The organism is Umezawaea sp., from assembly GCF_036375055.1.
Taxonomy (GTDB): Bacteria; Actinomycetota; Actinomycetes; order Mycobacteriales; family Pseudonocardiaceae; genus Umezawaea.
The window spans coordinates 1-53,082 of record NZ_DASUSQ010000045.1 but is presented as its reverse complement, the minus strand read 5'-3'; the positions used below and the strand labels follow the sequence as shown (position 1 = coordinate 53,082).

At 72.5% G+C, this 53,082-nt stretch carries 42 protein-coding genes and 1 tRNA gene; 20 read left to right on the top strand and 23 right to left on the bottom strand.

What is annotated here, in order from left to right:
* Window positions 1-375: ATP-binding protein (locus VFZ92_RS13460; RefSeq protein ID WP_330876226.1), on the bottom strand; the 375-nt coding region annotated here is incomplete at its 3' end.
* A gap of 371 nt (window positions 376-746) precedes the next feature.
* On the opposite strand from VFZ92_RS13460, the gene VFZ92_RS13455 reads away from it, so the two are divergent.
* Window positions 747-857 (top strand) — tRNA-Ser (locus tag VFZ92_RS13455).
* A 159-nt stretch (window positions 858-1,016) separates the two neighbouring features.
* On the opposite strand, the gene VFZ92_RS13450 is transcribed toward VFZ92_RS13455, so the two are convergent.
* Window positions 1,017-1,607 carry a DinB family protein gene (locus tag VFZ92_RS13450; protein ID WP_330876225.1) on the bottom strand — a complete coding sequence of 197 codons (591 nt, stop codon included), beginning with the start codon at window positions 1,605-1,607 and terminating at the stop codon, window positions 1,017-1,019.
* A gap of 199 nt (window positions 1,608-1,806) precedes the next feature.
* Between VFZ92_RS13450 and VFZ92_RS13445 the strand changes: the two genes are divergently transcribed.
* Window positions 1,807-2,223, top strand: a complete 417-nt coding sequence (locus VFZ92_RS13445) for a hypothetical protein (RefSeq protein WP_330876224.1) — start codon at window positions 1,807-1,809, stop codon at window positions 2,221-2,223.
* A gap of 126 nt (window positions 2,224-2,349) precedes the next feature.
* Here the strand turns inward: VFZ92_RS13445 and VFZ92_RS13440 are convergent, their stop codons facing one another.
* Together VFZ92_RS13440 and VFZ92_RS13435 are read right to left on the bottom strand one after the other, a co-directional pair.
* On the bottom strand, window positions 2,350-2,934 hold the full coding sequence (locus VFZ92_RS13440; protein WP_330876223.1) for a phosphotransferase-like protein: 585 nt from the start codon (window positions 2,932-2,934) through the stop codon (window positions 2,350-2,352).
* Window positions 2,935-2,984: 50 nt separating this feature from the next.
* Window positions 2,985-3,839: an SDR family oxidoreductase gene (locus VFZ92_RS13435; RefSeq protein WP_330876222.1), complete on the bottom strand. Its 855-nt coding sequence runs from the start codon at window positions 3,837-3,839 to the stop codon at window positions 2,985-2,987.
* Window positions 3,840-3,960: 121 nt separating this feature from the next.
* Here VFZ92_RS13435 and VFZ92_RS13430 point away from each other — a divergent pair, with 121 nt between their 5' ends.
* On the top strand, window positions 3,961-4,365 hold the full coding sequence (locus tag VFZ92_RS13430) for a helix-turn-helix domain-containing protein (RefSeq protein WP_330876221.1): 405 nt from the start codon (window positions 3,961-3,963) through the stop codon (window positions 4,363-4,365).
* On the opposite strand, the gene VFZ92_RS13425 is transcribed toward VFZ92_RS13430, so the two are convergent.
* From VFZ92_RS13425 to VFZ92_RS13415, 3 genes are all read right to left on the bottom strand, one after another.
* On the bottom strand, window positions 4,362-6,368 hold the full coding sequence (locus tag VFZ92_RS13425) for a hypothetical protein (RefSeq protein ID WP_330876220.1): 2,007 nt from the start codon (window positions 6,366-6,368) through the stop codon (window positions 4,362-4,364). The two genes, VFZ92_RS13430 and VFZ92_RS13425, sit on opposite strands and share 4 nt — an antisense overlap.
* Window positions 6,365-7,087 (bottom strand): hypothetical protein, encoded by a 723-nt coding sequence (locus tag VFZ92_RS13420; protein ID WP_330876219.1) that lies wholly within the window; start codon window positions 7,085-7,087, stop codon window positions 6,365-6,367. The genes VFZ92_RS13425 and VFZ92_RS13420 overlap by 4 nt, the downstream gene beginning before the upstream one ends.
* Window positions 7,088-7,162: 75 nt before the next feature.
* Window positions 7,163-7,831 carry a Crp/Fnr family transcriptional regulator gene (locus VFZ92_RS13415; RefSeq protein WP_330876218.1) on the bottom strand — a complete coding sequence of 223 codons (669 nt, stop codon included), beginning with the start codon at window positions 7,829-7,831 and terminating at the stop codon, window positions 7,163-7,165.
* A 362-nt stretch (window positions 7,832-8,193) separates the two neighbouring features.
* Here VFZ92_RS13415 and VFZ92_RS13410 point away from each other — a divergent pair, with 362 nt between their 5' ends.
* Entirely contained in the window at window positions 8,194-9,249 is a 1,056-nt protein-coding gene (locus VFZ92_RS13410; RefSeq protein WP_330876217.1) for a glycoside hydrolase family 19 protein, read from the top strand.
* A 78-nt stretch (window positions 9,250-9,327) separates the two neighbouring features.
* Here VFZ92_RS13410 and VFZ92_RS13405 read toward each other — a convergent pair whose 3' ends face one another.
* Complete coding sequence (locus tag VFZ92_RS13405; protein ID WP_330876216.1) at window positions 9,328-10,071, bottom strand: hypothetical protein; 744 nt, start codon at window positions 10,069-10,071, stop codon at window positions 9,328-9,330.
* A 114-nt stretch (window positions 10,072-10,185) separates the two neighbouring features.
* Between VFZ92_RS13405 and VFZ92_RS13400 the strand changes: the two genes are divergently transcribed.
* Complete coding sequence (locus tag VFZ92_RS13400) at window positions 10,186-12,477, top strand: ATP-binding protein (RefSeq protein ID WP_330876215.1); 2,292 nt, start codon at window positions 10,186-10,188, stop codon at window positions 12,475-12,477.
* Between the two features lie 36 nt (window positions 12,478-12,513).
* On the opposite strand, the gene VFZ92_RS13395 is transcribed toward VFZ92_RS13400, so the two are convergent.
* Complete coding sequence (locus VFZ92_RS13395) at window positions 12,514-13,233, bottom strand: DUF2306 domain-containing protein (RefSeq protein WP_330876214.1); 720 nt, start codon at window positions 13,231-13,233, stop codon at window positions 12,514-12,516.
* A 91-nt stretch (window positions 13,234-13,324) separates the two neighbouring features.
* On the opposite strand from VFZ92_RS13395, the gene VFZ92_RS13390 reads away from it, so the two are divergent.
* A complete protein-coding gene (locus VFZ92_RS13390) occupies window positions 13,325-15,961 on the top strand; it encodes an ATP-binding protein (protein WP_330876213.1) in 2,637 nt (878 codons plus the stop codon).
* A 172-nt stretch (window positions 15,962-16,133) separates the two neighbouring features.
* Window positions 16,134-16,331: a hypothetical protein gene (locus tag VFZ92_RS13385; protein ID WP_259621905.1), complete on the top strand. Its 198-nt coding sequence runs from the start codon at window positions 16,134-16,136 to the stop codon at window positions 16,329-16,331.
* Between the two features lie 205 nt (window positions 16,332-16,536).
* Here the strand turns inward: VFZ92_RS13385 and VFZ92_RS13380 are convergent, their stop codons facing one another.
* Together VFZ92_RS13380 and VFZ92_RS13375 are read right to left on the bottom strand one after the other, a co-directional pair.
* The gene (locus tag VFZ92_RS13380) at window positions 16,537-17,139 is read right to left on the bottom strand and encodes a response regulator transcription factor (protein ID WP_330876212.1); all 603 of its coding nucleotides are present in this window, start codon (window positions 17,137-17,139) and stop codon (window positions 16,537-16,539) included.
* The gene (locus VFZ92_RS13375; RefSeq protein WP_330876211.1) at window positions 17,136-18,263 is read right to left on the bottom strand and encodes a sensor histidine kinase; all 1,128 of its coding nucleotides are present in this window, start codon (window positions 18,261-18,263) and stop codon (window positions 17,136-17,138) included. Before VFZ92_RS13375 ends, VFZ92_RS13380 begins: the two co-directional genes overlap by 4 nt.
* 107 nt (window positions 18,264-18,370) lie before the next feature.
* On the opposite strand from VFZ92_RS13375, the gene VFZ92_RS13370 reads away from it, so the two are divergent.
* Both VFZ92_RS13370 and VFZ92_RS13365 read left to right on the top strand, forming a co-directional pair.
* Window positions 18,371-19,288, top strand: coding sequence for an ABC transporter ATP-binding protein (locus VFZ92_RS13370; RefSeq protein WP_330876210.1), 918 nt, complete (start codon window positions 18,371-18,373; stop codon window positions 19,286-19,288).
* A complete protein-coding gene (locus tag VFZ92_RS13365; protein WP_330876209.1) occupies window positions 19,285-19,983 on the top strand; it encodes an ABC transporter permease in 699 nt (232 codons plus the stop codon). The genes VFZ92_RS13370 and VFZ92_RS13365 overlap by 4 nt, the downstream gene beginning before the upstream one ends.
* Window positions 19,984-20,043: 60 nt before the next feature.
* On the opposite strand, the gene VFZ92_RS13360 is transcribed toward VFZ92_RS13365, so the two are convergent.
* From VFZ92_RS13360 to VFZ92_RS13340, 5 genes are all read right to left on the bottom strand, one after another.
* Window positions 20,044-30,639 carry a type I polyketide synthase gene (locus tag VFZ92_RS13360; protein ID WP_330876208.1) on the bottom strand — a complete coding sequence of 3,532 codons (10,596 nt, stop codon included), beginning with the start codon at window positions 30,637-30,639 and terminating at the stop codon, window positions 20,044-20,046.
* Between the two features lie 190 nt (window positions 30,640-30,829).
* Entirely contained in the window at window positions 30,830-31,024 is a 195-nt protein-coding gene (locus tag VFZ92_RS13355; protein WP_330876207.1) for a ferredoxin, read from the bottom strand.
* Window positions 31,021-32,223 (bottom strand): cytochrome P450, encoded by a 1,203-nt coding sequence (locus tag VFZ92_RS13350; protein ID WP_330876206.1) that lies wholly within the window; start codon window positions 32,221-32,223, stop codon window positions 31,021-31,023. Before VFZ92_RS13350 ends, VFZ92_RS13355 begins: the two co-directional genes overlap by 4 nt.
* 78 nt (window positions 32,224-32,301) lie before the next feature.
* A complete protein-coding gene (locus VFZ92_RS13345; RefSeq protein ID WP_330876205.1) occupies window positions 32,302-33,879 on the bottom strand; it encodes an ATP-binding cassette domain-containing protein in 1,578 nt (525 codons plus the stop codon).
* Between the two features lie 219 nt (window positions 33,880-34,098).
* Window positions 34,099-34,698, bottom strand: a complete 600-nt coding sequence (locus tag VFZ92_RS13340) for a TetR/AcrR family transcriptional regulator (RefSeq protein WP_330876204.1) — start codon at window positions 34,696-34,698, stop codon at window positions 34,099-34,101.
* Between the two features lie 60 nt (window positions 34,699-34,758).
* Here VFZ92_RS13340 and VFZ92_RS13335 point away from each other — a divergent pair, with 60 nt between their 5' ends.
* Window positions 34,759-35,925: an FAD-dependent monooxygenase gene (locus tag VFZ92_RS13335; RefSeq protein ID WP_330876203.1), complete on the top strand. Its 1,167-nt coding sequence runs from the start codon at window positions 34,759-34,761 to the stop codon at window positions 35,923-35,925.
* Here VFZ92_RS13335 and VFZ92_RS13330 read toward each other — a convergent pair.
* Complete coding sequence (locus VFZ92_RS13330) at window positions 35,867-36,439, bottom strand: phosphatase PAP2 family protein (RefSeq protein WP_330876202.1); 573 nt, start codon at window positions 36,437-36,439, stop codon at window positions 35,867-35,869. The genes VFZ92_RS13335 and VFZ92_RS13330 overlap by 59 nt on opposite strands.
* A 286-nt stretch (window positions 36,440-36,725) precedes the next feature.
* On the opposite strand from VFZ92_RS13330, the gene VFZ92_RS13325 reads away from it, so the two are divergent.
* From VFZ92_RS13325 to VFZ92_RS13310, 4 genes are all read left to right on the top strand, one after another.
* Window positions 36,726-37,910: a nitric oxide synthase oxygenase gene (locus VFZ92_RS13325; protein WP_330876201.1), complete on the top strand. Its 1,185-nt coding sequence runs from the start codon at window positions 36,726-36,728 to the stop codon at window positions 37,908-37,910.
* Window positions 37,911-38,163: 253 nt separating this feature from the next.
* Window positions 38,164-39,273, top strand: coding sequence for an NAD(P) transhydrogenase subunit alpha (locus VFZ92_RS13320; protein WP_330876200.1), 1,110 nt, complete (start codon window positions 38,164-38,166; stop codon window positions 39,271-39,273).
* Window positions 39,270-39,545, top strand: coding sequence for an NAD(P) transhydrogenase subunit alpha (locus VFZ92_RS13315; protein WP_330876199.1), 276 nt, complete (start codon window positions 39,270-39,272; stop codon window positions 39,543-39,545). Before VFZ92_RS13320 ends, VFZ92_RS13315 begins: the two co-directional genes overlap by 4 nt.
* Window positions 39,542-40,894 (top strand): NAD(P)(+) transhydrogenase (Re/Si-specific) subunit beta, encoded by a 1,353-nt coding sequence (locus tag VFZ92_RS13310; RefSeq protein ID WP_330876198.1) that lies wholly within the window; start codon window positions 39,542-39,544, stop codon window positions 40,892-40,894. The genes VFZ92_RS13315 and VFZ92_RS13310 overlap by 4 nt, the downstream gene beginning before the upstream one ends.
* A 15-nt stretch (window positions 40,895-40,909) precedes the next feature.
* On the opposite strand, the gene VFZ92_RS13305 is transcribed toward VFZ92_RS13310, so the two are convergent.
* The 3 genes from VFZ92_RS13305 to VFZ92_RS13295 form a co-directional block, all read right to left on the bottom strand.
* Complete coding sequence (locus VFZ92_RS13305; RefSeq protein WP_330876197.1) at window positions 40,910-43,006, bottom strand: putative bifunctional diguanylate cyclase/phosphodiesterase; 2,097 nt, start codon at window positions 43,004-43,006, stop codon at window positions 40,910-40,912.
* Window positions 43,007-43,041: 35 nt separating this feature from the next.
* Window positions 43,042-43,380, bottom strand: coding sequence for an SAM-dependent methyltransferase (locus tag VFZ92_RS13300; RefSeq protein WP_414719891.1), 339 nt, complete (start codon window positions 43,378-43,380; stop codon window positions 43,042-43,044).
* A gap of 169 nt (window positions 43,381-43,549) precedes the next feature.
* Window positions 43,550-44,929, bottom strand: a complete 1,380-nt coding sequence (locus VFZ92_RS13295; RefSeq protein ID WP_330876196.1) for an MFS transporter — start codon at window positions 44,927-44,929, stop codon at window positions 43,550-43,552.
* 53 nt (window positions 44,930-44,982) lie between these two features.
* On the opposite strand from VFZ92_RS13295, the gene VFZ92_RS13290 reads away from it, so the two are divergent.
* The 4 genes from VFZ92_RS13290 (at window position 44,983) to VFZ92_RS13275 (ending at window position 46,664) form a co-directional block, all read left to right on the top strand.
* Window positions 44,983-45,414: a MarR family winged helix-turn-helix transcriptional regulator gene (locus VFZ92_RS13290; RefSeq protein ID WP_330876195.1), complete on the top strand. Its 432-nt coding sequence runs from the start codon at window positions 44,983-44,985 to the stop codon at window positions 45,412-45,414.
* 113 nt (window positions 45,415-45,527) lie between these two features.
* Window positions 45,528-45,953 carry an SgcJ/EcaC family oxidoreductase gene (locus tag VFZ92_RS13285; RefSeq protein ID WP_330876194.1) on the top strand — a complete coding sequence of 142 codons (426 nt, stop codon included), beginning with the start codon at window positions 45,528-45,530 and terminating at the stop codon, window positions 45,951-45,953.
* Window positions 45,954-45,972: 19 nt separating this feature from the next.
* A complete protein-coding gene (locus VFZ92_RS13280) occupies window positions 45,973-46,326 on the top strand; it encodes a CrcB family protein (RefSeq protein ID WP_330876193.1) in 354 nt (117 codons plus the stop codon).
* Complete coding sequence (locus VFZ92_RS13275; RefSeq protein WP_330876192.1) at window positions 46,323-46,664, top strand: CrcB family protein; 342 nt, start codon at window positions 46,323-46,325, stop codon at window positions 46,662-46,664. Before VFZ92_RS13280 ends, VFZ92_RS13275 begins: the two co-directional genes overlap by 4 nt.
* 508 nt (window positions 46,665-47,172) lie before the next feature.
* Here VFZ92_RS13275 and VFZ92_RS13270 read toward each other — a convergent pair.
* Complete coding sequence (locus tag VFZ92_RS13270) at window positions 47,173-49,458, bottom strand: HelD family protein (protein WP_330876191.1); 2,286 nt, start codon at window positions 49,456-49,458, stop codon at window positions 47,173-47,175.
* A 110-nt stretch (window positions 49,459-49,568) separates the two neighbouring features.
* Entirely contained in the window at window positions 49,569-49,754 is a 186-nt protein-coding gene (locus VFZ92_RS13265; protein ID WP_330876190.1) for a hypothetical protein, read from the bottom strand.
* A gap of 79 nt (window positions 49,755-49,833) precedes the next feature.
* On the opposite strand from VFZ92_RS13265, the gene VFZ92_RS13260 reads away from it, so the two are divergent.
* A complete protein-coding gene (locus VFZ92_RS13260) occupies window positions 49,834-50,727 on the top strand; it encodes an NAD(P)-dependent oxidoreductase (protein ID WP_330876189.1) in 894 nt (297 codons plus the stop codon).
* Here VFZ92_RS13260 and VFZ92_RS13255 read toward each other — a convergent pair.
* Complete coding sequence (locus tag VFZ92_RS13255; RefSeq protein WP_414719890.1) at window positions 50,691-51,551, bottom strand: SGNH/GDSL hydrolase family protein; 861 nt, start codon at window positions 51,549-51,551, stop codon at window positions 50,691-50,693. The two genes, VFZ92_RS13260 and VFZ92_RS13255, sit on opposite strands and share 37 nt — an antisense overlap.
* Before the next feature lie 100 nt (window positions 51,552-51,651).
* Between VFZ92_RS13255 and VFZ92_RS13250 the strand changes: the two genes are divergently transcribed.
* On the top strand, window positions 51,652-52,812 hold the full coding sequence (locus tag VFZ92_RS13250) for a helix-turn-helix domain-containing protein (RefSeq protein ID WP_330876187.1): 1,161 nt from the start codon (window positions 51,652-51,654) through the stop codon (window positions 52,810-52,812).
* Window positions 52,813-53,082: the final 270 nt, after the last annotated feature.

Genomic DNA, 53,082 nt, shown 5'->3' with positions numbered 1-53,082 from the left:
AAATCGGATGTCGTCTGGTTCTGGAGTGCTATACGACCACTCCTCAGGGATTGCGAGTTCCAGTTCGCGAAATGCGCGTTTCCAAATCGACCTAAAATTGTCATTTGTCGTGCAATTTATGCGAACTGAGAGTAGTATGGATGATCCGTTGTGTCGGGTCACGACCTCCGAAAGTACATTTACTAGCGAAGTTTTTCCAACGCCGCGCTCGCCATAGAGTACGGCGTGTTGCCCAGGGGTGCCGATAATAGAAATGACTTGCATGATTTCATCGGCGCGTCCGGCAAATAGGGAGGCTGAACTCACGGGCGCAGCTGGAGTAAAAGTCTGGGAGATCTTGACGAGCTGATCAAACTTATATGTGCTCTCGGTCACATATTCATGGTAGTCGCGGTGCAGAGGGTGTTGTTAACCGGGCTCAAAAGTGTGAATGACTCAGGTTTGTCCTCGCCGGACGGGCAGGTCTCCGGGATGGTGGGGAGGGCGGGACGCTGCGGTTCGTTCGGAGCCTGGTGCCATCCCGTCGACCTCCACAAGGGCTATCACGTCGTCGCCAGGGGGCAAGCTTGGGCGGTAACGTGGACTTTGGCAGGGGATGTTGCCCCCTGGCGACGACGTGATCGGGCTGCGCCAGGTCGACGGGATGGCACAGAGGCCCCTCTCTTGTTGAGGCAAGATCAACGCCACACCTTTGCCCCACAATATGACGGCAGAGAACCCCGGACGACGGTCTGTGATGGACGGTCGGGGAAGTGGTTGCCGCTGTTGGCGGTAGGTGCCGGAAGTCGTTGGTAGACAACGGGAAAGCGGACCTAGAATCCGTCAGGTCGTGGGTTCGAACCCCACCTGCCCCACCACTCTACCAGCGAGAACGAGCCTTTCAAGATCCTTTGAAGATCATTTGTCCTTGGGGTTCCACGGTGATGCCCGAGTGGTCATGGCCCGTCTCGGATCGGCGTGTTCTCGGGCAGGGGTATTTATCTCGGAGACGGTAGAAGCCGGTGAGGGGTCGGTCGTCACGTTCTCGTCGGATCGGCTGCTCTGGCCGCCCGTTCTACTTCCGCGCACCGGTTCTCCCAGAAGGTCGCGTCGCGGCCCTGACGAGCCGTGCCTTCTCCGTACCTGTTGGCGTCGCTGTCCAGTTGTTCGCGCAGGATGTCGGCGTGTCCGGCGTGTCGGCTGGTCTCCGTGAGGACGTGGACCAGGACGTTGAACAGCATCACGTCGGGTCGTGGCCACCACGGCACGTGGCCGGGTGGGTCGAGGGAGAGTGCGGCGATGGTGGCGTCGGAGTGTTCCCGGGTTCGGCGGTAGCGGCTGGTGATCTGCTCGCGTGTCTCGTGTTCGGTCGCCCACAGGTCGGTGCCGCGCTGTTCGAGGTCGTCCCACCGGGGGACGGGTTCGGGGGACGGTCGTTCGAAGACCTCGCCGAAGTACCGCGATTCCGTTGTCGACAGGTGCTTGATCAGGCCGAGCGGGGTGGTTCCGGTTGAGGTCAGGGGGCGGCGGACGTCGTACTCGGACAGTCCGTCGAGCTTCTGGAGCACGACCCCGCGGATCTCCTGCGGGTCGCTGTGCAGGTAGTCCTTCGCGAAGTCGTCGATCACGGGGGAGGAGTCCGCACCACCGACTGCGCCCTGGCCACCGCGGCGCTGGAGCCAGGGGCAGAAAAGTGCGGAGCGGGCAAGTAGCCGATCGGAGCTTGTTCCTGATTCTGCTTGGTGCTATGGGAGATTCCTTCGCCCGTGCTCGGCGTTGATCCGGTCATGTCACGAAAAGCGTGACAGCCGACGGTCCACTCTGGTTATGCTCGACGTGATCTCCGCGAAACCGCGCGGAGGCCTGGAAGCGCTGGGGGAGAAGATGAGGAAGATGGTGGCCACCGCGACGGTGGCCGGAGCGGTCTTTGCCAGTGTGCTGGCCGGAGCCGGTACGGCGAGCGCGGCGCAGGTGAACAAGCGCTGCGAACCGTCGCCGTCGCGGAGTTGCAGCATGGCATCGGGGTTCTTCTCCGGGGGGACCATCTACGTCGACATCGACGCGTGGCTCTCGCCGGGCGCTCCCGGCACGTACTTCACGTGGACCCTCGGTAGTTGCAGTGGCGGTGCCTACGCCAGCGACCCGGGGAAGACCTGGGTCTGCACGCTGCCTGCCAGCTACTACACGCTGACGGCGACGGCCAGCTTCAACGCGCCCGTGTGGGAGCTCGGTCTTCGCTGGTAGGGCGCCCGTGCGGGCAACGCGAAGGGCTGGTCGGCTGGGTGCCGGAGGGCCGCGGGCGGGGCGAGGGCGTGGTGGACCACGTCAGGCCCGGCCTCGGGCGTGAACCGGTGCGCCATCCGTCGCGCGTCAGTCCTCTGTGGACTGGCGCGCGACGGGGCGGGCGTGGTGCCCGCGCAACCGGTCGAACGCCTTGGGGGTGCTGACGGTGGGCAGGCGGGTCGCGATGTCCTGGGCGCAGGCGGCCGGGGTGCGGGTCGTGGTGTCGACCTCGATGTCGTTGTCGCCGTGGGAGAAGACGCGGGTTTGTGACGCCGCCAAGCCGTGGGGGCGGTCACCTCGTCGTCGTTCCCGGCGGGCCAGTTCCTCCGGGGAGCAGTGGACGTCCACCAGGGTGACGTCGACGCCGTCCAGGACGTCCAGGAGGTCTGCCAGGCGCCACGGTTCGGTGAGCGGGTAGTCCATGACCACGTCGTTGCCGGTCGACGCGAGGGCGGCGACGACGCGGTGGTAGCCCCGGCGGGTCCTTCGCAGCATTTCCGAGGTTTCCACCTCGTCCAACGTGCGGGTGTGGACCGTGGAGCGCATGCCGCTCACGGCGTCCACCGGTACCAGGAACCACGGGTCCGGGAGCAGGGGCAGCAGGGCTTTGCCGATGCTGGACTTGCCCGAGCTGGACGGGCCGTTCAGCAGGACCACGCGTCCTCGTGTCACGGTTCGACCGTACGGTCTCCGCAGGGGGCTCCCCGCGGAGACCGTGGTGGTCAGCCCTTCAGGAGCAGCGCCACGGACTCGCGCAGCGGCGTGGTGGGGTGGCCCGCGAGGGTGCTCAGGTCGTGGGAGTCGTCGGCCAGCTCGCCCTCCGCGATGCCGCGGTCGGCGTCCACCAGGATCCCGGCGAAGCCCTCGGGGACGCCCGCGCCCACCAGGATCCGCAGGTGCTGGTCGGCCGGGACGTCCTGGTAGCTGACGGGCTTGCCCGTGGCGGTCGCGAGTTCCGCCGCGAAGTCGGTGTAGCTCCACGCCTCGTCGGCCGCCAGTTCGTACGCCTTGCCCTCGTGGCCCTCGGTGGTGAGGGCGGCCACGGCGGCGTCGGCGTAGTCGGCGCGCGGGGCGGCCCCCAGTGCGCCGGTGCCCGCGCTGCCCGCGAACGAGCCGGTCTCCAGCGCCTGGGCGACCGTCGCGGCGTAGTTCTCGGTGTACCAACCGTTCCTGAGGAACGTGAAGGGGATGCCCGAGTCGCGGATGACCTGCTCGGTGGCCTTGTGCTCGGCGGCCAGGAGCAGCTTGGTGGTGTCCGCCCTGAGGATGCTGGTGTAGAGGAGGTGGCTCACGCCTGCCGCCTTCGCGGCCTCGACGACGGCGGTGTGCTGGGCCACGCGCCTGCCCACCTCGGAGCCCGAGATGAGCAGCACCTTGTCGGCGCCCGCGAACGCCTGGACCAGGCTGGAGGGGTCGGAGTAGTCGGCCTTCCTGACCTGCACGCCGCGCGCGGCCAGGTCGGCGGCCTTCTCGGGGCTGCGGACGGCGGCGACGATCTCTGACGCCGGGACCTTCCGCAGGAGGCCTTCGACGACCAGTGTGCCCAGGTGGCCGGTCGCGCCGGTGACAACGATCATGGTGCTGCTCCCTCGTGGCTGGGTCGTGCTTACTTGAAGACTGCACTAACTTCTGGAAAGTGCAAACCACAAGTGAGTGCCATCACCGTGGTTAGTGCTGTCTACGAGGTACCGTGAAACCATGAGCGAAGCGCCGGGTCGGGTGGACGACGAGCACGCACGGCTGGTGTTCGACGTGTTCGCCCAGGCGTGCACCTCGCGGGTGACGCTGGAGCACGTGACCGGCCGGTGGGGGATCCTGGCGATGGCCGCGCTGCGGGACGGCACCCTGCGCTTCAACGCGCTGCGCCGCCGGGTCGCGGGCGTGAGCGAGAAGATGCTCTCGCAGACCCTGCAAGCCCTCGAACGGGACGGGTTCGTGGTGCGCGAGGCCCAGCCGACGATCCCGCCGAAGGTCGAGTACAGCCTGTCGCCGAGCGGTGAGAAGACCGCCGAGCTGCTGATGGGGCTGATCGACTTCGTCGAGGCGCAGATGCCCGAGGTGATGGCGGCCAACGCCAGGTACGACGAGGCGAAGGGGCGTTAGGGCCGTCTCTTCGCGCGGACCCGCTGCGCCTTGCGCGCCACCTGGAACGTGCGGGTGATCGACCTGCGCCAGGCCGGGTGGGTCTTGACGAGGGTGCTGACGGCGCCGCGGCGCGCGACCCAGCGCAGGTCCGGTGTGATCATCGTCGTCAGGTCCACCAGGGCGGTCGCCGAACCCTCGTCCCACCGCGCGTGCAGCGCCAGGTCGGCCAGGCACGACAGGGCGGCGGGGCCGAAGTCCGGGTCGGCCAGCACCCGGTTGGCCAACGTCCTGACCTGCCGCGGGTAGGCCTCGGCGAACTCGCGGGAGTCGAGGTCGGACGGCAGGATCCCGGTGATCCACATCCCCAGGCTGAGCGACACGGTGCGCAGGCCGTTGCGGCGGTTCCGCCCGTCGGTCCACGACACGACCTCGTCCAGCACGTGCTCGCGGTGCGTCCGGTCGCCGAGCATGGCCAGCACCCCGGCGACCACGGCGTTCTGCGGCGAGCGGCGGTCGGTGCGGCCGATCTTGGCCAGCTGCGCCAACGCCTTCCTCGTGTCGCGGCGGCCGAAGGGGGAGCCGTAGACGACGGCCGCCGTCCACTGCCGGTTCGGCGAACCGCGCTCCGCCCACTCCTCCAGCGTGTCGAGGACCAGGGGGAGCAGGTCGTGGTCGTCGGCGAGGTGCTCCAGCATCGACGCCGCCAGCACCCGGTGCGCGACCCGCGGCCGGGAGGCCAGGCGGTCCACCATGGTGAGCGGCTCGTGCGCGGGCACGTCGGCGACGATCGCGCACAGCGTCCGCCGGGTCGCGTCCGCGAAGCGCCGCAGCATCTCCGGTGCGCACATCCACTCGCTCAGGACCTCGCGGGCGGACGGGAACTCGCGCCACACGTGCCGGAACACCGCCGCGGCCCAGTCCTGCCGCTCGAAGCGGACCGTCTCCTCCGTCAGACCCGCGTGCCGGGGGTGGTCGCGGACCGTGGACACCGCGTGGATCTCCGTGAGCAGTGCCTCCTTCGACGTGGCGAAGACGCGGCGGGGCCTGAACTTCCCCTCCTCCGGGAGTTCGGCGCGGCGGATCCGCTCGTCCAGGTCGACGCCGAACCCCATCACCTCCTCGAACGGCTGGTTCTCCAGCAGCGCGACCGCGACCGCCTTCGGGACCTCGATGCCGTTGCGGGTGCCGAACCACTGGGCGACGGCGTTGCCGACGTCCTCCTTCAGCTCGGCGAGGGCGCTCGCCACGTCGAGTTCGCCGCGGGCGACCCGCAGCGCGAGCACCGCCGCCCGCACCGCCTTCTCGGGCGGGTCCTCGTCGGTCAACGCGTCGGCGAACTCCGACTTGAGCAGGGTCGAGGGCTGTTCGGACGCGTCGGGTCGGCGGTACCGGATGGTGGCGAGCGCGACCTCCACCGCGGACGGCGGCGTCAGCCTCACGGCCACGTCCTGCGCGCCGCCCAGCACCTGCGCCCGGTTGTCCAGGACGACCACCACCCAGCACCCCGTCGCCCTGGCGCGCGCCGCGAGCCCGCCGAACTCCCAGTCGGCGAACGGGCTGCCGCCCGAGCCGCTCAGGTCCCAGAGGTAGCCCTCGCCCCGTTTCAGGTCCGACCCGCCGACGGAGCGCGGCGTGCGGTCGGGGTTCATCTCGATCACCGCGTCGCACCCGGAGTCGACCAGCAGCCGCCGGGCGGTGAACGACCGCCCGGTGCCCCGTCCCCACAGGACGACGACGTGGTGCTCGTGCAGCAGCCTGCGCGCGGCGTTCATCTCCAGCGGCGGGACGAACTGCCCGCGCACCTCGTCGACCTCCTCCGCGGTCGCGCGGCGCAGCATCAGCTCCGGGACCGACCACCCGCCGCTCGCGATGATGACGTTCCCGGCGACCATGCCCGCCTGGAGCCCGTACTGGTTGCCGTTGGTCGTGTTCGACCGGTCGAGTTCGGGGATGTAGCGCAGTTCGTCGGGTGCCAGGGCCGACTTGTCCTCGACCGCCCCGGTGCTCGGCTGCTCGGTCATCGCTGGGTCCCGAAGGTGATGCCGCCGTACACGTCCCCGGCCTGGATGCCGGACATGGTGCCGTTGACCTGGTTGACCACGCCGCCGCGGCCGGTGGGCCGGGGCTCGGGGCGCGCGGGCCCGGTGGCGGTGCGCGGGTCGAAGCCCGGTATCCGGACCCAGGCCGTGTCGGCGTACTCCTTGTCCCGCACGGACAACGGGCTGAACTCGCCCTGCCGGACGACCCTGGTGTGGTCGCCGCCGAACGCCGTGCGCCACGCGTGGTCCGAGACGATCAGGGCCGTGCTGGCGCCGTCGGGCCCCTGTTCCCCGAGGCAGCGCTCGAACAGCTCCTTGAACGCCGACGCGTCCAGCAGCCTGCCGAGCGTGACCTTCGCGGCGTAGAAGCCGGGTTCGTCGCCGACCGGGCCGACCTCGACCGCGATCCGCAGCCGGACCTCGGGCTTGTTGCGGCGGTTCCAGTCCGCCAGCAGGTTCTCCAGGCTGTGCGCCACGTCGAACAGCGCGCCCAGCCGTCCGCTCGGCAGGGTCAGCAGGGCACCGTCACCGGTCGACTCCCGCGCCAGCACCTCCTCCCGCTCGATGCCCCGCTCGGCCAGCGCCCGTTCCAGCGCCGCGTCCAGGGTCCGTCGAACGGCGTCGAGGTGGTAGCCGGGATTGCGCGCCGACCCGACGACGTCCACACCGAACAACGCCCTGTGTTGGGGAACCAGTTCCACCGAATGCCTCCTCGCAGATCGTCAAGGGGCAGATTCTGGAGGTGGTCCGCGGGGTGTTCTCCCGGAAATCCGGGACTACGGGCGATCCTTCCCGCGCCGCCGCTCCGCGAGCCACCGCTCGAACTCGTCGGGCCTGGTGATCAGGTAGCCGAGTCGCCGGGTCTGCACGAGGCCGGTCCCGCGCATCGTCGCGAGGCCTTCCTCGACGCGCTGGTCGGACGCGGCGACGGCCTGGGCGATGTCCCGCTGGCTCGGGCCGCGCACGAGCAGGCCCGCCGCCGTCCGCGTCCCGACGGACCGGGCCCACCGCAGCATCGTCGAGCCCGCCCTGGTCACCACGTCGTGGGCCTGGTCGAGGCGGCAGGCGTCGGCGTTGCGCCGCCGGTCGGCGCAGGTCCGGTCGACGAGGCGGCGGACCGCGGCGTCCTCGGCGACGAGCCCGAGGAACGTCCGCGCGGCGACGTGCACCGCCCGGCCGTCGAGCAGCGCCAGCACGTGCGCGCTGCGCGGCTGCTCGTCGAGCACGGCGCACTCGCCGAGGAGCGTGTCGTCACCGAGCACGTTGACCACGCTCTCGACCCCGTCCGCGCACGAGAGCACGACCTTCACCAGGCCGGCCTCGACCAGGAGCACCTCGTCGCCCGTCTCGCCCGCCCTGATCAGGCGGTCGCCCCGGCCGAACGGCACCGAGCGGCCCGCGGCTCGCAGGACGGCGCACCCCCTGGCTGCCGACCCGTGGCTCACGGGTTCATGCTGCCGGACTCCGGGGCCGCGCAGAGCAGGCGGGCGAGGGTTCACCCCATCAGCCGACAGCGGTTCCCGAGGTCGGGTGTGGCCGACACCACTCCGCTCTGATGGGACCGCTGAAACCGTTTGTTCGCTGCGGTGGGTTCCGCCGGGTCTGGTCTCATCCCCGAAGATCGGGTCCTTCGGGGTTCCGAAAATGGTCTGAACCCTTGACTGGTCTATACCACCTGCGGTTCACTGTGTCACCGGTCACAGGAATCGCGTCGGACGAGTCGGCTCGTTCGACCTGTTCGGCGCGCCTGCGAACCGGCCTTGCCGTCAATTTGTGCGGCCCTGCAACCGCACGGAGGAGTGATCAAGTGTCGAGGCTTCGCATCATCGCCGCGTTCCTCGCGGTGGCTTGCGCGACGGTGCTGGCGGTCGTCCTGCCGACCTCCGCAACGGCCGCCAGTTGTGCGACCGCGTGGAACTCCGGGTCGGTCTACACGAACGGCATGACCGCCTCCTACAACAACCGCAACTGGCTGGCCCAGTGGTGGACCCAGAACCAGGCGCCGGGCACCGACGGCGTGTGGGCCGACCAGGGCGCCTGCGGTGGTGGTGGCAGCACCCCCACCTGCGACTACCCGAACTGGGTCGCCGGTCGGAACTACGTCACGGGCAACATCGTGAAGTACACCGACGGCAAGTTCTACATCGCCGAGCACGACAACCCCGGCTACGACCCGCTGATCAGCACCTGGTTCTGGGAGCCCTTCACCTGCGGTGGTGGCACCACTCCGCCGCCGCAGCCGGGTGGCTTCGTCGTCTCGGAGGCCCAGTTCAACCAGATGTTCCCCAACCGGAACTCCTTCTACACCTACAGCGGTCTGACGGCGGCGCTCAGCGCGTACCCCGGCTTCGCGAACAGCGGCAGCGACACGGTGAAGAAGCAGGAGGCGGCGGCGTTCCTGGCCAACGTCAACCACGAGACCGGCGGTCTGGTCCACATCGTGGAGCAGAACCAGGCGAACTACCCGCACTACTGCGACACCGGCCAGCCGTACGGCTGCCCGGCGGGTCAGGCGGCGTACTACGGTCGCGGTCCGATCCAGCTGAGCTGGAACTTCAACTACAAGGCCGCCGGTGACGCTCTCGGCATCAACCTGCTCGGTGACCCGTGGCAGGTCGAGCGCAACGCGTCCATCGCCTGGAAGACCGGCCTCTGGTACTGGAACACCCAGACCGGCCCCGGCACCATGACCCCGCACAACGCGATGGTCAACGGCAACGGGTTCGGCGAGACGATCCGCAGCATCAACGGCAGCCTGGAGTGCGGCGGGCGCAACCCCGCCCAGGTCCAGAGCCGCGTGGACGCCTACAACCGGTTCGTCGGGATCCTCGGCACGAGTGCGGGCAACAACCTGTACTGCTGATCCGACCAGCCCGTGGAACGGGGTGCGGCCGATCCGGTCGCACCCCGTTCCGCTGTGCGGAGTCGCGCCGCCGCGCCGTCAGTTGGCCAGCGCGGGCTGATCGGCCGGGATGTCCAGCACCGTCCAGAGCACCACCCGGTCGGAGCTGACCCTGGTCTCGCCCATGCGGAAGTCGCACACCGCGATCGACGCGACGTCGTGCCGCAGCGTCAGCCGCTCGCGGGTCGCGAGCTTGGTGGAGGTGCGGACGCCGATGGACAGCTCGTGCTCCCGGCGGCGCAGCACCAGCGAGGCGGACGTGTCGTCGTCGGTGTGGCTGACCATCTCGGCGGCGACCTGGGGCGCGACCTCCAGCAGCGACGACACGCCCCAGCGGCGGCACGCCCGTTCGGTGATCTCCTCGGCCACGTGCGGCCTGCACCGGCAGCCGGGCAGCGGTGCGGTCGTCTGGTCGCCGTGCCGCAGCACCGCCACGGCGGCCAGCGCCTCGTCGGTCGTGCGGAACCTCGGCATGTGCCGGGGCAGGCCCCTGGCGTCCAGCGGCTCCGCGACGGCGGGGTTGTCGACGACCATCATCAGCGGCGTGCCCGGCCAGCGGGCCGCGGACGTCCAGGCGACGTCGAACGCGACGAGCAGCACGGGGCAGCGCACGTCCAGCGCGTCGACCTCCACGACCACGCCGAGCGGTTCCTGGCCCGCGTGGTCGAGCAACTGGTCCTGGACGCGCAGGTAGGTCGACCAGTCGAGCCTGCCCGCCACCGTCACCACCAGCACGCCGTCGCGGTGCCGGGTGGTGATGCTCAGCTCGTCTTCCACTCCCATCACAGCAGGGTCCGGTGTGCGCACGTCCCCCGACCAGGGGGTAATTACCCGTGTTCCCCAGGCCTACCGGAACACCGGATTGACCGGCTGCCGACCCGAACCTATGGTGCCGGCGTGGGAGCTTTCGTCGGGTCCGGCCAGGTCGGCAACCTCCCCGCCAGCACCACCGTTCTCGTCGGCCGCAAGCACGAGTCGGCCGAGGTCAAGAAGCTGGTGGCGAAGGCGAGGCTGGTGACACTGACCGGCGTCGGCGGGGTCGGGAAGACGAGGCTCGCGCTGCACGTCGCGGCTGACCTGCGCCGCGCGTTCACCGACGGCGTCTGGTTCGTCGAACTCGCCCACGTCACCGACGCCGACCTGCTCGTGGACACGGTGGTCGAGGCCCTCGGCGCGCACGACGACACCGGCCGGGACCAGTCGTCCGTGCTGGTGGGGCACCTGCGTGACCGGCAGGCGCTCGTCGTCCTCGACGGCTGCGAACACCTGCTGGACGTCGTCGCCGACCTGGCGGGCGCGCTGCTGCGCACGGCGCCCGGCCTCCGCCTGCTGGTGACGAGCCGGGAGCGGCTGGACGTCGAGGGCGAGCACCTGTGGCGGGTGGCGCCGCTCGCGCTGCCGGACCCCCAGCGCCCCGAGCGCGGCCGGACCTACCCGGCGCTCGAGCTGTTCGCCGACCGCGCCGCCGCCGTGGTCCCCGGCTTCGCGCTGAACCCCGACGACGAGCCGCTGGTGGCCGAGGTCTGCCACCTGCTCGGCGGCATCCCGCTGGCCATCGAGCTGGCCGCCGTCCGGGTGCGGCTGCTGTCGCTGGAGCAGCTGCGCGACGGGCTGCACGACACCTACCGGGTGCTCGCCGCCGGTCGGCGCGGCGGGCTGCCCCGCCACCAGACGCTGAGCGCCGCCGTCGAGTGGAGCTACGCGCTGTGCACCGAGCAGGAGCAGAGCCTGTGGCGGCGGGTGTCGGTGTTCGCCGGGAGCTTCGGCCTCGAAGCCGCCGAGGACGTGTGCGGCGGTGACCTGGAGGTGCTCGGCGGCCTCGTCGACAAGTCCGTGCTGATCGCCGACCAGGGCGTCGACGGGGTCCGGTTCCGGCTGCTGGAACCCCTCCGCCAGTTCGGCCGCGACCGGCTGCGGGCCGTGGACGAGGAGGAGGCGCTGCGCCGCAGGCACCGCGACCACTTCGTCGCGCTCGCCGAACGCGGTGAGCGCGACTGGTTCGGCCCCACCCAGGCCGACGTGCAGAGCAGGACGCGGCTCGACCACGCCAACCTGCGGGTCGCGCTGGACCACTGCCTCGGCTCGCCCGACGGGTACGAGGCCGGGCTGCACCTGGTCGGCACGCTCTGGTTCTACTGGGTCGGGTGCGGTGCCCTCGGTGAGGGCCGCCGGTGCGTCGACCGGGTGCTGGCGCTCGACACCGGCCCCGGCCAGACCCGCGCGAAGGTGCTGTGGGTGGGCGGGTACCTCGCGACCGTGCGGGGTGAGCTGGACGTGGCCGTCGAGCTGCTGGAGGAGTGCCGCGAGTACGCGCGCGCCGCCGGTGACGAGCCCGCGCTCGCCTACGCCACGCACCGGCTGGCCTGCACGAAGCTGGTCGGCGACGACCTCGACCGGGCGGGCGGGCTGTTCGAGGAGGCGTGGGCCCGCTACGGGCGGCTGGGGCTGCTGGACAGCAACGTGCTGCTGGCGCGGGTCGAACTCGGCATCGTGGCGGTGTTCCAGGGCGACTTCGAGCGCGCGGGCGAGCTGTGCGAGCAGGCCCGTGCGCTGGGGGAGCGGAACGGCGAGCGGTGGGCCACCGCGTACGCGACGTGGGTGCTGTCCATGTGCACGTTCACCAGGGGCGACCTGGGCCGGTCCGAGGAACTGGCGCGCGAGTGCCTGCGGGTGAAGCGGACGTTCAACGACCTGCTCGGGCTGGTGCTGGCGATCGAGGTGCTGGCGTGGAACGCCGCGGAGCGGGGCGCGGCGGAGCGGGCGGCGACGCTGCTCGGCGCCGCGCACCAGATCTGGCAGTCGGTCGGGTACCCGCTGTTCGGGTCCTGCCACTTCGGGGCGCCGCACGGGGCGTGCGAGCGGGCCGCCATCGACGTGCTGGGCGACCGGGCGTTCGGCCGGGCGCTGCGGCGCGGGATGGCGTTCGGGCTCGGGGAAGCGGTGGCGTACGCGTTGGAGGAGCCCGTCGTGGCGGTGGTGGAGGAGCTGCCCACACCGCTGACCCGCCGGGAGCAGGAGGTCGCGGACCTGATCGCGGGCGGGTTGTCCAACAAGGACATCGCGGTCCGGCTGGTGATCGCCCGCCGGACCGCGGAGGGCCACGTCGAGCGCATCCTCCAGAAGCTGGGGTTCAGCTCGCGGACGCAGATCGCCACGTGGATCGCGGAGCGGTCCAGGGTGGTGGGGTGAGGGGGAGCGCGGGTGCCCTCCCCCTCCGCGCGGCGGCTAGCCGTGCGCCTGCGCTCCCGCCGGGGCGGGTGCCGGGTCCCGCCGCGGGGTCCTCGGCGGGCGGCGCCTGCCCGTGCGCTCGATCCACCACTCGGCGATGAGCAGGTTGACCACCCAGCTCAGCCACACCGTCGAGGTGAACGCGGGCATCATCAGCGCGTCAGCCTCGGCCTGGGTGGTGGTCAGCAGCGGCACGACCACGCCGATCATGAGCGCGCTCCACAGGCGGTTGACCACGATCGACATGCCCAGCGCGAAGCTGCGGATCATCCACCTGCGGTGCTCCTCGAAGCGCCGCTGCCGTGCCGTGCGGAAGCCCGCGACGGTGGTCGCGAACCACATCAGCGACAGCAGCAGGTTGCCGGTGGAGCCCACGAAACCCGTGTGGCCGTAGACGGCCACCGGAACGGCCAGAACGGAGGCGGGCAGGGCTCCCGCGAAGACGTAGGTGCGGCCGAGCGCGCGGTGGACCGACGGGTACCGGGAGCGGAACCAGGGCCAGACCTGGAAGCAGCTCGTCAGCAGGGCCACCGAGCCGAAGACGATGTGCAGCACCAGGGTCGGGTAGTGCAGCGGCGCGTCCTCCCGGACGGGCAGCCTGGACTGCGCCGGGTCCAGGGTCAGGTAGCGCGGGACGGAGAAGGCCAGGAAGGCCACGGTCACGAACAGCAGCGGTGCGATCCACGGGCGGCGCCAGAGCGCCACGGTGTCGGTCATCGGAACTCCCCCTCGATTTGAGGACAGCCTGGCCGCTCGGCGTCGTCGGCTCTTCGGTCGAACCGACTGAAGTCGGCACTAGGGTCGTGGGGTGGTGCACGGGCGTCGGGCCGAACGAGAGGCGGTTGCCGCGCTGCTGGCGGGTGCGTCGGCCGGGCGCGGCGGCGTGCTGGTGCTGCGCGGCGAGGCGGGGATCGGGAAGAGCACGGTGCTGCGCGACGCGGTGGCCCGCGCGGACGGTCTGCTGGTGCTGAGCTGCGCGGGCGTGGAGTCGGAGGTGGCGCAGGCGTTCAGCGGGCTGCACCAGCTGCTGCGGCCGGTGCTGCGGCACGTCGACGGGCTGCCCCCGGCGCAGGCCGCGGCGTTGCGCGGGGCACTGGGGATCGCGGACGGGACCGCGTCCGAGTTCGTCGTGTCGGCCGCGCTGGTCGACCTGGTCGCCGCCGTGGCCGCCGAGAGCCCGCTGCTGCTCGTCGTGGACGACCTCCAGTGGCTCGACCGGGCGTCCGCCGGAGCGCTGCTGTTCGCGTGCCGCAGGGTGGCCGCCGAACCCGTCGCGGTGCTGCTCGCGGTGCGGGACTCCACGGTGGACACCTCGGACCTGCCCGAGGTGGTGCTGCCGGGACTGGGCAGGTCCGACGCCGTGCGGCTGCTGGCGGAGCGCGGTCGGGAGTGGCCCGGCGACGCCGTGCTGGCGGCCACCGGCGGGAACCCGTTGGCGCTGCTGGAACTCGCGGAGCACGGCGACCTGGGGCAGGTGGTCGCGGACTTCGCGCTCACGGGGACCGTGCCGGTGGGGTCGCGGGTGCGCACGGCGTTCCTGCGCCGGGTGTCGGCGCTGCCCCCGTCGGCGCGGTCGCTGCTGCTGGTCGCCGCGGCCGAGGACACCGGGCGGCTGGACACCGTGCTGGGCGCGGCGCGGCGGCTCGGCGTGCCCGACGACGCGCTCGGTACCGCCGAGGACTCCGGGCTGCTCGCGGTCGTGGGCACCGAGCTGCGGTTCCGCCACCCGCTGGTGCGGTCCGCCGTGTACGCCGACGCGACGTTCCACCGCCGTCGGGCCGCGCACCTGGCCGTCGCGGACGAGCTGGGCGCGGGGTCCGACCGGGCTACCTGGCACCGGGCCGTTGCCGCCACCGGGCCGGACGAACGGCTGGCCGAGGCCGTGGAACGCGGCGCGGACGAGGCTCGCCGCCGCGGCGGGGAAGCCGCGGCGGTGGCGGTGCTGCGCCGGGCCGCGCGGTTGAGCGGGACGGCCGACGGGCGACGGCGCAGGCTGGTGACGGCGGCGTTCGTCGCGCTGGACTCCGGGCAGCCGGACGTCGCCAGGGCCCTGGCGGGCGAGGTGATGGCGGAACCCGTTCCCGCCGTCACGCTGGCGCAGCTCAACGGCACCGTCGAGCTGTACAGCGGTGATCCCGCGGTGGCCTTCGGGCACCTCATGAGGTGCGGTGAGCTGCTCGCCCGCACCGACCCCGAGGAAGCGGCGTGGACGTTCACGCTGGCGTCGTCCGCCGCGTTCCTCGGCGGCGACATGCTCGGCGCGAGGACGGCCACCGAGCGGATCCTCGACCTCGACTGCTCGCCCGCCACGCGCCGGGCCGCACGGGCCCTCTCCGACGGCGTGATCACGTCGCAGGAGCTGTGGGAACTGCCGGGTGACCTGGCCGAGCACCAGCAGGACGGCGGCGGGCGCACGTGGATGTGGGCCACGGCCATCGCCTGGCTCGGCTCCGACCAGCGCGAGGCCCTCAGGCTCGCCGAGGCCGCCGGGCACCGGCTGCGGGCCGTGGGCGCGACGGGGGCGATCTCCGAACTGCTGTACTACCGGGCCGACATCGCCTACCGGCTGGGGCTGTGGACCGAGGGGATCGCGCACGCCGAGGAGGGCGTCCGGTTCTCCCGCGAGGCAGGGCAGCGCGGGTGGACCGCGAACCTGCTCGCCGTGCTCGCGCGGTTCGCCGCCGCGCGCGGTGACGCCCCGGCGTGCCAGGAGCACGCCGACCGCGCGCTCGCCATCGCCGTGCCGCTGCGGCAGCACGCCGCGGCCGGGATGGCACGGGCGGCGCTCGGCCTGCTCGCGCTGTCCGAGGGCGACGACGCCGGGGCGTTCGCCAGACTGGCCGAACTGGACGTCCAGCCGCTGATGACGTTCGGCGCCCTGACCGACGTCGTCGAGGCCGCCGTGCGCGTCGGCGAGCGGGACCTGGCGCTGCGGCACGTGGAGTGGTTCGAGAAGTGGGCCGGTGACCGGGTCTGGACGCGGGAGCGGCTGCACCACTGCCGCGCGCTGCTCTCCGACGACCCCGAACCGCACCACCTGGCCGCACTGTCCACTGAGGATGGTCGCGACCGGCCGTTCGTCCGCGGCCGGACCCACCTGCTGTACGGGGAGTGGCTGCGGCGCGAGCGGCGCGGCGTCGACGCGCGGGTCCACCTGCGGGCCGCCGCCGAGCTGTTCGGCGGTCTCGGCGCCACGGCGTGGGCCCGACGGGCCGAGGGGGAGCTGCGCGCCGCAGGTGGAGCCGTCCAGCACGACGCCGGATCCCTGACGCCGCAGGAGTTGCGGGTCGTCCGCCTCGCCGCCGTCGGCTACAGCAACCGCGAGATCGGCCTGCGGCTGCACCTGAGCCCGCGCACGGTCGGCTCGCACCTCTACCGCGTGTTCCCGAAGCTCGGCGTGACCTCCCGCGGCCAGCTGCGGACCCTCGACCTCGACGCTCCGTGACCGGCGTTCGGGTGTTCTTCAGGTATCGATCCGACCAGATGTATCCCCAACGCAACCTGGACGGCGTAGTCTCGGTGGGTACCGACCAGCACCTTTACCGGTGTGGGGCGGGCGCCAAACCGGAATCGCGTCATTCCCCCGCGGCGATTCCGGAACCGGATGAGGAGCACCTTTGATCACGGAACGACGAATCGGACCTGTGCGTGAGCGCGACCGGTTGGCCGAGGCACGCGCCGACGAGAAGATCCAGACGGTGATCCAGAACGGCAAGGCCGCCCGAACGGTGGCCGATCACGCTGACAACGCCGACGACTGCCAGCGACTGCTGGAAATGCTCGGCTTGGAAGCCATGGAAGGCAAGCGTTCTTAGTGCTGTGACCAGTCCCTGCCGGGCGTTTCCGGGCCCAGCGGGTCGATCGCCGCACCGCCCCCACACCTCCCGTACCACCAGTACGGGGCGTGGGGGCGGCACAGCGATGGACCCTGCCGGACGCCGGAACCACCCGCCAGGGGTCAGCGGCCGCAGCACCGGCAGGTAGAGGAGCTGGCGGGCCCGCTCCTCGGGACCGGGCCCACTAGATCCAGCCTTCCTCCCACGCCAGGCGTGCCGCTTCGTGCCTGGTGCTCACGTTCAGCTTCGTCATGGCCGAGGACAGGTAGTTCCGCACCGTCCCGGCGGCCAGGTTCGACTCCCGCGCGATGCCCGCGACCGGACCGCCGCGCAGCGCGTGGCGCAACACCTCCAGTTCGCGCGCGGTGAGCGGGCAGGCACCCTCCGTCAACGCCGCCGCCGCGATGTCGGAGTCCACGTACCGGCTCCCGCCCCGCACGTCCCGCAGGATCGACGCCAGCCGGGACGCGGGCGTGGTCTTCGGGACGAACCCGCGCACCCCCGCGGCCAGCGCGCGCTTCAGCACGCCCGGCCGCGCGTGCCGGGTGACGAGGACGACCACCAGGTCCGGGACGTCCCGCACGGCCTCCGCCGCGAGCACGCCGTCACGGCCCGGCATCTCCAGGTCGAACACCGCGATGTCCGGCCGGTGCGCGCGCACCGCCTCCACCGCCGCGTTGCCGTCGCTGACCTGCGCGACGACCGTGATGTCGTCCTCCAGTTCGAGCAGCGCGGCCAGCGCGCCGCGGATCAGGTCCTCGTCGTCGGCCAGCACGACCCGGATCACGCGGTCACCTCGGCGCGCCCGGAGAGCTCGAACCCGTCCGGCTTCGTCGGGCCCGCGTCGACCCGCCCGCCCGCCGCCGCGAACCGCTCGCGCAGACCGGCCAGTCCCGACCCCTCCCGCTCCTCCGGGACCTCCGCCACGCCGTCGTTCTGGAGCCGCACGCGCACCTCCCGCCCCCGCACCGAGATCACCACCGTGCACCGCTCGGCCTTGCTGTGCCGCAGCACGTTCGTCGTCCCCTCGCGGACGAGCGCGCCGAACAGCTGCTGGAACTGCTCCGGCACCTGGTCCGCGTCACCGACCACCGTGGTCGTGATGCCCACCGCCTCCAGGATGCCGACCGCGTTCGTGATCTCCGTGACCAGGGTCGCCCGCCGGTAGCCCTGCACGACCTCGCGGGTCTCCGCCAGCGCCGTCCGCGCGAGTTCCGCGATCTCGGCCGCGAGCTTGCGGGCGGTGTCGTCGTCCCGGCCGATCAGCCGCTCGGTCAGCTCACCCTTGAGCGCGATGGCCTGGAGGTTGTGGCCCTGGATGTCGTGCAGGTCGGCCGCGAACCGCAACCGCTCCTCCGCCACGGCCAGCGCCCGCGCGGTGCCGCGGGCCCGGTCCAACTCCTGGACCAGCCGCCAGAACCACAGGGACGTCAGGTCGATGAACACCAGCATGCTCACCAGCAGGACCGTGCCGACGACGTCCGAGGCCTGGAAGTCGTCGCTGGACCACGCCCCCACCGCGAGGCTCACGGCGGTGCCCGCGACCACGATCGGGATCCGGGCGGACCTGGGCGAGACGAGCACCACGTGCGCGATCACCGCGCCCGGCAGCAGCAGCCAGAACCCGCTGGTCGGCGAGGCCGCCCCCACCGCCCACGCCGCCTCCGCCAGCACGAACGTCGCCAGGTGCCCCAGCCACGGGTGGGCGTCCGACTCCTCGCGCATGGCCAGCCGCAGGTACCGGACGTGCTGGACGACGACCACGACCGCCGCGAGGGCCAGCCCGATCGTCACCGGGACGGAGCGCGTGCTCGACACGAGGTCCACCAGCGTCCCCAGGGCGATCACGACGGGTCCCGTGCCCACCGAGAACCAGGTGTACTGACGCAGGCGGTTCACCGGGTTGCTCACGGACCGAACCTACGGACCCCGCCCGTCCGCGTCTGCTGACATTTGTCACCAGAACCGGTGTTCTCCGGCACTACGCCCGCGCGGGACGCCCGACCACCATTGTGGACATGACGAATCCGGTGATCCAGGTCGAGGGGCTGCGCTGCTCCTACGGCGACTTCGAAGCCGTGCGCGGGGTCGACTTCGACGTCGCCCAGGGGGAGCTGTTCGGGCTGCTGGGCACGAACGGCGCGGGCAAGACGACCACGATGGAAGCCGTGGAGGGGCTGCGGAAGGCGACCTCGGGCACCGTGCGGGTGCTCGGCTCCGACCCGCTGGCCGACCGGCGGGCGATCCGGCCCCGGATCGGGATCATGTTGCAGGACAGCGGTTTTCCCGGTGACCTGACGGTCGCGGAGATGGTCGGGTTCTGGCGGTCCACCAGCAGCCGCACGTCGGACGCCGCCTCGGCCATCGAGGCGCTGGACCTCGGGCACCGCCGGGACGTGCGGATCAAGCAGCTCTCCGGCGGCGAACGGCGCAGGCTCGACCTGCTGCTCGCCACGCTCGGCAAGCCGGAGGTGCTGTTCCTCGACGAGCCCACGACCGGGCTCGACCCCGAGTCGCGGCTGCACGTCTGGGAGGTCGTGCGCGGACTGCTGGCCGAGGGCACGACGGTCGTGCTGACCACGCACTACCTGGAGGAGGCCGAGTCGCTGGCCGAGCGGATCGCGATCATGCACGCGGGCCGGATCGCCGTGGCGGGCCGGGTGTCGGACGTGCTGGCGCGGCAGCCCGCGCGCATCGGCTTCGACGTGCCCGCCGGGTTCGACGTGGGCGTGCTGCCGATGCTGTACGGCGACGTCGTGCACGAGCCGTCCGGCCGGGTCGAGGTGCGCACCGGTGAACTCCAGCGCGACCTCGGGGAACTGCTCGACTGGGCGCGCGGCGACGGCCGCGTCCTGACCGGCCTGCGGGCCAACCACGCCTCGCTCGAAGACGTGTTCCACGCCGTCCGGACCGACGAGAAGGTGACGTCCCGATGATCCTCGCACTGAGCCGCACCGAGCTGACCCTGTTGCTGCGCAACAAGACCGCCGCCTCGCTCGCGCTGGCGATGCCACTGCTCCTCGGCGCGCTGCTGCTGGTGAACGACACGTCCGACTGGACGCTCACCATCACCCTGCAACTGGTGATGATGCTCGGCTTCACGGTCTACACGACCGTCACGACCTCGCTCGTCGCCCGCCGCCAGGACCTCTACCTCAAGCGCCTGCGCACCGGTGAGGCCTCCGACCGGGTGGTGGTCCTCGGGCTGCTCGTGCCCGCCACGGCGCTCGGCCTGGCCCAGGCCGTGGTGCTGCTGGGGATCAGCAGGGCCGCGGGCGCGCCGCTGCCGGACCGCCCGCTGCTGCTCGTGCTCGCGGTCGTCGGAGGCGCGGCGATGTGCTGCGCGGCGGGCGTCGTCACCAGCGGCATCACCTCGACCCCGGAACTCGCGCAGATCACCACCGCCCCGTTCTTCTTCGCCCTGTTCGGCGGCGCGCTGTGGACGTGGGCGTCCGACACCGTCGACCACCGGATGCTGCTGGTGCCCGGCGGGCAGATCGCCGAGCTGGTCAAGGCCGCCCTGGGCGGGGCGACGGACAACGTGGTGCCCGCCACGGCCTCCCTGGCCGCGTGGACCGCGATCGGGGCGGCCCTGGCCGTCCGCCACTTCCGCTGGGAACCCAGGACCTAGCGCGGTGACCGCTGACCTCCACCGGGGTTCGCGCCGCGAAACCCGGTGGAGGTCAGCGCACTAGGCGCCGAACTCCTGGTCGATCAGCGCGAACATCTCGTCGTCGTCGGCCGCGTCGATCTGGTCGACGATGCTGGTCCCGCCGCTGACCGGTGCGCAGCGGGCCAGCAGGGACTGCAACCTGCCGACCACGGCGGCACGGGTGTCGCCGTCGAGGTCGGTCCTGGCGACCGCGTTCTCCAACTGCTCCAACTCGTCCAGCACGGGGGCCTTGACCTGCTCGTCGAGTTCCAGCGCCGTGCGCAGGAACTCGACGAGCGCGGTCGACGTCGGGTAGTCGAAGATGAGCGTCGCGGGCAGGGCGAGACCCGTCGACGCTCCCAGGGTGTCGCGCAGTTCGACGGCGCTGAGGGAGTCGAAGCCGAGGTCGCCGAACGCGCGGTCCGGTTGCACGGCCTCGATCCCGCTGTGGCCCAGGACGGCGGCGACGCGCGAGCGGACCAGGTCCATCAGGTGGCGGTCCTGCTCCATCGACGTCAGGGCCTCCAGCTCGCCCAGCAGGGTCGAGCGGTCCGGGGTGGCCGACTGGGGAGCCTGCTGGACCTCGGGCAGGTCGGCGATCAGCGGGCTGGGTCGGGCTGCGGTGAACACGTCCGCGAACCTCGGCCAGTCGACGTCGGCGACCGTGACGGTGGTGTCGCGCTGGGAGAGGGCCTCCTTCAGCGCCGCCAGCGCCTGTGCGGACGGCAGGGCCGCGACACCGCGCAGGCGCAGGGCCTCGGTGGCGTCGGCGTCGGCCATGCCGCCACCGGACCACGGGCCCCACGCGACGGACAGGGCCGCCGCACCGCGCGCCGACCGGGACTCGGCCAGGCCGTCGAGCGCGGCGTTGGCCGCGGAGTAGGCGGACTGGGCGCCGCTGCCCCACGTGGCCGAGATCGACGAGAACAGGACGAACGCGTCCACGTCTCCCACCAGTTCGTCGAGGTGCCGGGCGCCGACGAGCTTGGCGGCCAGCACGGCGTCGAACTCGGCGGTGTCGTGCTCGTGGATCGGGCGGACCAGTTCGGTGCCCGCCGCGTGGAACACGGCCGTCGGCGGGTGCTCGGCGACCAGCGCGGCCACGGCGGCGCGGTTGGTCGTGTCGCACGCGGCGATCGTGACGCGCGCGCCGAGCGCTTCCAGGTCGGCGGTCAGCTCGGCCGCACCGGGTGCCTCCGCGCCTCGACGGGAGGCCAGGACCAGGTGGTCGACGCCTTCGGCGGCGAGCCAGCGGGCGACGTGCCCGCCGAGCGCGCCGGTGCCGCCGGTGATCAGCGCGGTGCCGCTCGGGCTCCACGGCTGGGCGCCCGAGCGGGCCGGGGCGTGGACGAGGCGTCGGGCGAAGACCCCGTTGGCGCGGACGGCCACCTGGTCCTCGCGGCCCGTCAGCACGGTGAGGAGCCGGAAGAGGCCTTCACCGTCCATCGTGGACGGCAGGTCGACCAGTCCGCCCCAGCGCTCGGGGTGCTCCAGCGCGACGACCCGGCCCAGGCCCCACACGGCGGCCTTGACGGGGTCGACGTGGTCGTTGCCGGTCGACACGGCACCGCGGGTCAGGCACCACAGCGGGGCCCGCACGTCCGCGTCGCCGAGCGCCTGCACGAGGACGAGGGTCGCCTCGGGGTCGCGGGCGAGCGACAGGACGCCGTCGGCGGGACCGGCGTCGGCGAGGGCCTTCGCCAGCGCCCCCCGGTCGCTGAACGCGTCGACGGGGACGACGTCGAGGCCGAGTGCGGTCATGCCCGCGAGCAGCGCGGCCTCGTGCATGTCCGCGACGACCAGCCAGCGGCCGGTGACCGCGGTGGTGCCGGGGTCGACGGGCTGCCAGCGGACGCGGTAGCGCCAGCCGTCCACCGTGGAGCGCTCGCGGCTGCCGCGCCGCCACGTGGACAGCGCGGGCAGCGCCTCGCGCAGCGGGAGGTCGCCGGACAGGTCGAGACCCGCGAGCGAGGCCAGGTCCTCCTGCTCGACGGCGGCCCAGAACTCGGCGTCGGCCAGTGAGCCCGCGCTCGACCTCGGGGCGGCGTCGAGCCAGAAGCGCTCGTGCTGGAACGCGTACGTCGGCAGGGCGACGCGCCGGGCCCCGGTGTCCGCGAACATCCCGGCCCAGTCGACGTCCACGCCGCGGGCGTGCACCCTGCCCAGCGCCGTGAGCAGCGCGCGGGGTTCGGGCCGGTCCGCGCGCAGCCCGGCGACGAGCACGGCCTTCCGCACGCTGTCCGCGCCCATCGCGGTGAGCACGCCGTCCGGGCCCAGTTCCAGGAACGTGCCGACGCCCTCGGCCTCCAGGGTGGTGACCGCGTCGGCGAAGCGCACGGCCTCGCGGACGTGGCGCACCCAGTACTCCGGCGAGGTGACCTCCTCGGCGGTGACCAGCTTCCCGGTCAGCGTCGAGACGATCGGGATCGTCGGGGCCGAGTAGTCGAGGCCCTTCGCGACCACCAGGAACTCGTCGAGTACGTCGTCCATGCGCGGCGAGTGGAACGCGTGGGAGACGCTGAGCCGCTTGGACTTGCGGTCCTCGAACCGGGCCACGACGGCGAGCACGGCGTCCTCGTCGCCTGCGACCACGACGGACGTGGGGCCGTTGACGGCGGCGATGGACACGCGGTCCGTCAGGTGGGGCAGGACCTCGTCCTCGGTGGCCCGCACGGCGACCATCGCGCCACCGGCGGGCAGCGCCTGCATGAGCGCGCCGCGGGCGGCGACCAGCGTGGCGGCGTCGTCCAGGGACAGCACCCCGGCGACGTGGGCGGCGGCGAGTTCGCCGATGGAGTGGCCCGCGAGGAAGTCCGGGGTGACGCCCCAGGATTCGACCAGGCGGTAGAGGGCTACCTCGATCGCGAAGAGGGCAGGTTGGGTGAACTCGGTCCGGTCGAGCAGGTCGGTGTCGTTGAAGGCCTCGCGGAGGCGGGGGTCGAAGCGGTCGCACACGGCGTCGAAGGCGTCCGCGAACACCGGGAACGCGGCGTGGAGTTCCTGTCCCATCGCGACCCGCTGGCTGCCCTGGCCGGTGAACAGCACCGCCAGCCCGCCGCCCGCCGTGGCGTCGGTGGCCTCGACGGTGGCGAGTTCGCGGACCAGGTCCTCGTGGCTCTCGGCGACGACGACCGCGCGGTGCTCGAACAGCGCCCTCGTGGTGGCCAGCGAGAAACCGAGGTCGGTCAGGTCGGTGGACGGCAGCGCCGCCACGCGGTCGGCCTGCGCCCGCAGGGATTCCGGCGACCGGGCCGACAGCACGAACGGGACCAGCGGCAGCGGCTTGCGCTTCGAAGCCCCACCGACGGGCGGGGGAGGACCAGAGCGTCCGACGCCGCTGTTCGCGGCCTCGGGCGCCTGCTCCAGGATCAGGTGGGCGTTGGTGCCGCCGATGCCGAACGCCGACACGCCCGCGCGCCGCGGCCGGTCGTGCTCGGGCCACGCCCGCGCGTCGGTGAGCAGCTCGACCGCGCCGGACGCCCAGTCCACGTGCGGGGAGGGCTCGTCCACGTGCAGCGTCTTGGGCGCGAGGCCGTGCCGGATCGCCTGGACCATCTTGATCACGCCCGCGACGCCCGCGGCGGACTGGGCGTGGCCGATGTTGGACTTGAGCGAGCCCAGCAGGACGGGGTGCTCGCGGTCCTGGCCGTAGGTGGCGAGGACGGCCTGCGCCTCGATCGGGTCGCCCAGCTTCGTGCCGGTGCCGTGCGCCTCGACCACGTCGACGTCGGCGGTGGTGAGGCCGGAGTTGGCGAGGGCCTGGCGGATGACGCGCTGCTGCGAGGGGCCGTTGGGGGCGGTCAGCGTGCTGGACGCGCCGTCCTGGTTGACCGCCGAGCCCCGCACCACGGCGAGGACGTCGTGGCCGTTGCGGCGGGCGTCGGACAGGCGTTCGACCAGGAGCATCCCGACGCCCTCGGCCCAGCCCGTGCCGTCGGCGCCCGCGGCGAACGCCTTGCAGCGGCCGTCGGTGGACAGACCGCTCTGCTTCGCGAACTCCTCGAACAGGGCCGGGGTGGACAGGACCATGACACCGCCCGCGAGGGCGAGGTCGCACTCGCCGCGCCGCAGGGACTGCGCGGCCAGGTGCAGCGCCACCAGCGACGACGAGCACGCCGTGTCGACGGTCATCGCCGGGCCTTCGAGGCCGAACGTGTAGGCGATGCGACCGGACATCACGCTGGGCGTGCTGCCGGTGAGCAGCAGGCCCGCCAGCTCCTCGGGGATCGCGACGCCGCCGCTGCCGTAGTCCGTGGCGCTGCCGCCGATGAACACACCGGCCTGGGTGCCGCGCATCGTCGCCGGGTCGAGCCCGGCGCGTTCGAAGGTCTCCCACGTGGTCTCCAGCAGCAGCCGCTGCTGCGGGTCCATCGCGAGGGCCTCACGCGGGGAGATGCCGAAGAACGCCGGGTCGAAGTCCGTGGCGTGGTCGACGAAACCACCGCCCGCGACGTCGAAGTCGAAGTCCTCCACGGCCCAGCCGCGGTCCACCGGCAGCGGCGCGATGGCGTCGCGGCCCGTGGAGACGAGGTCCCACAGGTCTTCCGGCGACCGCACGCCGCCGGGCAGGCGGCAGGCCATCGACACGATCGCGATGGGCTCGTCGGAGCCGACGGCGGCGGCCACGACCTGCGCCGGACCGCTGTCCGCCGCGTCGACCAGCTCGGTGCGCAGGTGCCCGGCGAGCGCCTGCGGGGTCGGGTAGTCGAAGACGACCGTGGCGGGCAGGCGGAGACCGGTGGCGCTGCTCAGGGTGTTGCGCAGCTCCACGGCGGACAGCGAGTCGAGGCCCATGTCGACCAGGCCGCGGCCCGGCTGGACCTGCTGCGCGGAGGAGAAGCCGAGCACCACGGCGACCTGGCCGCGAACCATGTCCAGCAGCAGTTCGTCCTGCTCGGTCGGGCTCAGCGAACCCAGCTTCTGGCTCCACTGCGAGGATTCCGCGCCACTGCCTGCGGCGGCCCTGCGCACCGGCACGCGGACCAGGCCGCGCAGCACCGGGTGCAGGTCGTTCTTGGCCGACCGCAGCGAGCCGAGGTCGAGCTTGATCGGGACGGTGACCGGTTCGTCCAGCACCAGCGCCGAGTCGAACAGCGCCATGCCCTCCGCCATCGCGAGGGCGGGCATCCCGGCACGGGCCATGCGGGCGAGGTCGACCTTCGACAGGCCCGCGCCCATGCCCGCGCTCTGGTCCCAGAGCCCCCACGTGAGCGCGATGCCCGGCAGGCCCTGCGCGCGGCGGTGCGCGGCGAGACCGTTGAGGTAGGTGTTGGCGGCGGCGTAGTTGGCCTGTCCCGGCGAGCCGAGCAGGCCCGCGGAGGAGGAGAACAGGACGAACATCGCCAGGTCGCGGTCGCGGGTGAGCTCGTGCAGGTGCCGCGCGGCGTCGACCTTCGGCGCGAACACGGCGTCGATCCGCTCGGGCGTCAGGGATTCGAGGATGCCGTCGGCCAGGACGCCGGCGGTGTGCACGACACCGGACAGGTCCGGGATGTCGGCCAGCAGCGCCTCCAGGGCGGCGCGGTCGGACACGTCGCAGGCCACGACGTCGACCCGCGCGTCCAGTTCGGCCACGAGTTCGGCGGCACCGGGCGCGTCCGGGCCTCGGCGGGAGGTCAGCACGAGGTGCTGAACTCCTTGGCCGACGAGGTGGCGGGCCAGTTCCGCGCCGAGACCACCGGTGCCGCCGGTGATGAGGACGGTGCCGTCGACCTTCGCCGGGATGGTGAGGACGACCTTGCCGATGTGCTTGGCCTGCCCCAGGTAGCGGAACGCCTCGGGCGCGCGGTGCAGGTCCCAGGAGGTGACCGGCAGCGGGCGCAGGTGGCCCGCGGAGAACCAGTCGTAGAGCTGGTGGAGCATCTCCTTGATGCGGTCCGGGCCTGCCTCGATCAGGTCGAACGCGCGGTAGCGGACGCCGGGGTACTGCCCCGCGACCTCGTCGACCTCGCGGACGTCGGTCTTGCCCATCTCCACGAAGCGACCGCCGCCACCGAGTCCGACCAGGCGCAGCGAGGCGTCCACGAACTCGCCCGAGAGCGCGTCCAGGACGACGTCGACGCCCCGACCGCCGGTGGCGGTGGTGAACTGCCGCTCGAACTCCGTGGTGCGCGAGGACGCGATGTGGTCGTCGGGGATCCCGGCGGCGCGCAGCACGTGCCACTTGCCGGTGGACGCGGTGCCGTAGACCTCCGCGCCGAGCCGGCGGGCCACCTGCGTGGCGGCCATGCCGACACCACCCGCGGCGGCGTGGATCAGCACGGACTCGCCCTCACCGAGCCCGGCCAGGTCACCGAGGCCGTAGAGGGCGGTCAGGAACACCAGCGGCACCCCGGCCGCCTCGGTGAACGACCAGCCCGCAGGCATCGGGCACACCATCCGGTGGTCGGCGACGGCGACCGGCCCGAAGGCGGCGTCCATCATGCCCATCACCCGGTCGCCCGGCGCGAGACCGTCCACACCGGACCCGACGGCCAGCACGACGCCGGAGGCCTCCAGACCCATCAGGCCCGCGTCACCGGGGTACATGCCGAGCGCGTTCATCACGTCGCGGAAGTTCACGCCCGCCGCGCGCACGCCGATCCGCACCTCGTGCGGCTCCAGCTCGCGGGTGACCTCGGGCCACGGGATCGTGACGAGGTTGTCGACCGTGCCCTGCTCGGTGAAGTCCATCCGCCACGGGCCGTCGCCCTCGAACGCGGGCACGGTCCCGGCGAACGCCCGCACCAGGCGCGGCGCGAACGCCTTGCCGCCGCGGATCGCGACCTCACCCTCGCCGCTCGCGACCACGGCCGCCGCGTCGAGCTGCTCGGGGGCGTCGGTGTCGACGAGGAAGATCCGGTCGAGGTGCTCGGACTGGGCGGCCCGCACGAGGCCGGACACCGCGGCGTGCGCCAGGTTCGGCACGTCCTCGCCCGGCAGCACCGCGACGGCGCCGCTGGTGACGACCACGAGCACGTCGTCGCCCGCCAAGCGCTCCTGGAGGTCGGCCAACACCAGGGCGGTGACCTCGCGGGGATCGCCGTCGGGGGCGTGCAGCACCACGGGCCGGGCGGCGTTCTCCCGGCCCTCCAGCGCCAGGGCGGTCCAGTCGACGCGGAACAGCGAGTCGGACTTGGCGCCGCCGGACTTCATGCCGCCGATCTGGCGCAGCACCAGCGAGTCGATGCGCGCCACGGGGGCACCGCCGCCGTCGGCGACGCTGATCGACACGCCCTGCCCGGCGGGGGAGATCCTGGCGCGCAACGTCGTCGCGCCCGCCGCGTAGAGGCTGACCCCGTTCCAGGAGAACGGGAGCGAGCCGGTCTCCTGCTTCTCCGCGCCGAGCCCGAGGGTGTGCAGCACCGAGTCCAGCAGGGCCGGGTGCACGCCGAACTGGCCTGCGGGGCGGTGCTCGGCGTCGGGGAGGCCGACCTCGGCGTAGAGGTCGTCGCCGTCGCGCCAGGCCGCCCGCAGGCCGCGGAACACCGGACCGTAGGACAGGCCCGACTCGGCGAGGTCGTCGTAGACCGAACCCAGCTCGATCGACTCGGCGCCGGGCGGCGGCCACGCGGCCAGGTCGAACCCGGCGGGCACCTGCTCGTCGGTCAGCACGCCGATCGCGTGCGTGGTCCACTCGTCGGCGTCCTGCCGGGAGTACACGGTGATCGCGCGCCGCGCGGAGGCGTCCGGCTCCGCGACCGAGACGCACAGGGTCACCGCGCCCTGCTGGGGCAGGACGAGCGGTGCTTGCAGCAGCAGCTCTTCGAGGTGGCCGCAGCCGAGTTCGTCGCCGGCGCGGATCGCCAGCTCCACCAGCGCGGTGCCGGGCACGACGGCGTTGCCGGAGACGACGTGGTCGCCGAGCCACGCGTGACCCGCCAGCGACAGGCGGGCGGTGAACAGCGTGCCGCCGCCGGGCGCGGACAGGACCGCGGCGAGCAGCGGGTGGTCGGCCGAGCCGAGACCGGCCGAGGTCACGTCCTGCGCGGCCTGGCCGCTCTCGACCCAGTAGCGCTCGCGCTGGAAGGCGTAGGTGGGCAGCGGGACGCGCCGCGCGCCCGAGCCCGCGTAGAAGGCGGCCCAGTCGACCGGGGCGCCGCTCGCGTGCACGGCGCCGAGCGCGGTGACGATCGACCGCACCTCGTCGCGGTCCTTGCGCAGCGACGGGACGAGCCGCGCCCTGGTCGCGCTCTCGGCGCCCATGGCCGTGAGCACGCCGTCGGGGCCGAGTTCCAGGACGGTGGTGACGCCCTCGGCTTCGAGGGTCCGCACGGCGTCGGCGAAGCGCACGGCCTCGCGGACGTGGCGCACCCAGTACTCCGGCGAGGTGATCTCCTCGTCGGAGACGAGTTCACCGGTCAGGGTGGACACGATGGACGTCGTGGGGGCGGTGAACGTCAGCCCCTCCGCGACCGCGCGGAACTCGGCCAGCATCCCGTCCATGCGGGGGGAGTGGAACGCGTGCGACACGGTGAGCCGCTTGGACTTCCGGTCGGTGAACTGGGCGACGACCTGTTCGACCGCGTCCTCGTCGCCCGCGACGACGACGGACCGCGGCCCGTTGACGGCGGCCACGGACACGCGGTCGGTCAGGTGCTTCCGCACCTCGTCCTCGGTGGCCTGCACGGCGACCATCGCGCCACCGGCGGGCAGCGCCTGCATCAACTTGCCGCGTGCGGCGACGAGTGTCGTGGCGTCGTCCAGGGACAGGACTCCGGCGACGTGGGCGGCGGCGAGTTCACCGATGGAGTGGCCCGCGAGGAAGTCGGGTGCGACGCCCCAGGACTCGACGAGCCGGTAGAGGGCGACCTCGACGGCGAACAGGGCGGGCTGGGTGAACTCGGTCCGGTTGAGCAGGTCCGCGTCGTCCAGCGCTTCGCGGAGGCGCGGGTCGAACCGGTCGCACACGGCGTCGAACGCGGCGGCGTACACCGGGAACGTGGCGTGGAGCTGGTGCCCCATCGCGATCCGCTGGCTGCCCTGGCCGGTGAAGACCACGGCCGTGCGGCCCTCCACGGCCTCGCCCGCCACCGGGGAGCCGTCGGCGAGGGCCTGGAGGCCCGCGAGGAGTTCGTCGCGGCCCTCGGCCACGACGACCGCGCGGTGGTCCAGGTGCGCCCGCGTGGTCGCGGCGGAGAAGCCGAGGTCGGTGAGGTCGCCGTCCCAGGACAGGAGGTTGCGGGCCTGGGCGCGCAGGGCTTCCTCGGTCTTGCCGGACAGAGCCACCGGAACCAGCGGCAGCGCACGACGTTCGACCGCCTCCACCGTCGCCTCTGGCGCCTGTTCGAGGATCGCGTGCGCGTTCGTCCCGCTGTAACCGAAGGAGGACACACCGGCCCGCCGGAGGTGCCCGGTCTCGGGCCACGGACGGGTTTCGGTGACCAGCTCGGCCGCGCCGGAGCTCCAGTCGATCTGCGGTGACGGCGCGTCCACGTGCAGCGTCTTCGGCACGACTCCGTGCTGGAGCGCGAGAACGGTCTTGATGACCGCGGCGACACCGGCCGCCGCCTGGGTGTGGCCGATGTTGGACTTCACCGACCCGAGCAGCAGCGGCGTGTCGCGCTCCGGTCCGTACGCCTCGATCAGCGCCTGCGCCTCGATCGGGTCGCCCAGCTTCGTGCCGGTGCCGTGCGCCTCGATGACGTCGACGTCCATCGCGGACAGCCGCGCGTCGGCGAGCGCCTGGCGGATCACGCGCTGCTGCGACGGGCCGTTCGGCGCGGTGAGGCCGTTGGACGCGCCGTCCTGGTTCACCGCGATGCCGCGCACGACCGCGAGCACGTCGTGGCCGTTGCGCAGCGCGTCGGACAGCCGTTCCACCAGCACCAGGCCGACGCCGTCGCCCCAGCTGGTGCCGTCGGCACCCGCCGCGAACGACTTGCAGCGCGCGTCCCACGACAGGCCGCGGGCGCGGCTGAAGTCGATGAAGGCACCGGGGGAGGTCATGATCGTCGCGCCGCCCGCGAGCGCGAGGTCGCACTCGCCGCCGCGCAGCGCCTGCACGGCGAGGTGCAGCGTCACCAGCGAGCCGGAGCACGCGGTGTCGACCGTGACGGCAGGGCCTTCGAGGCCGAACGTGTAGGACAGGCGGCCGGAGATCATGCTCGCCGCGGTGCCCGTGCCGACGTGGCCCTCAAGGCCCTCGGGCAGTTCGCCCTGGAGGTTGGTGAAGTAGTCCTGGCCGTTGGTGGAGGTGAACACACCGGTCCGGCTGCCGCGCAACGAGTGCGGGTCGATGCCCGCGCGCTCGAACGTGTGCCACGCGGTCTCCAGCAGCAGTCTCTGCTGCGGGTCCATCGTGATCGCCTCGCGCGGCGAGATGCCGAAGAAGCTCGGGTCGAACTCCGCGACCCCGTCGACGAAGGCGCCCTCCATCACGTAGGAGGTGCCCTGGTGGTCGGGATCGGGGTGGTACAGCGCTTCCAGGTCCCAGCCGCGGTCGGTGGGGAACGGCGCGACCGCGTCCCGGCCGTTCACGACGAAGTCCCACAGCTCCTCGGGGGAGGTGATCCCGCCCGCGAACCGGCACCCCATCGCCACGATCGCGACGGGCTCCTGGCCCGCGTTCTCGACCTCCTGCAACCGGTGGCGCGTGCTGTGCAGATCGGCGGTCACCCGCCTGAGGTAGTCGCGGAGCTTCTCCTCGTTGGACATTCAGCGCCACCCTTTTCACGAAGCCCGCACGACAATTCCCGGCACAGATCGCTTGTCGAAAGCTAGTGACGGGCTGGTGCGGACGACACCCCAGACGGCCCCCAATGCGACCCCTATAGTCGCGTCGGCGCACGTCGGAGAGGGTGGGCCCGGCACCCCGCCCGGCGAGCGGACGGGGTGCCGGGGTGGATCAGCCGTGCACGGTGATGGCGCCCGCGGGGCACAGCGCCGCCGCTTCCCGCGCCGCCGCGTGGTGGGACTCCGCCGGTTCGACGTCGAGCACGATGACCGTGCCGTCGTCCTCGCTCTGGTCGAAGACGTCCGGGTCGGTCAGCACGCACATGCCGGAACCGCAGCACTTCGCCGCATCTGCCTCGATCTTCATGACCACTCCACCGGAAGCGCGTGAACCCCGTAGATCGCCATGTCGGTGCGCAGCGGCACCTCCTCAACCGGTACCGCGAGCCGGAGGTTCGGGAACTCGCGGAACAGCGTGGCGAACCCTATCCGCATCTCGATGCGCGCGAGCTGCTGGCCGAGGCACTGGTGCACGCCGTGGCCGAAGCTCATGTGGCCGCTGGCCGACCGCGTGACGTCCAGCTCCTCGGGGCGGTCGAACCGCTCGGGGTCGCGGTTGGCCGCCGCGAGCGACAGCGACACCGTCTCGCCCTCCTTGATCAGCACGCCGCCCACCTCGACGTCCTCCAGCGCCGTGCGGATGGTGCCGAACTGGAGGATCGACAGGTACCGCAGCAGTTCCTCGACGGTGTTGTCGATCAGGGACGGGTCCGCCTTCAGCGCGGCGAGCTGGTCCGGGTTGCTCAGCAGCGTCAGCGTGCCGAGGCCCAGCATGTTCGCCGTCGTCTCGTGCCCGGCGACCAGCAGCAGCACCCCCATGCCCGCGATCTCCTCGTCGCCGAGGTCCTCGCCGCTCGCGATCAGGCCGCTGATGATGTCGTCACCGGGCGTGGTCCGCTTGCGCCGCACGAGGTCGCGGATGAAGTCCTTGATCCGCTCGAAGGCCGCGAGGGCGTCCTCCGCGCTGGTGTCCAGCCGCAGCGCCTTCGCGGTGTCCTCCTGGAAGACGTGCCGCTCGTCGTAGGGGACGCCGAGCAGCTCGCAGATCACCAGCGAGGGGATCGGGAGCGCGAACGCCTCCACCAGGTCGGCCGACGTGCCCCCGTCGCGCATCGCCTTCACGTGGTCGAGGACGATCTCCCCGATGTGGGCCGACAGCAGGTTCATCCGCCGCACGGTGAACTGCCCGGTCAGCAGCTTGCGGTACCTCGTGTGGTCCGGCGCGTCCATCGAGATGAACATGCCGGGGGACGCGGCGGGGCGCCGGAGCGGCTGGCCGTCGCCGCGGACGATGAGGGGGTGGTGCAGTTCCGCCCGCGAGCTGAACCGGCGGTCGGCCATGACCTCTCGGGTCAGTTCGTGACCCGTGATGAGCCAGCCGAGGTGCCCGTCGGGGAACTGGAGCCGGTTGATCGGCGACTCCTCGCGGAGCTCCCGCAGCTCGGTGGGCGGGTCGAAGGGGTTGTCCCGAGTCATGGGCAGCCCCGTGGAGATCGTTCCGGTCATCGTGCACACCTCCCAGTGCGTTAACGGACCTGGTTCAGAAGCTACAGAAGATTTACGACTATGTGAAGAACATTGTTTTCAAATGAGTCGAAGGTGTGGCCACGACGCCAGGTCGCCGCGCAGCCTGCGGTCGTGGGTCGCCACGACGACCGCCGCCGAGGTCACCAGCAGCGCCTCGGTCAGCTCGTCGACCAGCGTGATCGACAGGTGGTTCGTCGGCTCGTCGAGCAGGAGCACGTGCGGGGAGCCGAGCAGCAGCAGCGCCAGCGACAGCCGCCTGCGCTGCCCGGTCGACAGCCGCCCGACCGGTCGGGTCAGGTCGACGTCGGGCAGCAGGCCCAGGTCGCGCAGCGGCTCGGGGTCCCGCACCAGCCGGGCCGGGCTCAGCGCCGGGTCGGGGAAGTCCGACTCCTGCGACAGCAGCCCGATCCGGGTCCTGGCGCCGTGCCGGACCACGCCGGTCGCCGGGGCCAGCCGCCCGGCGAGGACGGCGAGCAGCGTCGACTTGCCCGTCCCGTTCTCACCGGAGACCACCAGCCTGCCCCCCGCCGCCACCGCCAGGTCGGGGTGCGGGCGCAGCCTGCCCGGCACGGTGACGCCGGACGCGCCCAGCAGCACCTCGTCCGGACCCGCCGCGAGGTCGGGGCCGGAGAACCGGAGCGGCTCCGGCGGCTTCGGCACCCGCTGCCCGGTCAGCTCGTCCAGCCTCCGGGCGACGTTGCGCATCCGGCTCGGCGCGCGGGTCGCGCGCTTGTGCTTCCCGGCTCCCTTGGGAGGCCGCCAGGACGTGATCAGCCGCGCCTCGGCCGCCGCGACCTCCTCGCGGAGTTCGGCGTCCCTCGCGGACTCCAGGGCGTACCGCTGCTCCCACCGCGCGCGCTCGGCCGCCTTCGCCGCCTTGAACGCGGAGTAGCCGCCACCGTGCAGCACGACCTCGCCGTCGGCGTTCGGGTCCAGGTCGAGCAGCGCCGTGCACACCTCGTCCAGCAGCGTCCGGTCGTGGCTGACCAGCACCACCACGCCCCGGTGCTCGCGCAGCCGCGCGGTCAGGTAGTCCATCCCCGACGCGTCGAGGTGGTTCGTCGGCTCGTCGAGCAGCAGGACGTCCGCGCGCTCGGCGAGCACGCAGGCCAGGCGCACCCGGTACCGCTGCCCGACGGACAGCTCGGCCAGCCGCCGGGACCGGTCGGCGGGCGCGCCGAGCGCCGCGAGCGCCAGGTCGGCCCGCCGCTCGGCGTCCCACGCCTCCAGGCGCTCGGCCTCGGCCAGCGCCCCGGCGTAGCGGTCGTCCGCGCCGGGCTCGTCCCCGGCCAGCGCCGAGGCCGCGGCGTCGACCTCCGCCAGGGCGGCCCGCGCGGCGGCCAGCGCGCGGTCGACGATCGTGCCGACGGTGTCGTCGTCGGCGAACGGGAGTTCCTGGTCGGCCGTGGCGACCGAGCCGTGGCGGGTCACCGAGCCGGTGTCCGGGTCCAGGTCGCCCGCGAGCAGGCGGAGCAGGGTCGACTTGCCCCTGCCGTTCTCACCGATCACGCCGACGCGCTGACCGGCGGACGCGGTGAGCGAGACGCCGGACAGGACCGGTCGTGCTTCGAAGCCCTTGGTCAGGTCGTCGGCCCGCAGGTGGGCGTGGCGGGTTGGTTGCGGCACTGTGCGCACAGGTCACCTCTTGACGGCGGGAACGCGCGCCTGCGGAGGAGAGCGGGCGCGTTCCACTGGTTCTGGTGCTCGAGCCGGGACGGCGAGCGTTTTCGGGCACGTCGAGGACAGCGGCGTGCGAGCGCACGCCGAGCCGTGGCCGAACTCAGAGGTAGAACACGCCGAAGGGGGGAACCATGGTCCCGACGATAGGGAGGGACCCCGGAGCCCGCCACCGAATTACCCGGCGAGCACGCCCGCCACCGCCGCGCGGATCGCGTGCCGAAGCTGGGCGCGGCTCTCGGGCGTGCCCGGTACCGGCGCGGTGGCCGCGCCGCCGCCCGCCAGCCGGTCGAACAGCAGTCCGTCGACGAACGCCACCACCGCGCGGCCGTCCCGGTCGGGGTCGGCGGACCCCGCCAGCGCCATCAGCGCGCGGGCCTGGGCCCGTGGCCGGTCGCCGTGGGCGAGGATCGTGCGCAGCTCGGGGTGGTGGGTGGCCTCCAGCAGGCAGGCGAACCTGGCCAGCGACCTCGACCGCCCCGCGGTGAGCCAGTGGTCCAGCAGCGCGGCGATGCCGTCCGCGAGCTGGTCGAGGTCCGGTGGGCCGTCGTGCGCGGCGGGGTTGAGCCGGTTCGCGTCGATCTCGGCCGCCTCGACGTCCGCCAGCCGCTGGACCAGCCCTTCCACCAGCGCCTTGCGGGTGCGGAAGTACGCCGACGTCGACCCCTGCGGCACGCCCGCCCTGGTGTCGACGGCGCGGTGGGTCAGCCCGCGCATCCCGTGGTCCGCCACGACCTCGATGGCCGCGTCGGCGAGCTGGGAGATGCGGTCGGTCACGTCGCCACCCCTTTCTACAGCTGTAGTATGACGGATCTACACCTGTAGAAAGGGGTCGACGTGCGCGGAACGGCGGTCGTGGTCGGAGGTGGTCTCGGCGGACTGACCGCGGCGGTGGCGCTGCGGAGCGTCGGCTGGGAGGTGGTGGTGCTCGAACGGGCACCCGAGTTCGGCGAGGTCGGCGCGGGCATCGGCGTGATGCCGAACGCGATGCGCGCGCTCGACGCGCTGGGCCTCGGCGAGGCCGTGCGCGAGCACGGCACCCCGCGCCTGCCGGGCGGAGTCCGGGACCACCGGGGTCGCGCGCTCGGCCACCTGGACGCCGACGAGCTGGAACGCGGCGGCAGGCTGGTCGCGATCCACCGGGCCGACCTGCACCGGGTGCTGCGCTCCGCGCTGCCCGCGGACAGCCTCGTCACCTCGGCCGACGTCGTGGAGGTCGAGCCGGAGGTGCGCTACCTGGTCGACGGCGAGCCCGTGGTGCTGGAGGCGGACCTGGTGGTCGCGGCGGACGGCATCGGCAGCCGCGTCCGGTCCCGGCTGTGGCCGGACGCGCCGGCGCCGGTCTACGCGGGGACGACGGCGTGGCGCGCGGTCGTGGACTTCACCGGGCCGCTGGAGATCGGCCAGACCCTCGGGCCGGGCACGGAGTTCGGCGTCCTGCCGCTCGCCGCCGGGCGGGTCTACTGGTACGCCGCGACCCTGTCGGCCCCTGGGCTGCGGGCCGACGACGAGCTGGCCGAGGTGCGGGCGCTGGTCGACGGCTGGCACGAGCCGATCCCCGCGCTGCTGGCCGCGACCGACCCGAGGGCGGTGCTGCGCCACGACGTCCACGAGCTGGCGAGCCCGCTGCCGGGGTACGCGCGCGGCCGGGTCGCGCTGCTGGGCGACGCGGCGCACGCCATGACGCCGTTCCTCGGGCAGGGCGCGTGCCAGGCGGTCGAGGACGGCGTGGTGCTGGCGGCGGCCTGCTCGGACGGAGCGAGCGTGGCCGAGGCGCTGGCGCGGTACGACCGCGAGCGCAGGCCGCGCACGCAGGCCGTGGCCAGGGCGTCGCGGCTCGTGGGGCGGGTCGGGCTCGGCCTGCGCAACCCGGTCGCCATCGGGGTGCGGAACGCGCTGATGCGGTCCGTCCCGGCCAAGGCGGCCGTGTCCGGGATGACCCGGTTCAGCGGTTGGCGACCGCCAGCGCTCTCGGCACGACCGGTGGGGGACCCACCAGCTTGATCGCGAGCAGCGCCAGCCCGGCGCCGACCACCGCGCCGACCAGGAACCCGGCCACCACGTCGTGCGGGTAGTGCACCCCGACGAACACCCTGGAGAACGCCATCAGCATCGCCAGTGGGATGACCAGCGGCGCGATCCGCCCCCAGACCACCGTCAGCACGACCGCGCACGAGGCCGCGATCGTGGCGTGGTTGCTGGGGAACGACCAGTCGCCGATGGTCGGGCACTCGGCGATGGGCACCGCGCCCGCGACCGCCCGGCAGGGCCGTTCCTCCTGGATGAACGACTTGACCACCTCGCTCACCGCGTAGGCGCCGATGACCGCCAGCGGCGCCACCAGTGCGAGGCGGTGGTTCGGCGTGCCCCGGTGGCGCCAGCCGTTCCACCCGAACAGGGCCGCGAAGACCAGCAGACCCGCGTCGGTGCCGAAGTCGGCGAACGAGTGCACCCATTCGGGGGTGGACTGGGCGAAGCGCGTGATGAGCAGGTACAGCTCGGCACTGGATTTGATCATTGTGGGTCGAGTATGCCGGGCGGTGAACGTCGGATGAACGCGGGGGGCATCGCTTGACAAGGTGAATTCGTCACCGGATCGACTGCACATTCGATGTGATCTTGGCCACTGGTAACCGGTGCGCGTCCAAGCCGTAACGATTGTGACACCACTCGTCCTCGCAGCTCTGATCACCCGGTTGTCGGATCAAGCACTTACGGTGTCGACGCCTGGTGCCTCGTCGGCGCAACTCGGTGACCGGCACGGCGGTGCACCGACCACGAAAGTGCAATTACGGTGTCCCGCCATGGCCCCCCTCCCCACGTGTCCGGAAGACGTGATGCCGCTGCCTCCGTCACTCGTCGAGAACGCGGTCGCCCCACCGCCCGCCGAGATCGACATCGCGGAAGCGGACGCGTTCATCCGGCTGCACCACGAGGAAAACCATGACCTGGGGCCGGTGGAGGACCGTCTCGCCGAAGTCCACGCGGAGATAGCGGCGACCGGCACGTACCGGCACACCTCGACAGAGTTGACCTTCGGCGCCAGGGTTGCCTGGCGCAACAGCGCCCGCTGCATCGGCAGGCTCTACTGGCGCAGCCTCAAGGTGCGCGACCTGCGTGATCTCCGCGACCCCAAGGAGGTGGCGGACGAGTGCGTCGAGCACCTCCGGATCGCCACCAACGCGGGGAAGATCCGCCCGGTGATGTCCGTGTTCGCCCCCGACGAGCCCGGCCACTCCGGTCCCCGCATCCGCAACGAGCAGCTCATCCGGTACGCCGCCTACCGCGGTCCGGACGGCGGCGTCCTCGGCGACCGCCGGAACCTCGAACTCACCGACCACGCGATCACCCGCGGCTGGCAGCCGCCGCGGACCAGGGGGCCGTTCGACGTCCTGCCGGTGCTCGTGGAGACCGCCGACGCCGACACGGCGATGGTGGACCTCCCGCCGGACGCCGTGCTGGAGGTACCGCTGAGCCACCCCGAACTGCCGTGGCTGGCCAAGCTCGGCCTGCGGTGGCACGCCGTGCCCGTCATCAGCAACATGCGGATGCGGATCGGCGGCATCGACTACCCGTCGGCGCCGTTCAACGGGTGGTACATGGGCACCGAGATCGGCGCCCGCAACCTCGCCGACAACGACCGCTACGACCTGCTGCCCTACCTGGGCAAGAGGATGGGGCTCGACACCTCCTCCGAGCAGACGCTCTGGCGCGACCGCGCGCTGGTCGAGCTGAACCGGGCGGTCCTGCACTCGTTCGCCGAGGCGGGCGTGACGATCACCGACCACCACACCGAGTCGCAGCGCTTCCTCACCCACGTGCAGAAGGAGGAGGAGGCGGGCCGCACCTGCCCCGCCGACTGGTCGTGGATCGTCCCTCCGATGTCGGGCTCGCTGACCCCGGTGTTCCACCGGTACTACGACAAGGAGGAGAGGGTGCCCAACTTCTTCCCCGGCGGCACCACGGGCGTCTGCCCCGTCATCCACTAGCGGTTCGTGGCGCGCGGGTCCCGCAGCCGCTGCGGGACCCCGCGCGCCACGGTGCCGTCGCAGGGGTGGAGCGGCTCCGAGGAGTCGCGGCGGCCTCCGCGACGCGCGGACCGGCACGCCCCGGCCCCGCCCGGTCGACGGCGTGGCGGCACGAGGGCCCTCGTCCGGGGATTAATCCGTACGGGCGTACGGCGATCACGGTTAAGAGTCTCCTGTGGTCTAGATCACCTTTCGGCGGCTAGGGTGACCAGGTGTGAGAGTCGGCATTCCCGCGGAGACGCGGCCCGCCGAGCGCCGGGTGGCGTGCGTTCCGGACACGGTGCGCACCCTGGTCGGCGCGGGTCTTGCCGTGGACGTCCAATCGGGCGCAGGCACGCACGCGCACGCCGCCGACGCGGCGTACCGGGCGGCAGGCGCGCAGGTCGTCGGGCACGACCCGGTCGGCGAAGTGGAAGTCGTCCTGTCCGTCCAACCACTGGAGATCGCCAGGGCGCGGAAGCTGCGCCCCGGCGACGTGACGATCAGCCTGCTGTCCCCGTCGACCGAACTCGACCTGGTGCGGGTGCTGGCGGAGCGCCGGGTGACCTCGTTCAGCCTCGACCTGCTGCCGAGGGTCACCAGGGCGCAGGGTGCTGACGCCCTGTCGTCGCAGGCGCTCGTGGCCGGGTACCGCGCGGTGCTCGTGGCGGCGGAGCGGCTGCCGCGGTTCCTGCCCATGTTCACCACGGCGGCGGGCACCGTGCCGCCCGCGAAGGTGCTCGTGCTCGGCGCGGGCGTGGCGGGCTTGCAGGCCATCGCCACCGCCCGCAGGCTCGGGGCCGTCGTGGAGGCCTACGACGTGCGCGCGGCGGCGGCCGAGGAGGTGCGCAGCCTCGGCGCGCGCTTCGTGGAGCTGCCGCTGGAGGCGCAGACCGGCGTGTACGCGGCCGAGCAGTCGGAGACGTTCCTGGAGCGCCAGCGGGACCTGATCGCGGAGCGGGTCGCCGCCTCCGACGTGGTGATCACCACCGCCGCGATCCCCGGCAGGGCGGCCCCGGTGCTCGTCACCACCGACATGCTCAAGGCGATGGCGCCCGGCTCGGTCGTCGTGGACCTCGCCGCCGAGTCCGGCGGCAACTGCACCGCCTCGGTGGCGGGCGAGGAGGTCTGGGTCGGCGAGGTGCTCGTGCACGGCGCGCGCAACATGCCCAGCGGGATGCCGGTGCACGCCAGCAAGCTCTACGCGCGCAACGTCGCGAACCTGCTGCTGATGATGGTGCGGGACGGCGTCGTCGAGCCGGACCTGACCGACGAGGTGCTCTCCGGGTGCTGCCTGACGCACGCGGGCGAGGTGCGGCACGAGCCGACCAGGGGGCTGCTGTGATCGACCTGCTCACGATCTTCGTGCTGGCGGCGTTCGTGGGGTTCGAGGTGGTCTCGAAGGTCTCCACGATCCTGCACACGCCGCTGATGTCGGGCGCCAACGCCATCCACGGCGTGATCCTGGTCGGCGCCGTCCTCATCACCGGCGCCGCCGAGAGCGGCGTGCAGGTCGTGCTGGGCCTGCTCGCGGTGTTCCTCGCGACCGTCAACGTCGTCGGCGGCTTCGTCGTCACCGACCGGATGCTGGAGATGTTCAAGGGGCACAAGCGATGAGCGTCCAGCTGGCCTACCTCGTCGCCGCGCTGTGCTTCCTGCTGGCGCTCAAGGGGCTGAGCACGCCGCGCTTCGCCCGCGCGGGCAACCTGCTCGGCGCGGCGGGAATGGCCCTCGCCGTCGTCACGGCGTTCCTGCACGGTGCCGTCCACAACGGGCCGTGGATCCTCGTCGCCATCGCGCTGGGCACGGTCGTCGGCATCCCCGCGGCGCGGTCGGTGAAGATGACCGCCATCCCGCAGATGGTGGCCCTGTTCAACGGGGTCGGCGGCGCGGCGGCGGCGCTGGTGGCGCTGGCCGAGTTCCACGACGGGGGCGAGCTGCTGTTCCGCGTCGCCACCGTGCTGACGGTCCTGATCGGCGCGGTCAGCTTCTCCGGCAGCCTCGTCACGTTCGCGAAGCTCCAGGAGATCATGACCACCCGCCCGGTCGTGCTGCCCGCGGGCCGGGTGCTGAGCATCGGGGTCGTCGTCGTCAGCCTGGGGCTCGCGGTGGCCGTGCTCGTCACGTCGTCCACCGCGCTGCTGGTCGCGCTGACGGTCGCCGGGCTGCTGCTGGGCATCGCCTTCGTGCTGCCGGTCGGCGGCGCGGACGTGCCGATCGCCATCTCGCTGCTCAACGCGTTCACCGGCCTCGCCGTGGCCGCGTCCGGCTACGTGCTGGCGAACACCCTGCTGATCGTCGCGGGCACGCTCGTCGGCGCGTCCGGCACCCTGCTGACCCGGATGATGGCGCAGGCCATGGGCAGGCCGCTGGGGAACATCCTGTTCGGGGCGTTCACCGCGACCGTCGCCCGAGCGCACGGCGAGGAGTCGCGGACCGTCCGCTCCGGCACCGTCGAGGACGTCGCGATCCTGCTGGGCTACGCCCACTCCATCGTCATCGTGCCGGGCTACGGCCTCGCCGTGGCCCAGGCCCAGCACGCCGCGCGGGAACTGGTGACGCTGCTGGAGAACCGGGGGATCTCCGTCAGCTACGGCATCCACCCGGTCGCGGGCCGGATGCCGGGCCACATGAACGTGCTGCTGGCCGAGGCCGACGTGCCCTACGAGCAGCTCAGGGAGCTCGACGACGTGAACCCCGGCATGACGAGCACGGACGTCGCCCTCGTGGTCGGCGCCAACGACGTCGTCAACCCCGGTGCGCGCGACGACCCCGCCAGCCCCATCTTCGGCATGCCGATCTTCGACGTCGACCGCGCGCGGGCCGTGGTGTTCATGAAGCGCTCCATGCGGCCGGGCTTCGCGGGCATCGACAACGAGCTGCTCTACAACACGAAGACCACCATGCTGTTCGGCGACGCCAAGGAGTCGCTCACCAAGCTGCTCGCGGCCGTGAAGCAGCTCTGAGGAGAGGTCCCGGTCCTAGTTCCGCCCGAACAGGCCGGTGACCTCCTCGGGGGTCAGGGGAGGGGCGAAGAACTCGCCCTGGGCGGCGTCCGCGCCGATCCCCGCCCACCAGGCGGCCTCGTCCTCGCTCGCCACCCCGGTGGCCACCACCGCCACGCCCGCCTGGTGCACGACCGCCACGAGCGCCGTCATCGCGTTGTGCAGCACGGAGTCGCGGTCCGGCCCGGCGGCCAGCCTGCGCACGTCCGCGTCCGCGATGGTGACCGACCCGATCGGCAGCTCGGTCAGCAGCGCGAGTTCGTCCTGGCCGCCGTGGAAGGCGTTGAGGCCGGTGGTGATGCCGGCGTCGGCCAGCACCCGCACGTTGTCGTCGCCGCCCCCGGTGAGCACCGCGCGGGTGTTCACCGAGATCCGCATTTCGGACACCGGCAGCCCCGTCTCGTCCAGCGTCCGCTTCACCGCGCCCACGAGGTCCTCGTCGCGCGACTGCATCGGGCCCAGCGACACGTGCAGCGGCACGGCGGCCAGGGCCGCGTCCTCGCGCCACCGGGCCACCAGCTCACCCGCGTGGCGCAGCACCCACTGCCCGACCGGCAGCGACAGACCGGTCTCCTCCGCCAGTTCGAGGCACTGGCGGTGCCCCCGAGTGCCCCAGCGCAGCTGCGCGGCCACGCCGACGACCGTGCGGTCGGCCAGCGCGACGACGGGCTGGAAGTCGACCTCGATCTCGCCGTTCTCCAGCGCGCCGGGCATCGACGCGGCCACGTCGGCCCACGTCCGGTGCCGCGAGTCCTCGTGCGGGTCGTAGGGCAGCCACTGCCGCTTGCCCTTCGCCTTCGCCCGGTGCAGCGTCGTGTTCGCCGCGCGCAGCAGCTCGCCGACGGACCAGTCGCGCGACGGGCGGTCCAGCACGCCGATGGTGGCGGTGAGCGCGACGCCGCGGTCGTCGATGAACACCGGCTCCGCCAGCTCGTCGTTGATCATGTCGATCATCGTGGTGACACCGGGCGTGGTCGCCGAGTTGTCGACCACGATGGCGAACTCGTCGCCGCCGATCCGCGCCACCACGGTCTCCTCGCCCTCGACGACGGCGGCCAGCCGGTGCGCGGTCTGCTTGAGCAGCCGGTCACCGGCCGCGTGGCCGAGGCCGTTGTTGATCAATGAGAACGAGTCCAGGTCGAGGTGGTAGAGCGTGATCCCGCGCTCGGAGCGGTTGTGCACCGCTTCGAGCTGGGTGATGAAGTGCTGCCGGTTCGACAGGCCGGTGAGGGAGTCGTGCAGCAGCAGGAAGTCCAGGTTCTTCCGCATCAGGTGCAGTTCGCTGACGTCCTCGACCATCGTCACGTGGTAGGCGGGCTCGCCGTCGGCGTCGCGCAGCAGCGAGACGGCCAGGAGCACCCACGCGGGCTCGCCGTCGGCCCTGATCAGCCTGCGCTGCTCGCGGAAGCGGTCCACCACGCCCTCGCTCACCCGGCGGTAGGACCCGATCAGCAGCTCGGCGTCCTCCGGGTGGAAGCGCGCGGGCAGCGACCGGCCGATCAGGGAGCGGTCACCGCCCAGGATGGTCGCCATGGCGTCGTTCGCCTCGACGACGGTGCCGTCCAGCCCGGTGATCACGATGCCCACCGCGGAGGAGTCGAACACCTCGCGGAACCGGGCCTCGCTCAGTTCGAGCGTGCGCTCGACGCCCCGCTTCGCCCGGAGGAGCGCCCACTTGATCTCCTCCTGCTGGTCGAGCGCGTCGAGCCGCAGCGCGGTCGCGTACCGCGCGCCGACGGTGCCGAGGATCGCGACGACCTTCTCCGCCCGCCGGTCGACGCCGCCCAGCTCCGGGCTGAACAGCAGCGCGCGGCCGAGGACCTCCACGGTGCGCTGCAACGTGTGCCTGCCGGTGAAGTGGGCCGCCACCATCCTGTCGCCGACGACCGCGACGGGCGCCGCGGTGAACGGCTCGGCCTGGAGGGCGTCCACGACCACGTCCACCAGGTCGAGCAGGTACAGCTCGATCTCGGTGGAGGACATCGGCACGTACGTCGTGGAGTAGACGGCCTCCACCCACTCGCGGGCCAGTTCCTGCCGACGGGTCCTGGGCGGTGGCTCCTGCGCTGTCATGCTCCTCGTCCTCGTGCTGCCAGGGGGTGCGCGCGTCACCCCTCGCGGCCGACGCGCGCGTAGAGCCCGGCCCTCGTCGGGTCGTCGTCGGCGACCCTCTCCGGCCGCCACAGCGGCAGCGGCACGACGCCGGGGTCGACCACGTCGAACCCGGCGAACAGACCGCTGATCCCCGCGTGGGAGCGCGGGAACACGGGGTGGGAGCTCCTGCTCACGACCTCGACGATCCCGGCCATCTCCTCGGGCTGCAAGTCCGCCGTCGCGTGCGACACCGCGAGGATGCTCCCACCGGCGACCGCGTCGCGGTAGACGCCGAGCACGCCGTGCGGGTCGCCCTCGGGCGGCACGAGGTGCAGCACGCCGACCGCGAGCAGCCCGAGCGGCTCGGCGGGGTCCAGCAGGCCGGTGGCGGGCGCCGCCGCGAGCCGCCGAGCGGGTAGTCGTGGAGGCGGGCGGCGCTGGGGAGACCGGGATCGGCGCCCGCCGGTACCCGGTTCGCCAGTTCCACCGCGCGCCTCCCCGGAGCGGTCGAGGCCGTTGGAGCTACCGAGTGCGGGTGCCGTTCCCGCTCCGGAGGGCCGGTGTCGACAGGGCGCAGGCGACCGCGACCACCGCCAGCACGGCGAACGTCGTCCGCAGCGCCTGACCGCCCCCGGTGTGCAGCACGTACGTGCTGATCGCGATGCCCAGCGCCGTGCCGAGGCCCCTGGTCGTGTTCACCAGCCCACCGCCCAGCCCGGCCCGGCCCGGCGGGAGCGCGGCCATCACCCCCGCGTTGTTGGCGGGCGTGAACACGCCGAGCCCGAAACCCAGCAGCGCCAGCGCGGGCACGAGCGCGGCGGGCGCGACGGCGGGCAGGAGCGCCGCCGCGGCGGCCAGCCACGCCCCCACCCGCGCGGACGTCCACGAGCGGGGGAGCAGCCGCTGGCCGAGCGTCGCCGCGACCGCGAACCCCGCGGGCAGCGCGGTGAGCGCCAGGCCGGTCGCCAGCGGCGACCCGGTGGCGGCGAACGGCACCGCGACGAGCGGCCCGAAGAGCACGAGGTAGCCGCAGAGCGCGCCGAACAGCCCCCGGCCGACCGGCGCGGTGCGCAGCAGCGCGAGGTCCAGCAGCGGCACGGCCACCCGCCGCTCCCACCACCACAGCAGCACCCCGGCGGCCACCGCGCCCGCCAGCAGCGGCAGCACCGGCACGGCCAGCCCCGACGCCCCCGACAGGGCCAGCAGCGCGGCCGTCGTGGTCGCGGCCAGCAGGAGCGTGCCGAGCAGGTCGAACCGGGAGCGCTCGGCGCGGTCGACCGTGCGCGGCAGCAGGTAGTGGCCCGCCACCATCGCGACCACACCGATCGGCACGTTGATCGCGAACACCGACCGCCAGCCCAGCGCCGCCACGAGCACGCCGCCGACCGTCGGCCCCAGCGCCAGCCCGAGCGCCTGCGCCGCCGCCTGCACGCCCAGCGCCGTCCGCATCCGCTCGCGCGGCACGCTCGCCACGACCAGCGCCACGCTGTTCGCCTGGAGCATCGCGGCGCCGAGGCCCTGCACGACCCGGAACACGACCAGCGCCGCCAGGTCCGGCGCGAGGGCGCAGCCGACCGAGGCCGCGGTGAACACGGCGAACCCGTAGACGTAGACGAGCTTGCGGCCGAGCACGTCCGCCAGCCCGCCGACGGCGGCCAGCAGCGCGACCAGCGCCAGCAGGTAGGACAGCGACACCCACTCGACGGCGGCGGGCGAGACGTCGAAGTGCGTGGCGAGCGGCGGGAGGGCGAGCGTGACGATGCTCGCGTCGAACTGGCCCATGAACGCGCCGAAGCAGACCGTCCCGATCACCAGCCAGGGCGCGCCCACCCAGGTCGCGACCCGTCGCGGACGAGGCGACTCCGCGACGAACCACCGCCACCCGCGCGCAGACTGATCCATCTGCTTCCGATCATATCGGAGTCAGAGCTATCGCGGTCAGTAACCTGCACCGCATGTCAGATGAGGCCCGGACGCTCACCGACGTGGTGACCCGGCTGCGCAGGGCGTTGCGGACGAGCATCAGGTCGGACTGGCCGTGGGAATCGCTGCCCATGGCCCAGATCGAGCTGCTCCAGACGCTCGCCGAACGGCCGCCCATGCGGGTGGGCGACCTGGCGGCCGAGCTGCGCCTCGCGCCCAACACGGTCAGCGGGCTCGTCGGCCAGCTCATCGAGTCCGGCCTCGTGTCCCGCGCGGGCGACCCGACCGACCGCCGCGTGGCCAGGCTGTCGGTGACCGAGCAGGGCCACGAGCAGCTCGCCGTGTGGCAGAGCGCGCACGAGAAGCGCATCGGCGACGCGCTGGACAAGCTCGACGAGGGCGAGCGCGCCGACGTGGTCCGCGCGCTGACCGCGCTCGACCACCTGGTGGACCACCTGCGCTGAAACCACCCCTACCCGATTCCTGGGGTGCTCCGGCGCAGGCTAGGGGATGTCCTCGGCGCTCTTCGCGTCGACAGTGGACGGAGTCACTTCCTCAGGTCTCGGGGAGAACCGCCATGAGCGAACTGCTGGACACCACCCGCACCATCACCTACTGGCCCGCCGTGGGGGAGATCGCCGCGCTGTACGGGGAGTGGAACGCCGCGCTCGCCACCGGGGACCCGCACAAGGTCGCCGACCGGTACACGCCGGACGCCGTGCTGCTGCCCACGCTGTCGAACGAGGTCCGCACGGACCGCGCGGGCATCGTGGACTACTTCGCGCGGTTCCAGGAGCTGCGGCCCCTCGGCGTCGTGCTGAAGTCGTACGTGCGCGTGCTCCGCTCGACGGAGGCCATCGACTCGGGCATCTGCCGCTTCACGCTGAAGAGGAACGGCGGCACCGAGCACGTCGACGCCCGCTACACGTTCGTCTACGAGAAGATCGACGGCAGGTGGATGATCGTGACCCACCACTCCTCGGAGCTGCCCGAGAAGGCCTGACCGTTCGGGAGGACCGCGCTTGACCCGACTCCTCGGAGCCGTCGCGTGCGGCGGTGTCCTCGGCGCGCTGGCCCGCTACGGGCTCGGCGTGGTCCTCCCGCACGGCCCGTGGACGACCCTGGCCGTCAACGTGTCGGGCTGCTTCCTCATCGGCGTGCTCGCCGCCGTCACCGACGCGCCCCTGCCGAGGGCGTTCCTCGGCACCGGGTTCCTCGGCGGGTACACGACGTTCTCCACCTACGTCGTCGACCTCCAGCGGTTCCTCGACGACGGGCGGCCCTCGGTCGCCCTGCTCTACCTCTTCGGCACGCTGCTGCCCGCCGTGGTGGCCGTGTCCGCGGGCTCCGCGCTGGCCAGGCGGGTGCGCGGGTGACGGCGCTGCTGGTCGCCGCGGGCGCCGCCGCGGGTGCGCCGCTGCGCTACCTGGTGGGCCGTGCCTTCCCCGGTCCGCGCGGGACCCTGCTCGTCAACGTCGCGGGCTCGCTGCTGCTCGGGTTCCTGATCGCGCTGCCCGCGAGCGGCACCGCGCTGGCCGTGCTGGGCACGGGGTTCTGCGGCGCCCTGACGACCTACTCGACGTTCAGCCTGGACACGCTGGTGCTGTTCGAGGCGGGCGAGCGCCGTGCCGCGCTGCGCAACGTCGTGGTCTCGCTCGTGCTCGGTCTCGCCGCCGCCTACGCCGGTTTGGGCCTGGCGGCTCTGCTCCGTTAGCCCGACCGGCGCAACTCCCTCACGAGAACATCACGAATCGAACCGGGCGGGGTCCCGCGGCGAATCCACCTCGGCGCTCGCTCGTTGATCGGACGAGCCCGCTCCAGGGGGTGCACTCGGCGGCTGATGGGGCCACCACCCTCTGCGGTGGCTCCACCAGTCCGACCCGGTCAATGCGTTGGTCCACTTGGCTCAATGATAGTTACGACATTTCTTGGCTAACGCCGGGGGCCGGGTGGAAGATTAGATTGTCAGACGAAAGGCGTTTGATTATGACTCAGACGGTGCAATAGGTGCACGCACCGTGTTCGACCGTGAAGACCCAGCTCCCTGCCCTGGAGCGAGGCTTCGCGGGCGGGATGTGATAACGGTGTCATCCGCTGACAGCGTTATTGTTTCCGGTCCACGCAACCGGATTCCGCATTGCTGATCTCGTGAGTTCTTTAACAAACCACATCGGGCTGTCGAGGCCACCACCCCTCTGCGGTGGCCTCGACAGCCCTTTTTCTCACGCTGGGACCGGCGCGTCCTTCAGCCTGCTCAGCACCTCGGGCAGCTCGTCGGTGTGCACGACACCGAGCCGCTGCGTGGCGCGGGTCAGACCGACGTAGAGGTCGCTGGCACCGCGCGGCGACTCGGCGAGGATCCCGGCCGGGTCGACGACCACGACCGCGTCGAACTCCAGGCCCTTCGCGTCCAGGACGCTGAGCACCACGGCCCGCGAGTCCAGGGCCGAGGACTGGTTGCCGACGGCCGAGCCGGGCACGCCCGCCGTGACGGCGTCGCCCAGTTCGGCCAGCCTGGCCAGCGGCACGATCACCGCGAGCTTGCCCTCACCGATCTCGGCGGACTCGCGCGCGACCAGCGCGGGCAGGTCGGCCACCAGGTCGTCCACCCGCGCGTGCCACGGCTCGACACCGCTGTCGCGCACCGACGTCGGCGGCACGAGGTCCGGGTCGACGCTCGCCAGGACGTCGGCGGCGACGGCCATGATCTCCGACGGGGTGCGGTAGTTGACGGTCAGCTCGGTGAGCTTCCAGCGGTCCATCACGTACGGCGACAGGACCTGGCTCCACGAGGTCGCGCCCGCGATGTCGCCGGTCTGGGCGATGTCGCCCACGACGGTCATCGACTTGCTGGGGCAGCGGCGCATCAGCGTGCGCCACGCCATCGCCGACAGCTCCTGCGCCTCGTCGATGATGATGTGCCCGAACGTCCACGTCCGGTCGGCCGCCGCGCGCTCGGCCGCGGTCTCGTAGGTCTCGCCGCCGTGCCGCTCGGCCAGCCGGTAGGCGTCCATCAGGTCCTGCGCCATCAGGATCTCGGGGTCGGCGTCGTCCTCCAGGTCGAGGATGTCCAGCACGCCCTGCGCGTAGTCGACCGCCTGCCTGCGCTGGCGCTCCGCCTTCGCCTTGGCGTCCGCGTCGTCCTCGCCGAGCAGCTCGGCGGCCTCGTCCAGCAGCGGCACGTCGGCGGGGGTCCACTCGGCGTCCGCGGGGCGCAGCAGCAGCGCCCGGTCCTCCTTGCTCATCCGCGGCGCGGCGGCCGACAGCCGCTTCGCCGAGGAGAACAGGTCGCTGAGCAGCTGCTGCGGGGTGAGCGTCGGCCACAGCTCGGCCAGCGCCCGCTGCACGTTCTCGTCCTCGCGCAGCTCGCGGCGGATCTCGTCGATGTCGTCGGCGTCGAGCAGGTGCCTGCCGAGCTTGTTGACGGCCTGGTTCGCCATCGTGGAGATCATCTCGCGGACGAACGTGCGCCTGGCCTCGTTGTGCGGCCTGCGGGTGCGCCTCGCCCGGCCGCGGGCCTCGGTGATCGCCCGCCGGTCGATGCGCAGGGTGTCCTGCTCGAACGGGATCTCGACCAGACCGGGCGCCTCCTGCCGGTCCTTGATCGCGTGCGCGACGACGTCCGCCATCTGGAGGCGGCCCTTGATCGCGGCCACCTCGACGGGCTCGCGGCCGACGGCGGTCAGACCGGGGTACAGCTCGCCCACGGTCGACAGCAGCACGCCGGTCTCGCCGAGCGACGGCAGCACCTGGCCGATGTAGCGCAGGAACGTCGCGTTCGGCCCGACCACGAGCACGCCGCGCTTCGCGAGCTGCCTGCGGTGCGTGTACAGCAGGTACGCGGCGCGGTGCAGCGCGACGGCCGTCTTGCCGGTGCCGGGGCCGCCCTGCACGACGACGACGCCGTTCAGCTCGGTGCGGATGATCCGGTCCTGCTCGGCCTGGATGGTCGCGACGATGTCGCTCATCTGCCCGGTGCGGTTCGCGTTCACCGCGGCGAGCAGCGTCGCCTCGCCGGTCAGGCCCTCGTTGCGGCTCGGCTCGGTCGAGTTGATGTCCAGGACCTCGTCGTCGTACGCCACGACGGTGCGCTGCTTGGTGCGCATGTGCCTGCGCCTGCGCACGCCGTCCGGCGACGCGGCGGTCGCCAGGTAGAACGGCCGCGCCGCCGGGGCGCGCCAGTCCATCAGGAGCGGCTCGTACTCCTTGTCCTCGTCGAACAGGCCGATGCGGCCGATGTAGAACCGCTCGCCCTCGTGGAAGTCCAGCCTGCCGAAGCAGAGACCGTTCTCCACCGCGCTGTACTGGGCGAGCTGGTCCGAGTACATGGCGACGGAGGTGTCCCGCTCCGAGCGCATCTGGTGCGTGCCACCGGTTTGCCGCAGCGCGCCCGCCAGTCGCTTCGAGCTCTGCTCGCGGAGGTCGTCCAGCCTGCCGTAGAGCATCGACACGTACTCCTGCTCCGAGGAGATTTCCCGGAGCCGGAGGTCATCGGAGGGGCTTGACAACGTGCCTCATTTCTCGTTACCGTCCTCTGTGGTCAGGTTTTTGCCTGACTATTCTGCGTGCCCCCAGAGTGCGCGCGCAGAACATCTAATCTACACCCCAGAACACCACTTCAGCGCGGCGCCTCGTGGTGCGCGCACGCCTCCGGCAACAGCTCAGCCAACTGGTCCCGCTCGGCCGCTGTCAATCCCCCGAACAGCAGGCCGACCCCGCTCACCGCCGTGCTGACGCGCCCCACCCGCCCGGAAAGCCGGAGCCCCCGGTGGCCGGGGTGCCTCCGCAGCCGCTCCACGCTCATGGTCACCCATCTTAGGAACCACCCGTCATCGGATGTCGCAGCCGTTGCCGACCCGAGTGGACCGGGCCAGGATGCCCAGATGCGCCAAGACCCGATCGCCGTGCTGGGCATGGGAGCCATGGGCCTGCCGATGGCCCGCAACCTCGCCCGCGCGGGCTTCCCGGTGACCGTCTGGAACCGCACGCCCGGCCGCGACGGCGAAGCCAGGAGCGCCGGGGCCGTCGCCGCCGCCACCCCCGCCGAGGCCGCGCTGCCCGTCGTGCTCACGGTCCTGCCGGACCTCCCCGAGGTGGTCGAGGTCCTCGCGGGTGAGGACGGGCTCCTCGCGGGCTGGCGGAGGGCGGGCGTCGACCGGCCGCTGCTGGTCGTGATGGGCACCGTGTCGCCCGCCGCGATCCGCGACCTCGGCGACCGGCTGCCCGACGTCCGGCTGGTCGACGCGCCGGTCAGCGGCGGCGACGTCGGGGCGGACGCGGCGACGCTGAGCATCATGGTCGGCGGCCACGCCGACGACGTGCTGCGGCTGCGGCCGTACTTCGCCGTGCTCGGCACGACCGTCCGCCACCTCGGCCCGCTCGGCGCGGGCCAGCTGGCCAAGGCGTGCAACCAGATCGTCGTCGCGGCCACGCTCACCGCCGTGTCCGAGGCGCTCGCGCTGGCCGTCAAGGGCGGGCTCGACCCGGCCGTCGTCGTGGAGGTCCTCCAGGGCGGGCTCGCGGGCAGCCGGGTGCTCGACGTGAAGAAGGACAGGTGGCTCTCGCACGACTTCACCCCCGGCGGTCGCGCGGTGAACCAGCTGAAGGACCTGGTGTTCGCGGTCGAGGCGGGCCGCGAGGTCGGCGTGCCGCTACCGGTGACGGCCACCGTCGAGCAGATGTACTCGGCGATGTGCGCACTCGGGTTCGGCGACGACGACCACAGCGGCGTCTACCAGGTCTACGAGACGCTGTCGGACAAGGCGTCCGCCAGGTAGTCGCCGATGGCCGCCATGCCGTTCCGGTTCGGGTGCAGGGGAGCGGCGACCGTCGTCGGCACCAGGCCCTCGAACCAGCGGTCGGCGACCGGCGCGCACACGTCGTGGCCCACGCTCGGCGGCGCGATGTCCACGAAGGTCGCCCCGTGCGCCCGCGCCTCGGCCGCGAACGCGGCGTTCAGCCGGTTGATGCTCGCCTGGATGTAGTCGGAGTCGCGGCCCCACAGCGGCTGCGCCGGGTAGCACCCGCCGGGCCGGATGTACGTGCCGTACCCGACGACCACGATCTTCGCCAGGGGCGACCGCGCGTGGATGCCGTCCAGCACGGCGGCGAACTCCGGCGCGAACGCGTCCACCTTCGCCGCGAGCTGGTCGACGCCGCCCGCGGTCAGCCGCGCCTCGCACGAGACGCCGACGGGCTCGGGCAGCAGGTTGACGCACCCGAGCGCCGCGCCGACCAGGCCGATGTCGTTGCCGCCGATGGTCACCGACACCAGGTCGGTCGTCGGGGTGAGCGCGTCGAACTGCGGCGGCACCGCGCCCAGGAACGTCGTCTGGCTGCCCTCGAAGTCGTCCGCGACGGCCGCCGAGCACGTGACGTCGCGGAACTGCCCGACGCCGAGGGACGACGCCAGCACGCTCGGCCAGTTCCGCGACGACCGCAGGCAGCCGGGGTGCACCAGGTCCTGGTCGGGGATCAGCGGCCCGGCCGCCGCCGAGTCGCCGAGGGCGACGTACTCGGTGAAGCGCGGCGCGGCGGACGCCGTGCCGGTCACCGCTGTGATCGACAACGCCGCCAACAGCACTGGTAGCAGCCTGCGCATGGTCATCTCCTGAGTGTCACGGACTGGCTTGGATGACATGATGTGGGTTGTTGCCGCTCGCCGCCGCTGGGAGTTCACGCAAACCCCGATCGAGGTACTTGTGACGGATCACAAGCTCACCGTGAACGGTCGTCCGCTGCACGAACAACTCGTGCGCGCCCGGTCCATCGCCCGCGACCTGGTGGCCCGGTTCGTCGCCGAGATCCCGCTCTACCAGTCCCTGCCGCGCGAGGAGCTGGACGGCGACATCACCCGCATCACCGCCACCAACCTGCGGATCGTGGAGCGGATGCTGCGCACCGGCGTCCCGCCCACCGAGGCCGACCTCGGCGACCTCGCCGCGTCCGCAGCCCGCCGCGCCGCCGAGGGCGTGCCGCTCGGCGCCGTCCTCACCGCGTACAGCCTCGGCGTCCGCGCCCTGTGGCACGCGCTGCTCGACGACGCGCGCCCCGACGACCTCGCCGACGTGCTGACGGCCACCGACCTGGTGTTCCGGTTCCAGCAGACCGCCACCTCGGTCGTCGCCACCGCCTACGCCGAGGAGCAGCAGACGATCTTCGGCCACGAACGGGACGCCCGCCACGCCCTGGTCACGGCACTGCTGGCGGGCGACCCCGTCGCCGACCGCGTCCTGGACCGGTACGCCGTGGTCGTCCTGTCCCTCGGCGACCGTCCCGACGAGGGCGTCGACGCCGCGATCTCCGCGCGGCGCGCGCTGCGGCGGGTGCAGGACGAGCTGCACAACGCCCCGCACCTGCTGGACGTCCACGGCGGCGTCGTCCTGCTGCCCGCCGACCACCCGGTGCCCGCGCTGGTCGAGCGACTCGGTGCCGCGGCCGGGGTCGCGGTCACCGCCGCCTTCGCCGTCGCCGACACCGCCGACCTCCCGTCGGCGCACCGGCAGACCCGCGACGTGCTCGACACCGCGCTCCGCCTCGGCCGCCCGCCGGGGGCGTACCGGCTGGAGGACGTGCTGCTGGAGTACCAGCTTGGCCGGACCACCCCCGCCACCACCGCGCTGGCCGCCCTGCTGGACCCCCTGTCGGACAACCCGGACCTGCTGCCGACGCTGGAGCTGTACCTGGCGGAAGACCTGAACCGCCGCCGCACCGCGGCCCGCCTGCACCTGCACCCGAACACCGTCGACTACCGGCTGCGGAGGGTGGTCGCGCTGACCGGCCTCGACCCGGCCCGGCCTGCCGACCTCCAGCACATCGGGGCGGCTTTGGCGGCTCGGAGGGTGTTGGGGGCGGGTGGGTAGGCGGGGCTGTCGGGGGGTGGTCGGGTAGGTGGTCGACGGGTTTGTGGTCGACGGGTTTGTGGTCGGGCGGGTGGTCGGCGCGGTTGTGGTCGGGTGGGTGGTCGGCTGGGTTGGTGAACGGTCCGGTCGTGGCGGTGTTGGCGGCTGTTGACGCGGGGTAGGCGCTGGTTGTGGCCGGGCCGTTCACCGGGCTCGGCGTCGCTGTGCGTCGGGTGGTCGGGCCGTTCATCGGGCTTGGCATCACCGTGCGGTGTGTGGGTGGGCCGTTCA

Bases quoted from the DNA above. Each gene is read 5' to 3' on its own strand.
- VFZ92_RS13295 (WP_330876196.1), bottom strand. From the start codon at position 44,929: ATGGATCAGTCTGCGCGCGGGTGGCGGTGGTTCGTCGCGGAGTCGCCT.
- VFZ92_RS13395 (WP_330876214.1), bottom strand. From the start codon at position 13,233: ATGACCGACACCGTGGCGCTCTGGCGCCGCCCGTGGATCGCACCGCTG.
- VFZ92_RS13260 (WP_330876189.1), top strand. From the start codon at position 49,834: ATGCGCCAAGACCCGATCGCCGTGCTGGGCATGGGAGCCATGGGCCTG.
- VFZ92_RS13405 (WP_330876216.1), bottom strand. From the start codon at position 10,071: ATGGGAGTGGAAGACGAGCTGAGCATCACCACCCGGCACCGCGACGGC.
- VFZ92_RS13290 (WP_330876195.1), top strand. From the start codon at position 44,983: ATGTCAGATGAGGCCCGGACGCTCACCGACGTGGTGACCCGGCTGCGC.
- VFZ92_RS13265 (WP_330876190.1), bottom strand. From the start codon at position 49,754: ATGAGCGTGGAGCGGCTGCGGAGGCACCCCGGCCACCGGGGGCTCCGG.
- VFZ92_RS13445 (WP_330876224.1), top strand. From the start codon at position 1,807: ATGCTCGACGTGATCTCCGCGAAACCGCGCGGAGGCCTGGAAGCGCTG.
- VFZ92_RS13425 (WP_330876220.1), bottom strand. From the start codon at position 6,368: ATGACCGAGCAGCCGAGCACCGGGGCGGTCGAGGACAAGTCGGCCCTG.
- VFZ92_RS13430 (WP_330876221.1), top strand. From the start codon at position 3,961: ATGAGCGAAGCGCCGGGTCGGGTGGACGACGAGCACGCACGGCTGGTG.
- VFZ92_RS13360 (WP_330876208.1), bottom strand. From the start codon at position 30,639: ATGTCCAACGAGGAGAAGCTCCGCGACTACCTCAGGCGGGTGACCGCC.
- VFZ92_RS13310 (WP_330876198.1), top strand. From the start codon at position 39,542: ATGAGCGTCCAGCTGGCCTACCTCGTCGCCGCGCTGTGCTTCCTGCTG.
- VFZ92_RS13355 (WP_330876207.1), bottom strand. From the start codon at position 31,024: ATGAAGATCGAGGCAGATGCGGCGAAGTGCTGCGGTTCCGGCATGTGC.
- VFZ92_RS13255 (WP_414719890.1), bottom strand. From the start codon at position 51,551: ATGCGCAGGCTGCTACCAGTGCTGTTGGCGGCGTTGTCGATCACAGCG.
- VFZ92_RS13350 (WP_330876206.1), bottom strand. From the start codon at position 32,223: ATGACCGGAACGATCTCCACGGGGCTGCCCATGACTCGGGACAACCCC.
- VFZ92_RS13285 (WP_330876194.1), top strand. From the start codon at position 45,528: ATGAGCGAACTGCTGGACACCACCCGCACCATCACCTACTGGCCCGCC.
- VFZ92_RS13365 (WP_330876209.1), top strand. From the start codon at position 19,285: ATGATCCTCGCACTGAGCCGCACCGAGCTGACCCTGTTGCTGCGCAAC.
- VFZ92_RS13435 (WP_330876222.1), bottom strand. From the start codon at position 3,839: ATGATCGTTGTCACCGGCGCGACCGGCCACCTGGGCACACTGGTCGTC.
- VFZ92_RS13370 (WP_330876210.1), top strand. From the start codon at position 18,371: ATGACGAATCCGGTGATCCAGGTCGAGGGGCTGCGCTGCTCCTACGGC.
- VFZ92_RS13330 (WP_330876202.1), bottom strand. From the start codon at position 36,439: ATGATCAAATCCAGTGCCGAGCTGTACCTGCTCATCACGCGCTTCGCC.
- VFZ92_RS13305 (WP_330876197.1), bottom strand. From the start codon at position 43,006: ATGACAGCGCAGGAGCCACCGCCCAGGACCCGTCGGCAGGAACTGGCC.
- VFZ92_RS13325 (WP_330876201.1), top strand. From the start codon at position 36,726: ATGGCCCCCCTCCCCACGTGTCCGGAAGACGTGATGCCGCTGCCTCCG.